The following is a 57,671-nucleotide window of genomic DNA, read 5'->3' on the forward strand; positions in this document are numbered from 1 at the left end:
GCTTGAATAACGAGCTGAGCAGCTTCGGGAATGAGCATGAAGAAGCGTGTTATTTCAGGGTGCGTAACAGTGACTGGGCCGCCTTTACGTATTTGTTTTTTAAACAAAGGAACCACAGAGCCAGAAGAGCCCAGTACATTACCAAAGCGAACCATGGTAAAGGTGATATTTTTCTCTTTATCCGCGAGAGCTTGAAGCACGAGCTCTGCGAGGCGCTTACTTGCGCCCATAATGTTCGTAGGGCGAACTGCTTTATCCGTTGAAATCAGCGTAAAGTTAGCTACCCCAGTAGCAATCGCGGCATTAGCGCAAGCGAGTGTTCCGAACACGTTATTACGAATGCCTTCGATAATATTGTCCTCTACCAATGGGACATGCTTGTATGCTGCGGCATGGTAAACGGTTTCCGTTCCATGGGCGGCCATAAGCTTTGTCATCCGGTTTTCTTTTTGAACAGAGCCCAGTGCAGCGACAAGGTTGGTCTCGAACCCATAGTTTTGTTTAAGGTTTTCCAACTCTTGATGGATGCTATACAAGTTAAATTCGTTTAACTCAAACAGCACCAAGGTCTTTGGTTTTAGCAATAGTATTTGCCGACAAAGCTCTGAACCGATTGACCCACCAGCACCTGTCACCATAACGGATTTATCAGTGATGTTTTGGCTCATCAAGTCAGTATTAGGTTCGACAGGTTCTCGCCCTAAAAGATCGCCTACCGCCAAGTCTTTGATGTCAGTGGCGAGTGCTTTTCCTGCCGCAATATCTTCAACAGACGGTACCGATTGCACCTCAATAGGCCAACTGGAAAGCATTTCAACCAAACGTAGGCGATCGCCTTTACTGATATTGTTAATCGCTAACAGTAGTTTTACTGGTTTGTAGAGAGACGTTAAACGATCAAACTCACTAGAAGGGTAGATCCTAACCCCACTCAGGATCTGTCCTGCCTTCTTAATATCATCATCTAAGAAGGCAACAGGGTGGTATTCATCTCCTTGAATCAGAGCATAAGCTAAATCTCTTCCTGTTGAACCTGCACCATAGATGAATACGTTCGGCTTTTTTCTGCGGTAATGATGGTAATAAACTGTTCGAATCAAGATGCGAGGAGCACCCAGTGAGAAGATAGCTAAACCTGCATAAATAAAGGGGACGCTTCGAGGAATGAAGCTTGAGAAAAGAAGCCACTGATTGCTAATGTTATCGCTGAAATAAACACAGCAAAAAACATATTCCCAATAGCTGGAAGCATCATGTAGCGAAGAATGGCGCGGTAAAGTCCCAACTTTATGAAACAGACAATAGTTACAATGCAGGTGATTGCGAGGCTAAGAATCTCGTGTAAACCAAAAGGAAAAGACATGCTGTCCATCCTCAAAGCCATGGCAAAGAGGTACGAGCCGATGATGGCGAGCAAGTCATAAACAATACTAATTATGCGCTTATTTTTACGCTGAGCACCGAGCAGCAACTGGATTGGTGTAAACATTCGTGTATTTATAATTCTCTGTTTGCTTGCGGTTAGTTAGCCAAACTGCAGCAATTAATTTTCTGCAGCTATTCTAAGAGTGTTTGGTGATTGCATCCAGTTTAGAGTGTTAGAATCTTGCGGTCACGTTAAAGATAGATTGGATACCTCAGTGAAGATATTGATTACCGGCGGAAACGGCTTCGTAGGCTCGCGATTAGCATTGACCGCTCAGCATCAAGGTATGGATGTTCTCACCCAAGTGAGAAGCGGGGCAGTAAGCAACAACCAAATCGAGATAAAGGACATTAGTCCGGATACAGACTGGGGCGACTGTTTACAAGGTGTTGATGTTATTGTTCATTGTGCAGCGCGCGTACACCAAATGAACGATGACCAAGACGATGCGTTAGAAAGCTACCGTCGCGTTAATACTGAAGGAACCTTGAGATTAGCGCAACAAGCTGCAGATGTAGGCGTTAAGCGTTTTGTTTTTTTGAGTACAATAAAGGTAAATGGGGAGTTTACTGAAAAGGGAAAACCGTTCACGCCAAATGTTGTGACCGCACCTAAAGATCCCTACGGCTTGAGTAAATATGAAGCTGAGCAGCGTCTTACTTTGTTAGCGAAAGAAACCGGTCTTGAAGTGGTCATCATTCGTCCTCCTTTGGTCTATGGTGAAGGTGTGAAAGCGAACTTCCTGTCTATGATAAACATCGTAAGGAAAGGTTTGCCACTTCCTTTTGGTGCGATAAAGAATCAACGAAGTCTTGTTTATCTCGATAACCTTATCTCCTTAATATTGGCTTGCTGTAAGCACCCAAAAGCCGCGGGAAAGGTTTTTCTTGTTTCCGACAATCACGATGTCTCAACTTCTTTGCTTTTTAGACAAGTCGCAGCTAGCTTAGGGAAGCCCAACAGATTGATCCCAGTGCCGCAATGGTTGCTCGAATTAGTAGCAACGCTACTAGGGCGGCGTGATATTGCGCAGCGATTGTGCGGAAATCTCCAGGTCGATGTTTCTGATACAATACGTGCACTGGGGTGGCAGCCGCCTTATACCTTTAAACAAGGTATTGAAAATACCGTCACGGCTTATAAAGAAGCATTGTCCGAAAGCCAATAATTTAGAAGTGAGTAATTCTTAGTGATAAAGATTTTTGATTATTCTTTAGCGTTTTTAGGTCTGCTGTTTCTTTGGCCAGTGATGCTCATCGTCGTTATTCTTGGCTACTTCGATACAGGCTCGCCAATCTTCCGCCAAGAGCGCGTAGGGCGTGATCAAAAGCCTTTACGTTAATTAAGTTTCGAACAATGGCACCAGAAACGGAGTCAGTTGCAACTCATTTAGCGCAAATGACGTCGATAACCAAGCTTGGTACATTTTTAAGAAAACTAAGTTGGATGAGCTGCCGCAGCTTATCAATGTTTTAAAAGGTGAGATGAGTCTCGTAGGGCCAAGACCTTGCCTGTTTAATCAATCTGAACTTATTGAGGCTCGCAAATTGCGTGGTGTGTTTGATGTGTTACCTGGTGTGACGGGGCTAGCTCAAGTCAACGAGATTGATATGTCTACGCCAGAAAAGCTGGCGCAATGGGATGAGAAAATGATCAAAACTATGTCGCTGAAAAACTACTTCACATACATCATTCAGACTGCTGTAGGGAGCGGTTCTGGTGATCGTATAAAAAACTGACACCACTATTAGAAAAGCAAATCAGTGCGAAACATGCATTTTTTGTCAGTCTTAAACCACCGCCTATGGAGTTGGTGATCGTTTGTTCGGGGTTAAGCCCGTAAAGAACTCATGCTAGATACTACCCTTGTTTGTTACCAGCAATCGAAGGAGTAAATAGCATGAGCAGATATGACTCATCATCGCACGTTTTCTATCGGTGTCAGGAGCAGATAATCTGGGACGCCCAAGTACCGATTTAAAATCCTCAAGGGAAATGTAGTGCATGAACTGTATCGATGAATCCATGCTTTCTGCAGCATAAAGAAGTGCAGAATAGTGGAGTTGAACGTTCAGATAGACCATGTGCACTTGGTGGTGAGAACACCGCAAAGCTTGAGTGGTCCAGAGTTAGTAGGTTTCATCAAAGGCGGAACTGCGATAAAGCTGTTTGCCAAGTTTCCTTACATGAGGAAGAAAAAGTTGTGGGGAAATCACTTTTGGCAAAGAGGGTACTTTGTTGATTCGGAAGGAGCGAATGAAGCCATCATTCGTCGAAACGTAAGGCATCAAGAAAAGCAGCCAAGGAGGATGAACTACATCAGATGGAATTGAATATTCAAAGTTGAAGCAGACAGCCCCCTTTTTAGGGGGCCGTTTCAAAGCCACCTGCTTTGCAGGTGGCTTTCCATGAGTTCAGGTATTATTTAGTACCAAAGTCCTTATCTCCCTCGTCATTCACCTGAAAATTTATCTTCACAACCTTGCCTCTTTTTCATCTAAAAACCGTCATGTTCTACATTTAAGGTATGTCTCAAAGATGGGCATATCACTGTAAGGCTGATCGATTTCTTACTGGTTGCATCTAAAGGGAGCGTGGATGAAGATAGCGGTAGCTGGAACGGGCTATGTAGGGTTGTCGAACGCAATGTTGCTTGCGCAGCACAACCATGTCGTCGCCGTTGATATCGTGGAAGACAAGGTGTCGCAGCTGAATGAAGGGAAGTCACCCATATCAGATACAGAGATTGAAGCTTTTCTTTGTCGAGATGATATACGTTTTTACGCCACGTTGGATAGCCAAGAAGCTTACGCTTGGGCCGATATAGTCCTCATTGCCACGCCTACTAACTACGATCCAGAAACTAATTTCTTTGATACGTCGTCTGTTGAGTTAGTTATCGAGCAGGTAGTAAATACGAACCCTCAGGCTTTGGTCGTGATAAAGTCGACAGTACCCGTCGGGTTCACCGGAGTAATGCAAAAAAAATATGGCTCCGAAAATATCATGTTCTCTCCGGAGTTTTTGCGCGAGGGAAGGGCACTTTACGATAACCTTCATCCCGCCCGAATTATCATCGGCGCGACATCGGTAAAGGCAAAGATGTTTGCGGGTCTTTTGCTTGAAGGGGCGGTAGCAAAAGATATACCTGTGCTTTATACCCATTCAACAGAAGCAGAAGCGGTTAAGCTGTTTTCTAACACCTACCTTGCAATGCGGATTGCTTTTTTTAATGAGCTGGATTCTTATGCTGAGTCTTTGGGGTTAAGCACCAAGGAAATCATCCAAGGGGTATGCTTAGACCCGCGTATTGGCAACCACTACAACAATCCTTCGTTTGGGTATGGTGGGTATTGCTTACCGAAAGATACCAAGCAGTTACTCGCCAACTATCAGAAAGTCCCCAATAACATTATCGGGGCCATTGTCGATGCAAACCGTACACGTAAGGACTTTATTGCCAATGCTATTCTTGAAAAGAAACCTAAAGTGGTAGGCATCTATCGTCTCATCATGAAATCGGGGTCAGACAATTTCCGCGCCTCTTCTATTCTTGGTGTGATGAAAAGACTGAAAGCGACGGGCATTGAAGTTGTGGTTTATGAGCCCGTTTATAAAGACGCGACGTTGTTTAATTCGGAAGTGATGACTGACCTTTCAGCATTTAAAGAAAGGGTAGACATCATCGTTTCCAACCGTATGGATCCTTTGCTAGAAGATGTTGCCGAGCGCGTTTATACGAGAGATTTGTTTGGCATTGATTAGCCAACATATTTGAAGATACTGAAAACAAGAAACCGCCGAGTAAGGCGGTTTTTTGAAATACGGGACTAGATTACGAATGAAACTGTTCGCAAGCCAGTAGCGTGTTTTCAATCAAGGTCGCAACCGTCATTGGGCCAACGCCGCCAGGAACAGGCGTGATATGGCTGGCTTTGTTTTTCGCCACATTGTATTCGATGTCACCGACGAGCCTGCCATCTTCGAGACGGTTGATACCAACATCGATCACCACTGCGCCTTCTTTGATCCAATCACCTGGAATGAAGTTTGGTTTGCCCACAGCCACCACCAATAAGTCAGCCTGACGGACGTGAGACTCAAGGTCTTTAGTAAAACGATGACAAGTGGTTGTTGTACATCCTGATAGCAGAAGTTCCATCGTCATTGGACGGCCGACAATGTTTGATGCGCCAACCACGACTGCATGTTTTCCTCTCAGAGGAATGTTGTAACGCTCTAGCAGGGTAATGATTCCTTTTGGCGTACATGAGCGAAGTTTTGGAATGCGTTGGCAAAGACGTCCGACATTGTAAGGGTGGAAACCATCAACGTCTTTCTCAGGGTGAATGCGCTCTAACACATTGGTTGTGTCCATTTGCGCAGGTAGCGGAAGCTGAACCAAAATGCCGTCAATTTTAGCATCATTGTTTAACTCATCGATCAATGCCAGCAATTCAGTTTCGCTGGTGGTTGAAGGAAGGTCGAAAGACTTAGAAATAAAGCCAACTTCTTCACAAACCCGGCGTTTACTGCCCACATATACTTGAGATGCTGGGTCATCTCCAACTAAAACAACAGCCAGGCCAGGAGCTCTCAACCCTGCGGCTTTCCTTGCTTCAACGCGTGCTGCGACTTCCTGTCTTACGGTTTGAGAGATGATTTTTCCATCAATGTTTTGAGCGGCCATGGTTTTCCTTTGGAAATGAAAGGGATGAGGAACAGGCCATATTTTGACAAAAAAAGTGTGACATGGCTATAGCGCAAACGTTTGCCTTTGGTGTGCTCTATCTTAAATTATGCGATGTGGCGAAAAATTTTGAATGAGTGGCGGATAAAAGCGAGAACTTAAACGTCCTCGCTGTCGTCAGAATCAGATATCTACCGGCAGTGCAGCATCAACACCATTTGCACCACGAGAGCGGTTGCGCTTGGTTGAGACCAGCATGTAGAGCAGGGTTGCCGCAAAGCAAATGACCAAATAGAACATCAGGCCACCTTCAACGCTCATAGCTTCACCAGCGATCACAGGACCAATGACGGAGCCCACGCTGTAGCTCAGCAGCATCAGCTCTGCAGCTGCGACAATTTTTGACGCGCTTAGGTCACGACATGCAAGCGTGATAGCAACAGGGTAGAGCGCAAATGCTGCTGCACCCAGAATAAACAGACCCGCCATCATACCTGCTGCCACGGTCGCGATTTCATACATCGCGATAGACAACAGACCGGCCAAGCAGAAAAGTGCCATCAGCAGCGACTTCTCTACGCGAGAGTTCAACCAGCTCACCAGAGGCTGTACAGCCATACCGCCAAGGATCACGATAGCCATCAATGCACCCACTTGGTCGTGGCTGTATTTCGCTTCCAACTCCAATGGCAGCAAACCGTAAATCGCGCCAAGAATCAAACCCGATACGATACAACCAATGTAAGCAGCAGCAGGGAGGCTCTTCATTTCATTGAAATGAATGCTAGTGTGCGCCACGGCTTGTGGTTGGCCTTTACGAATGACCAGCGGTGGAAACATCGCCGCAGAGAAAAGCGCGGCAACCACCATCAATGGCATTGCACCTTCAGTACCAAACATACCGATGCCAAGCTGACCCAATGCTGAACCACCGTAGAGCGATGCCATGTAAAGGCCTAGTCGCTTTGCGCGTGCTTTTTCGGTGTCAGCCATCAACAGCCAAGATTCGATTACGACGAATACACCTGCTACTGCAACACCAGCGATAAAGCGAGCGGCTAGCCAAACTGCAGGTTCTGCAATGGTCGCCATCAAACCGACGGTGCCTACCACAGAGATAAGAAAAGCAACCAAGGCTTTACGGTGACCTGTTTTGCCTACAATGCGCGCACTGATCAGCGAACCGCCCAAAAGGCCAGCGTAGAATACGCTCGCTAACCAAGAGGCCAGATCATGCGACATGCCCCTTGCATCAAGTGCAAGTGGAATGAGGCTCATCAGGAATCCTGAGGCGACTGCAAAAAGGCTTAGGCTGATAACAGGCACAAGTGGGCTGTTGCGATCAGCCTGAATAACAGGGTTCTGTTGCAATGCTCTTCTCTTATTAGGTTGTATTTAGGATGAAAAAACCCGCACAGGAAGTGCAGGTTTTGCTACATAGAATTATGTGATCTGGTGCGATTATTCTTTCGCCAACGATAAACGTAAAGAGAGTTAAATTTATCGTCATGATGAAATTATTTAATTGAAAATCAACTGCATAACTATGTGTGTTTAGTCTGTGCAATTGATTGATTTATCGCTCTTTTTTCGCTTCTTTTCCCAGCGTTTATGCACGCCTTTTGTCAAAGATGAAAAAGTGGTTTCCACTTTATCAATACCGACCAGAACAAAAAGAACAAATCCACACAAAAGGAGAGCCTGACGACCGTAATCAAACGCGATGATCATACCCAAACCCGCCATCAACCAAACGACGGCTGCAGAGGTAACACCTTGCACTTGTCCATCACGTGCCATCATTACGCCTGCGCCCAAAAAGCCCACGCCCGTAACGATTTGGCCTAGCACACGCGCATGGTCGAGTGAGTTGTCAGAAAGAGAGGTGGCAAGGCGCATGAATACGTAGGTACCCAACACAATCAGAATGGCTGTACGAATACCAACGGGTTTGCCGCGCAGTTGACGTTCCAAACCCAAAATCCAGCCGCAGGCGGCACAGGTGAATACACCTTCCCAGCTAAACGGAGAAATATCCCAAAACTCGGCCACAGATACAGTCTCCCTCATCAGGCACGAAAAAATTGCGGTGCACTATCCTCCCCAAGCTGCGAAAGCTCAAGGGTAAAGATGATGAAATGTTTTTGTGCTTAACGGCGTGTTTGTTGATGCTCTATTGCTAGCGGAGTGAGGTGACGCGTTTCTCGTCTTAAAAAGCGCGGTACGTAGAAGGTTATAAACGGAATGCGTGTTGAATGTTTGTTTTCTAGACACTTAGCAGGCTTTTATAAGGAAAACCGTTGACGATGCTGTATTGAGCCTTATAATCCGGCCTTGCATTCTCACTGAGTGTGAATGAAGTGCGCCCTTAGCTCAGTTGGATAGAGCAACGGCCTTCTAAGCCGTGGGTCACAGGTTCGAATCCTGTAGGGCGTGCCACTTCAAACCTCCCCAGTACAATCTCCCTTTTTTATCTCTTTGAATCGACACAGCTTTTGTGGCGAGTTTTTGCGTTTCTACTATTCGCTAAAACAATTCAACGCACACGACTACCGAATTTTTGGTTCATCGCTACATTCAGTGCATTTTCTTCCTTTTTCCCCTTGAAATAGATTTTACTGCCCCAATCTCACAGAAACACGACGATGGACACGGCCCGTCTCGACTCAATAGGGCCATGCCGCTATAATGGCGCGTCTTAAAAATCACGCCTCGTGTTTTGAGGCTTATCGATGCTGGCGAAATGACGCCAAGTATCCCGATTCGCAGGCGCTATGGCGATGAATTCGTTGTAGCACGAAAGGATGCTAACGGCAGGAGCCGTGCAACATCACTCAGCAAACCTGAGTAAGTTTTGAGGTTAAATATACAATGCAAGTTACCGTTGAAACCGCAGAAGGCCTACAGCGCCACCTGACTATCACTGTTCCAGCAGCAAACATCGAAGACGCAGTTACTGCTGAACTACGCAACATTGCTAAAAATCGTCGTTTCGATGGTTTCCGTAAAGGTAAAGTGCCTTTGAAGATGGTTTCACGTATGTACGGCAAAGCAGTACGTAACGACGTGATGGGTGAAGTGATGCAGCGTCATTTCATCGAAGCGATCATCAAAGAGAAAATTAACCCAGCGGGTGCACCAACTTTCACTCCAGTTGACACTGAAGAAGGCAAAGATCTGGTATTCAAAGCTTCTTTCGAAGTTTACCCAGAAATCGCACTGAAAGATCTGGACAAAGTAGAAGTGGTTAAGCCACAAGCTGACGTTAAAGAAGAAGACGTTGCTGAAATGATCGAGACTTTGCGCAAGCAGCAGGCGACTTGGTCAGAAGTTGACGCAGCAGCTGAAGCAAGCAGCCGTGTAACAATGGACTTCACTGGTTCTATCGATGGCGAAGAATTCGAAGGCGGTAAAGCTGAAGGCTTCGCGCTGGTAATGGGCCAAGGCCGCATGATCCCAGGTTTCGAAGACGGCATCGTTGGTAAGAAAGCGGGTGAAGAGTTCTCAATCGACGTGACTTTCCCAGAAGACTACCACGCTGAGAACCTGAAAGGTAAAGCAGCGAAGTTCGACATCAAACTGAGCAAAGTTGAAGCGCAAGAACTGCCAGAACTGACTGAAGAGTTCGTTGCACGTTTCGGCGTTGAAGACGGTAGCGTTGACGGCCTGAAAGCAGAAGTTCGTAAAAACATGGAACGCGAACTGAAGCAAGCGGTTAAGAACAAGATCAAAGAGCAAGTTATCGACGGTATGGTTGAGCAAAACAACATCGACGTACCTGCAGCTCTTATCGACCAAGAAATCAACGTTCTGCGTCAGCAAGCTGTTCAACGTTTCGGTGGCCAAATGGAGAACGCTCCAGAACTGCCACGTGAACTGTTCGAAGAACAAGCACGTCGTCGCGTAGTTGTTGGTCTGCTTCTGGGCGAAGTGATCAAGTCTGAAGAACTGAAAGCTGACGAAGAGCGCGTTAAAGCTCTGATCGCAGACATGGCTTCAGCATACGAAGATCCAGCAGAAGTTGTTGCTTACTACGAGAAAGACCAGCGTCTGATGGAAAACATGCGTAACATCGCACTGGAAGAGCAAGCAATCGACGCTCTGCTAGCGAAAGCACAAGTTTCTGAAAAAGAGCAAAGCTTTAGCGAACTGATGAACCCAGTTCAAGCTTAAGTGCTAGAATTGTTGAGTGGACATTTGACTTAGAATTCACTCTTCTGATAACAATGGTCCGAATGAAGTAAATTCATCCGGGCCATTTATTTTAGGGAAATAAGACTATGAGCTTTCAAGAAAAAAACGGAATGCCTTCTATCATGGATGCGTTGGTTCCGATGGTGGTGGAACAAACCTCCCGCGGCGAACGTTCTTATGACATTTATTCCCGCTTGCTGAAAGAGCGTGTGATTTTTCTGACCGGTCAGGTAGAAGATCATATGGCGAATCTGGTTGTTGCGCAGTTGCTGTTTCTCGAATCAGAAAACCCAGACAAAGACATTTACCTTTACATCAACTCACCAGGCGGTTCTGTCACTGCAGGTATGTCCATCTACGACACTATGCAGTACATCAAACCAGATGTCAGCACTGTGTGTATGGGCCAGGCGTGTTCAATGGGCGCATTCCTTCTGGCTGGTGGTGCGAAAGGTAAACGCTTCTGTCTGCCAAACTCTCGCGTAATGATTCACCAGCCACTGGGTGGTTTCCAAGGTCAAGCGTCTGATATCCAGATCCATGCGCAGGAAATTCTGACCATCAAGCAGAAACTGAACAATCTGCTGGCAGAACACACTGGTCAGCCTCTGGAAGTGATTGAGCGTGACACCGACCGTGACAACTTCATGTCAGCAGCAGATGCCGCTGAATATGGACTGGTTGATTCGGTTTTAGCAAAGCGTGATTAATTATTAGTTCTGAGACAGTTAGCCTCAGTGAGGCTAACTGATTCGGAATTGAGTCCCTCAGCGTTCTGTAATTTCCGCTGAGATGTTATAGACTCAGATCATGGCAAACATGGGCGAAAGCCTAAAGAGGTTAGCGAATGACAGACAAGCGAAAAGACGGTGGCAGCGGCAAACTGCTGTACTGCTCTTTCTGCGGCAAAAGCCAGCATGAAGTACGCAAGTTAATTGCTGGACCTTCTGTTTATATCTGCGATGAGTGTGTTGACCTGTGTAACGACATCATTCGTGAAGAAATAAAAGAGGTCATGCCTAAGCGCGACAGCAACGAGCTTCCAACTCCTCAGGAAATTCGTGCGCACCTTGACGACTATGTTATCGGTCAGGAAAGAGCGAAAAAAGTGCTTTCCGTAGCGGTATACAACCACTACAAACGACTGAAAAATGGCGACACCAATGCAGACGGCGTAGAGCTGGGTAAAAGTAACATTTTGCTGATCGGTCCTACGGGTAGCGGTAAAACGCTGCTGGCAGAAACCTTAGCGCGTTTCCTTGATGTACCGTTCACCATGGCGGATGCAACCACGCTGACTGAAGCGGGCTATGTGGGTGAAGATGTAGAAAACATCATCCAAAAGCTGCTGCAGAAGTGTGATTATGACGTTGCCAAAGCAGAGCGCGGCATCGTATACATCGATGAAATCGATAAGATCTCTCGTAAATCCGATAACCCATCTATCACCCGTGACGTATCCGGTGAAGGTGTTCAGCAGGCACTGCTGAAACTGGTTGAAGGTACGATTGCATCTGTACCACCTCAAGGTGGTCGTAAGCACCCACAACAAGAGTTCTTGCAGGTTGATACCTCTAAGATCCTGTTCATTTGTGGTGGTGCGTTTGCAGGTCTCGACAAAGTTGTTGACCAGCGCGTAGCGAAAGGCAGCGGCATTGGTTTCGGCGCGGAAGTGCGTTCGAAAGACCAAGAAGCGACATTGAGCGATCTGTTCAGCCAAGTTGAGCCAGAAGATCTGGTGAAATACGGTCTGATCCCTGAGTTCATTGGTCGTCTGCCGGTTACCGCAATCTTGAGCGAGCTTGATGAAGAAGCGCTGGTGCAAATCCTTCGCGAGCCGAAGAACGCACTGACTAAGCAGTATGCGGCACTGTTGGAAATCGACGGTGTGGAACTTGAGTTCCGTGACGATGCATTGACTGCGATTGCGAAGAAAGCGATGGATCGTAAAACCGGTGCACGTGGCTTGCGTTCAATCGTAGAAGCGGTGCTTCTGGACACCATGTACGATCTGCCGTCAAACAAAGACGTCACCAAAGTGGTTATCGATGAATCGGTGATCAAAGGCGAATCTGACCCACTGCTGATTTACGAAGCGGCGGAAAATCAGGCAGCCGGTGCTGAGTAATACGTCTATTTGTGCGGTTATTCTGCTGCAAAATTAAACATTTGTGCCAGCAGGGTACAGAAAAAAGGGGGCTGATGCCCCCTTTTTTACTTTCTGCTACCTACGCCGTTGAATCCTGACAAACTATCCCCATATACTCTTTAATATCAAAAACGGAAGAGAGAAAAATATGAACTTGGAGCGTTCCGAGCGCATTGAAATTCCGGTCCTGCCTTTGCGTGACGTGGTCGTTTACCCTCATATGGTTATCCCGCTGTTTGTGGGAAGGGATAAGTCGATCCGTTGCCTTGAAGCAGCGATGGACAATGATAAGCAGATTCTATTGGTTGCTCAGCGTGACGCAGCGACCGACGACCCATCCATTTCTGACCTCTATGAAGTAGGTACAGTTGCGTCGATTTTGCAGTTGCTGAAACTGCCAGACGGCACCGTGAAAGTCCTTGTAGAAGGCTTACAGCGCGCAGAAATCAAAAAATTCCGCGAAGACGACTTCTTTACTGCAGACGCCGAGTATCTGGTCACCCCAGAAATGGACGAGCGTGAGCAGGAAGTGTTGGTACGCACTGCTATCAGTCAGTTCGAAGGCTTTATTAAGCTGAACAAGAAAATCCCGCCTGAGGTACTGACGTCGCTAAACGGTATCGATGAAGCCGCGCGTCTCGCGGATACCATTGCCGCGCACATGCCGCTTAAACTGCATGATAAGCAGCAGGTGCTGGAAATCATCGATATTGCAGAGCGCCTTGAGTTTCTGATGACCATGATGGAATCAGAAATCGATCTGCTGCAGGTTGAGAAGCGTATTCGCAGCCGCGTTAAAAAGCAGATGGAAAAGAGCCAGCGCGAGTACTACCTGAACGAGCAAATGAAAGCTATCCAGAAAGAACTGGGTGAGCTAGATGACGCGCCAGACGAATTCGAAAGCCTGAAGATGAAGATTGAAGAATCTAAAATGCCTCAGGAAGCGAAAGAGAAGACAGAGCAAGAGCTACAAAAGCTTAAGATGATGTCTCCAATGTCTGCGGAAGCGACAGTTGTTCGTAGCTACATCGACTGGATGGTAAGTGTGCCATGGTCGAAGCGCTCGAAAGTGAAGAAAGATCTAGCGAAAGCTGAAGAGATCTTGAATGCAGACCACTTTGGTCTGGAGCGCGTGAAAGAACGCATCCTTGAGTACTTGGCGGTACAAAACCGTATTAACAAGCTCAAAGGTCCAATTCTGTGCTTGGTCGGTCCTCCGGGCGTTGGTAAAACCTCGTTGGGTCAGTCCATTGCAAAAGCAACAGGGCGTAAATACACCCGTATGGCACTGGGCGGCGTGCGTGATGAAGCGGAAATCCGCGGTCACCGTCGTACTTACATCGGCTCTCTGCCGGGTAAGCTTATCCAGAAAATGGCCAAAGTCGGCGTGAAAAACCCACTGTTCTTGCTTGATGAGATCGACAAGATGTCTTCGGACATGCGTGGCGATCCGTCGTCAGCACTGCTTGAGGTGCTGGATCCAGAGCAAAACAATGCGTTTAACGACCACTACCTGGAAGTGGATTACGATCTGTCTGACGTGATGTTTGTGGCGACCTCGAACTCGATGAACATTCCTGGCCCGCTGTTGGACCGTATGGAAGTGATTCGTCTGTCGGGTTACACCGAAGACGAGAAGCTGAACATCGCGAAGCAGCACTTGGTTGAGAAGCAGGTTCAGCGTAATGGTCTGAAGCCTCACGAAATCACCATCGAAGATTCAGCTATCATCGGCATCATTCGCTACTACACGCGTGAAGCGGGTGTACGTGGCCTTGAGCGTGAAATTTCGAAACTGTGCCGTAAAGCAGTGAAAGAAATCCTGCTGAACAAAGAACTGAAAACCATTGTTATCAATCAGGAAAACCTGAAGAACTACTTGGGTGTTCAGCGCTTTGACTACGGCAAAGCAGACGAAAGCAACCGCATAGGTCAGGTAACGGGCCTTGCTTGGACAGAAGTGGGCGGCGATCTGCTGACCATTGAAACCGAGTCTATGCCGGGCAAAGGCAAGCTGACGCAAACCGGTTCGCTGGGCGATGTGATGCAAGAGTCTATTCAGGCTGCGATGACCGTGGTTCGTACCCGCGCTGAGAAGCTAGGTATTAACAACGACTTCTACGAGAAGCGTGATATTCACGTTCACGTACCTGAAGGTGCAACACCAAAAGATGGCCCAAGTGCGGGTATCGCAATGTGTACCGCACTGGTCTCAAGCCTGACAGGTAACCCTGTGCGTGCAGATGTCGCGATGACAGGTGAAATCACCCTGCGTGGTGAAGTGCTTCCTATCGGTGGTTTGAAAGAGAAACTACTGGCTGCTCACCGCGGTGGCATCAAGACAGTGATCATTCCAAAAGAGAATGAGCGTGATCTAGAAGAGATCCCTGACAACGTTAAGGCAGATCTCGACATCCATGCCGTGCGCTGGATTGATGAGGTGTTAACGTTAGCACTTCAGAATAATCCGCTTGGAATCGAGCTTGTAACGCCCCAAAAGAGTGACGTGCAGCAAAATTAAGCAACGTAAAGTGCTGACAGTCGGTAAAAGGCTTGTCAGCCTTTTTTTTGAGGGCTAAGTTAATGGAAACGCTGCAAGCCCTTAATTATTAACAGCTACAGCGTTTGTAGGTCTTGTTTGATAACTAAGGTGGGCTTTTGTTGTCCGCCGCCGCAAAAAATGGGATTTGTGGTTCGTTTGTAAAGGGGATAAAAAGTGAACAAGTCGCAGTTAATCGATAAAATTGCACAAAATGCTGATCTGTCTAAAGCGTCTGCTGGTCGCGCGCTGGATGCTCTGATTGAAGCAGTTTCAGACAGCCTGAAAGACGGTGACCAAGTTGCGCTGGTAGGTTTCGGTACTTTCTCTGTTCGTGAGCGTTCAGCACGTACTGGCCGTAACCCACAAACTGGCGCGGAAATCAAAATCCCAGCAGCTAAAGTCCCAGGCTTTAAAGCTGGTAAAGCTCTGAAAGACGCGGTTAACTAAATCTAACTTGCCGTTTTGCTCTTTGTCGCGAAGAGCCCGTTTTAAGGCTGTAATGTCCGCGACATAGGCGTATAATCAGGTCAAATCAGAGTGTAAAGGCGCATCTCGAGATGCGCTTTTTTAGTTTTAAGAAAACGAACGTTTGAATTAGCAGGAGAGACGGCACGTTATGATGGAGCGACTACGCGAAGGCGTTAACAGCCTCGCCGTTAAGATCATCTTAAGCCTTATTATCTTTTCTTTTGTTTTTGCAGGTGTAGGTGGCTATCTGGCCAGCGGCTCTGTAGAACCAGCAGCAAAAGTGGGTGATCAAGAAATTAGCCGCAATCAGTTTGAGCAGGCTACCAGAACGAGCGTCAACAGATGCAAGCTCAGGCAGGGGACTTCTTCTCAACACTTTTGAGCGACCCTACCTACCTGGCTCAATTCCGCCAAAATGTATTAGACCGCATGGTGAACCAAGCACTGCTTGACCAACAAGCAAGTAAGCTGGGTCTGCGTGTGAGTGATGATCAGGTTAAAAATGAAATCCGTTCAATGCCTGCATTTGCGAGCAACGGTATTTTCAACAACGACCAATACCTGGCAGCACTGCGTCGTACGGGTCTGACACCGGATCAATTCGCGGAATATGTTCGTCAAGATTTGGTTCGTGAGCAGCTGGTAAGCGCGCTGACGAACAGTGAATTTGCACTGGAAAATGAACTGCAAGCGATTTACAAGCTTGAAGGCCAAACTCGCATGGTTCGTACAGCAACCTTGCCGTTGGCAGAGTTCGCTGACAAAGCTGACATCACTGATGAGCAGAAAAAAGCGTACTACGAGCAAAATTCGTCTCAGTTTGTTCGCCCAGAGCAATTCAAGATTTCTTATGTTGAGCTGACTGGCAGCAACATTGCTGACGTTGCAGACGTGACCGAAGACGAAGCGAAAGCTTACTACGAAGCGAACAAAGCGTCTTACGGCACAGCAGAACAGCGTAAAGTTAGCCACATCATGATCCAAGGTGACGATTCAGCAGCAAAAGAGAAAGCTGAAAACGTGCTGGCTGAGTTGAATGCAGGTGCAGATTTCGCGGAATTGGCGAAAACTGAATCTGACGATACGTTCAGTGCAGAGCAGGGCGGTCAACTGGATTGGTTCGACAAAGGCGTGATGGACCCAGCGTTTGAAGATGCAGCGTTCGCACTGCAGAACAAAGGCGATGTGTCTGGCGTGGTTCAGTCTGATTTCGGCTTCCACATCATCAAGCTGGATGACGTTAAACCGTCTGACGCGAAACCATTCGCGGAAGTGAAAGACGAGATCCTAGCGAAGCTGAAACAGCAACACGCGGCCGATCAGTTCTACTCACTGTCTAACGAGCTGGCTGAGAAAGCGTTCGAAATGCCAGACAACCTTGATGAAGCAGCTGCGTCTGTGAACGGCACGGTTGAGAAAACAGACTTCGTTTCTCTGTCCGATCTGCAAGGCTCGCTGGCTAACCCAACGGTTATCCAAGCGCTGCAACAGCCAGAAGTGCTGGAAGACGGTCTGAACTCTGACATCATCGAGATTGCGCCTGAGCACGTGATGGTGGTTCGCATTGACGATTCTCGCCCAGAAATCGTTCTGCCATATGACGAAGTAGAGCCGCAGGTGACTGCAGCACTGAAACGTCAAGAAGGCGAGAAAGCAGCACAAGCACTGGCTAACTCGCTGGTGACTGAGCTGAATGCGGGCAACGATGCAGGTTTGAACGAATCAGGTTACGCATTCAGTGAAGACACAGAAATCAACCGCGCATCTCCTGAGCGTGAAGTGGTTGAGCTGGCTTACACTATGGCAACGCCGGCAGAAGGTAAGAGCGAGTACGGCTTTACCCGAGCAATGAACGGTGATGTTGTGCTGGTGGCTCTGGACAGTGTGAACGCACCAGAAGCGACTGAGATCAGCCTGGAAAGCCAACTGGCTGACCGCGTATCTCGCACGCTGGCAAACACTGATCTTGCGTCTGTGATTGAACAGCTGAAAGCTGACACTAAAGTGACGTACTCGCTGGACCAAGCTGAGCAGTAATGCCTGCTGGCTTCACAATACGCACTTAGTTGTAATTGATAAGTCACACCGACGGGGCGCATTTCGCGCCCCGTCGTTTTTTTATCCGCTGTAATGGTTTTCTTTCTCTGACTCTTTACCCTTTGTCGGCGTCGGAGCTTGCCTTCGACATCAACGTCGGATGTCTAAATCAACAAGGAAAGTAAACCATGAAATCATTTCTTTCTGCGGCACTTGTTTCTGCCGTACTCGCTTTTGCGCCACTCAGTGTTACTTCTGCCTCAGAGCATGAAGTTGCCGTTAATATCAACACAGCAGATGTTGAAGAGCTGGATAAGTATTTGGACGGAATAGGGAAGAGCAAAGCACAAGCCATTGTCGATTACCGTGCAGAGCATGGTGCGTTTGAAAGTGCGGATGCACTGACAGACGTTAAAGGCATTGGCAATGCAATTGTCGAGAAGAATAGAGACCGTATTACGCTATAACGTCTCACCCACATTCGGATGATGTGTCCGTTTGTTTTGTGTCGAGGAGTACACACTCCTCGATGCATAAAGCATCCTTGCGTGGCACTTACGGGTCAGTCAGGGCAAAAATGGACGTCTACCCTTGAGAAATAGGCGTTCGGCAACAAAATGGTAGTAGATAAATCGTTACCAGAGTGCCAAGGACGTTATGAGTAACAATACCAGCCACTTTTTCGCTTACCTCGCCAGAATGAAATTGATCTATCGTTGGCCGCTAATGCGAAATGTCTCCAATGAAAATATCTCCGAACACAGCCTTCAGGTAGCGTTTGTCGCCCACGCGCTAGCCCTGATAGAAAACAAGAAGTTCGGCGGGGACTATTCGCCAGAACGCGTTGCCTTGCTTGCCATGTTCCACGATTGCAGTGAAGTCCTTACAGGGGATTTGCCGACCCCGATTAAATACTTCAACCCAGCTATTGCTGACGAATACAAAAAGATTGAACAGATTGCTGAAGACAAGCTGGTGGCAATGTTGCCAGAAGAATTCAGAGAGGATTATCGCCCCTTGATTGATAGTGATGTTATCGATGCTGGCGATTACAAGCTGGTGAAACAAGCTGATGCCATCTGTGCCTACCTTAAATGCTTGGAGGAGCTGTCAGCAGGTAATCACGAGTTCCAGCAAGCCAAGCGTCGATTGGAAAAAACCATGGAAGAGCGCGGCAGTGACGCGACAGACTATTTTATGAAAACCTTCGCGCCAAGCTTTGAGCTTTCTTTGGATGAAATCAGTGATGAGTGATTTTTCGCTAAACCAGGCCTGGGAAGCGCGTCTTGCTGAAGAGCACAAGCAGCGCAGAAATGACAAACGCTCAGTGTTTCAACGCGATCGTGCACGTATTCTTCACTCCGCCGCATTTCGTCGCCTTCAAGCCAAGACCCAAGTCTGGGGCGCAGAACACAGCGAATTTTATCGCACCCGTTTGACGCACTCGCTCGAAGTGTCTCAAATCGGTACTGGCATTTTGGCGCAACTCAAAGAGAAACAACCCGAGTTTCGTCCTTTGTTGCCTTCGACCAGCTTAATGGAAAGCCTCTGCCTCGCGCACGACATTGGTCATCCGCCTTATGGTCACGGTGGTGAAATCGCCCTGAATTATATGATGCGAAACGACGGTGGCTTTGAAGGCAATGCCCAGACATTTCGCATCGTGACCTTACTAGAGCCTTATACCCAATTTGACGGGATGAATCTTGCGCGTCGCACCTTGCTCGGGCTGTTGAAATACCCAGCCATGATGCTGATACGCAAAAATTTATACCAAGTGACGATGTCAGCGATTTCCGCCACTTAAAAGCGTCGGAGTGGCACCCTGCTAAGGGGATTTACGACGATGACAAACCGCGCTTTGATTGGGTAAAAGGTGCCTTATCAGAAAGCGACGCTGCGCTTTACTCATCCTTGAAAATCAACACGTCAGATCACCAGCACGGTAAGACAGGTTTTAAATCCTTGGATTGCTCCATCATGGAGTTAGCGGATGATATCGCTTACGGTGTGCATGATTTGGAAGATGCAATTGTGATGGGCATAGTGTATCGCGAGCAATGGCAAGAGGCGGTAGCGAGCCAAATCGCTGAATGCGGCGATCCTTGGCTTGAAGCAAACATTGGTAATCTGAGTGACAAGATGTTTGGTCCACACTACGAGCGTAAAGATGCGATAGGTGCGCTGGTCAATACCTTGCTGACAGCAATTCAAATTGAGCCGTCAGTTCAAGATGGCGTTAACCGCTTTGATGATCCACTTCTGCAGTGGAACGCAACCTTGTCTGACACCATGCATCATGTGCTGGGGATCTTAAAGCGATTCGTTAGCGAATATGTGGTGCAAAAGCCGGAGTTGCAGGTGATTGAGTACAAAGGCCAACAGCTTGTGATGGAACTCTTTGACGCGTTCGATGCTGATCCAAAAAGACTGCTGCCAGTCGCAACGCGAGAGCTGTGGCAAAAAGACATTGATGAAGGGAAAAGTGGTCGCCGCGTGATTGCAGATTATATCTCTGCGATGACGGACGGTTACGCGCAGCGTCTTCATGCCACCATGTTTACGGGCACCAGCCAAGGGCCATGGTACCCGATCCGCTAAGTAGCTTTAGTCTGCTTTGCCGTAATGCCGCTCGAACACACCGGGCGGCATTTGTTTTATCTGGAATTCAATCATGCCGTTAAAGGCATCGATAAGCGGTTGGTACTTATCTTCGTTACCAGACAGTGCTGAGAGTGCGTGAAAACCGGCTTCAACTGTCGAAAGGCCACCCTCTTTTGGGGATTTACGAATGCGGTAATTTCCCATGGCACCTTCATCCAGCATAACGCAAGGCAGTGCCTGCAAGTTGCTCGATAGCTGATACATCTTGAACGCTTTGCGCCACGTGCCATCTAACAAAATAATGCCACGCGCTTTTTTCGCTGGGGATGACCATGAACTGATTGGCGTTGCAGTGTCAGCCGGATACAGCAGCGCAAAGTCTACATCACCATTATTGAGCAGAGCATTGAGCGAGTCATTGTCCGTAAAGTCTTCACCAACAATCAAGGTGCAATGCGGCAGCGAGAGCGACAAAATGCGCGCGGTGCCAATGGGTTGATTCACTTCAGAAGGATGTTGAAGAACCACGACCGGGATATCGCTGTCTATCTGTGTGATGAGGCTGCAAATACAGGCTTTCTTGGCTTTCCCGCATTGTTCGCAATATCGGCTGGCTTTCTTATTCATTCCCACGGTACGCTATAACTAAATGAAAATACGACGTTTGGAGACGCACTTGTCGGCTATTCGTATTCTCTTACTGATTGTCATTATTACCCTGATCGCGCAAATTCCAGCGGTTCAACAGATTTTGGTCTGGGAACGCGCTGATATCTTAGCGGGGCAGTGGTGGCGAATCGTAACAGGAAACTTAACGCACACCAATCTTGCACATGTTGCGATGAACTTATCCGCGCTGGCGGTACTGACGTATCTTCATCGTCAATATTATCAAATGCGCTCAATGGTGATCATGGTATGGAGCATGATGCTGGTGATTGGGCTGGTCATGTTCTTTGCTCCATTTGATTGGTATGCGGGACTCTCTGGTGTGTTGCACGGCTTGTTTGTTTGGGGTGTGGTGCGAGATATCCAGAACAAAGTGCCACTTGGTTGGCCTTTGCTGATTGGCGCCTTTGCGAAGATGAGTTACGAGGCTTACAGCGGCGGGGATGCGTTAACGGCGCAGATTATCGACGCGGGTGTGGCGTATCAAGCGCACTGGGCTGGCGCGATTGTGGGTTTGCTGTTTGCGCTCCTTTGGAAACCGACACGCGCGCCAGAGACGCAGAAATAAAAAAAGCTTGGCTGAGCCAAGCTTTTCTTTTATCGCGAGAGTGTAATTACTGACGGTAGGTTGTCAGGAAGCGCTCAAAGCGGCCAATCGCGGTTTCCAGATCGTCTACACGCGGCAGTGTTACGATGCGGAAGTGGTCAGGTTTGTGCCAGTTAAAGCCCGTACCATGAACCATCAAGACTTTTTCTTGTAGCAGGAAGTCCAGCATCATCTTTTCATCGTCATGAATGCTGTATTTCTTGGTATCAATTTTCGGGAACAGGTAAAGCGCACCTTTTGGCTTCACACAGCTCACACCCGGAATTTGATTCAGCAGTTCCCATGCTTTATCGCGTTGCTCTAGCAGGCGACCACCTGGCAGGATTAACTCGTTAATGCTCTGGTAACCGCCCAGTGCCGTTTGGATGGCGTGCTGCATAGGTACGTTTGCACACAAGCGCATCGACGCGAGCATTTCCAAACCAGCGATGTAGCCTTTTGCGATTTGCTTCGGACCAGACAGGATCATCCAACCTGAGCGGAAACCACATACACGGTAAGATTTAGACAGACCACTGAAGGTTACACAGAAGACATCCGGTGCCAGCGGTGCAATAGAGTGGTGTTGTGCACCGTCGTACAGAATTTTGTCGTAGATTTCGTCCGCGAAAATGATCAGGTTGTGCTGACGCGCAATCTCTACGATCTCCAGCAGGAAGTCACGGCTGTAAACCGCACCTGTTGGGTTGTTCGGGTTGATCAGAACAATACCTTTGGTCTTTGGCGTGATCTTCGCTTTGATGTCGTTCAGATCTGGGTACCAGTCAGACTCTTCGTCACACATGTAGTGAACCGGGTTACCGCCAGACAAAGACACAGCTGCCGTCCAAAGTGGGTAGTCTGGAGAAGGAACCAGTAGCTCGTCACCGCTGTTTAGCAGTGCCTGCATCGACATCACGATCAGCTCAGAAACGCCGTTACCTAGGTATACGTTTTCAACGTCCAGATCCAGCATGCCGCGCTTTTGGTAATGCTGCACAACGGCTTTACGTGCAGAGTAAATACCTTTTGAGTCGCAGTAACCTTGAGAAGTTGGCAGATTGCGGATCACATCTACCAGAATCTCATCTGGTGCATCGAAGCCGAATGGGGCTGGGTTGCCGATGTTCAGTTTTAGAATTTTGTGGCCTTCTTCTTCAAGGCGCTTTGCTTGCTTCATCACCGGACCACGAATGTCATAACAGACGTTATCCAGCTTTGTCGACATCCCGATTTCTTGCATCATGATTCCCGAACTTGAAATTTTCTTATTTGCAGTAAATTACACTAACGAATAGGCATTTATAAGTATCTAATAGTAAATAAAAGCCAAAAAGCAGAAAGTTAGTGATTTAATCCTGTTTAAGCCGAATATTATGCTAGAACATTCGATTTTCATCAGAATCAATAAGGTTGTAGAATGCCTTTCCAACAGGAAATATTATCGAGTTTGTCGCGAATTAATGTCTGTTGATGCAAATTTCATCAAATTGAATGCATTTTGCTCGCTTTCGTCAGTCATTACTCACCGCGTTTAACTTCAGTTGCTGTCGCAGGGCTTCGCGAAGCAGGCATATCTCCAAGGAGTCGGAAGTTTTGCTAACTGGTTGTTAGTTTTAAGCGAGGTTATTTTGACCGATTTAAGCCAAGCGATAGCCCGGCTCATTGAGACCCTATCAACGGCGACTCCAATCAAAAAGCGACTGTCTTTACCTTTTACTTGGCCTTCGGATCTCGATCCTATTGCTTGGTTGGACGCCCAACCAATCTTTCCCAAGTTTTACTGGCAAACCCGCGACGGTGATGAAGAAGTCATCGCACTGGGACAAGTCAAAACGTTCGCAGACCCATGCTCAGCCGAGAAATATCTCGCGTCTGACCAGCGCGTTTGGGGTGGACGTTCGTTTGACGGCAGAACTGAGCGAAACCAACGTTGCCTTCAGTCTTTTTTCTTCCTCCCATGCATTGAGCTATCGAGACGAGGGGAAGACTGGACGGTTGCCATTAACCTCAATGAAGAGCCGTTAAAAGCCCAAGCTGCACTGTCAAAGGTGACGCACAAGCCTCGCACGCTTTCCTGCCCTGAGTGCAACATTCTCGCTTCCGAACATTCCCCTGAATTTCCTGAATGGTCAACCATGATTGACCATGCGCTGACCACGATTGAAGCGACAGACCTTCAAAAGGTCGTTCTGGCACGAAAAACGTCCCTGACGTTAGACCGTCCTTTGTCTGCGGCGCAATTGATGAAAGCTAGCCGCGACCAGAATGTCTCAAACTTCCATTTCCTACTCGCCTTGGATGAGAAGCATTGTTTTGTTGGGTCAACACCAGAACGTTTGTTTGAACGCCAGGGCCAGCAAATGAAGACCGAAGCTTTGGCAGGCACCATTGGACGTGGCAACAACGCAGCACACGATGATGAATTGGCACAGTGGCTGCTAAACGATCAGAAAAACGTGTATGAAAATCGTTTGGTGGTGGATGACATTTCTGCGCGCTTGGCGACGTGCACGCAATCGCTTGATATCGAACAAACGCCGCATTTGGTGAGATTGCGTAAAGTGCAGCACCTCAAGCGTGATATCGCCGGCGAGCTAAAGGATGGCGTCCCAAGCTCTACCTTGTTGGAGATGCTGCAACCAACGGCCGCAATTGCAGGGCTTCCGCGTCAGCAAGCGGTTGATTTTATAGTTGAAAACGAACCGTTCGCGCGTGGTTGGTACAGTGGCTCTGTGGGCTATTTAAGTGCGGAACAAAGTGAATTCTGTGTGGCAATACGCAGTGCGCTGGTGATGGATGATGTGCTGCATCTCTTTGCTGGCGCGGGCATTGTACCGGGCTCTCAGCCTGCTTGTGAGTGGAAAGAACTCGATCGTAAAGTATCGACACTGATGAGCCTATTAAAACCCGTCCCAGAGAAGACGGCGGAGAAAAAAGCAGGATGAAACAATCCACGTTGAATCGCGTTTGGGCACGTCTGACGCTGACAAGCCTTTATCGCTCAGGCGTTCGTCATATCTGTATCGCGCCGGGCTCTCGTTCGACGCCACTGACGCTTGAAGCAGAAGCCTTGAGTCAGCTACACGCAGATGTCACGCTTCATACCCATTTTGATGAGCGCGGTTTAGGATTTCTGGCACTTGGTTTAGCAAAAGCCAGTGACCAAGCGGTTGCTGTGATTGTGACGTCAGGAACCGCGGTGGCAAATTTGTTGCCCGCGGTGGCTGAAAGTGGACTTACCCGCGAAAAAATGGTGCTGCTGACCGCAGACCGTCCACCGGAGCTGATTCAAAACGGCGCAAACCAAGCGATTCAACAGCACAATATCTTTGGTGAACATGTTTCTACTGCGTTGCATCTGCCTTCACCAACAGAAACCATCTCTCCGGCTTGGCTACTAAGTGCCATTGATGAAAAACGTCATCAGCAAGAACAAAGCGGAGGCAGTTTGCATATCAACTGCCCATTCCCAGAGCCGCTCTATGGTGAGGTGGAAAACGCGGAGCATTACCTGACACCAGTCGCTGATTGGTTGCAAAGTGATATTCGCTATCTGTCTTTCTCTCAAGCATCACCTAACGTAGATGTGGCCCTTTCTTCATGGTCTTCCCTTCAGCATCAAAAAGGTGTGCTTGTTGTCGGTCGTGTAGACAGAGAAACACGTCATGCCGTTGGGTTGCTGGCGGAAACGCTGGGCTGGCCATTACTGTGTGACCCTCAAGCAGGGAAAGGCTCTGATTACGCAGGGTTTGATGTGTGGCTTCAAAACCCGGCGTGTGCCGAGGTACTCAAGCAGGCTGACGTCATGGTGCAGTTTGGTGCACGTTTGGTGTCAAAACGCCTAGGTCAATTTATTGAGCGTTTCACGGACACCTATTGGCTGGTGGATTCTCACCCAGGGCGGTTAGACCCAAGTCATCGACAGTCGCTGCGTATCGTTGCAAATGGCGCAGAGATAGCGAATGCGCTGGTGGCGCAAACAACGATGTCAGAAAGTGCAGAGTGGGCGAGTGCATTGGCAGTCGCAAGCCGAAACTACCTTTCGATCATTCAACAGCAATGCCGTGCACCAGCAAACTTGACCGAAAAGACACTAGCAACAGACTTTGCGCAGTGGCTACATTCAGACACCGATCTTTTCATCGGCAACAGCATGGCTATTCGACTTCTCGATATGTGCTGCTCACTGCCAGATGTGCCCGTGTTTGCTAATCGTGGCGCATCAGGTATTGATGGCCTTATTGCTACCGCGAGTGGCGTGCAGCGTGCGAGACAGCGCGCGATGGTCTGCCTGATGGGCGACACGTCTGCGCTTTATGATTTAAACAGCCTTGCTTTGCTGGCGCGCCGTCAGCTTCCGCTGGTGCTTATCATCATTAATAACGACGGTGGCGGTATCTTCGACATGCTGCCGGTGCCGGATGCCAACAAAGAAAACTACTATCGCATGCCTCACGGTTTCTCTTTCGAACATGCAGCAAGCATGTTTGAGCTTGAATACAAGGCTCCGACAAGTCTTCTTGACGCGAGAAATGCGTGTTTAGCGGCGCAAGAGACTCAGGGGACAACGCTGATTGAAATCACTGTGCCTGCTGGTGAATGCGGACAAGATTTGAAATCGCTGTTTGAAGACATCAAGCATGCCAGCTTGTTCTAGTGTGCTTGCGTCCACCCATTACAAACACACCAACGTTGGTGCGCCAACCTTGGTGTTTTTGCATGGGTTGTTAGGTTCGCAGAAAGACTGGTTGCCCGTTGTCGAGGCATTGGCTGCGGATTACTCGTGCCTCACCATTGATCTCCCGGGTCACGGCGACAGTGCGAGTATCGAAGGCGCGGATTTTGATACCACCGCGAAGTGGGTGCTGCGTGCGATTGAGCGAGAAATCGCGGGAGAAATTTGGCTGGTGGGCTACAGCCTTGGCGCGCGTATTGCCATGTATACCACCGCATTTCACCACGCTTTGTTGCCAAATGCGCCTTTTTTAATCAAGGCGTTAGTGGTCGAAAGCGGACACACCGGGTTAGCTGAGACTGAGCGTGAACCGCGCTGGCAAAACGACGAGACGTGGGCATTGCGCTTTGAGCAAGAGCCCATGAGTGATGTGCTTCAACTTTGGTATGAACAAGCGGTATTTTCCTCACTAAATCATGAGCAAAAACAAAGTTTGGTCTCTATTCGTGGTGATAACCTCGGAATAAAAGTAGCCAGCATGCTGCGTGCTACATCGTTATCCAAGCAGCCGTTGTTGAGTGAACCGCTCCGTGAAAGCGGGATTCCTGTCCACTTTGTTTGTGGTAAGGACGACACCAAATTTTCGACATTGGCGATGCGTTCGGGATTTGATTATCAGATTGTCCCAAACGCCGGACACAATATTCATGCTGAACAGCCCAAGCTGTTTAGCCAGTTGGTCAAACAACTGATCGAAGCAATTTAACTGACGAATTAATGGAAACACTATGGCTAGAACAACTGGTTTAACCGAACAAGAGCTCTATGCACCTGTAGAGTGGAACGATTGCTCAAGCGGTTACGAAGATATTCTGTACCAAAAGTCTGCTGATGGCATCGCGCGTATCACGATCAACCGTCCAGAAGTACGTAATGCGTTCCGTCCTCAAACCGTGAAAGAGATGATCAATGCATTGGCTGACGCGCGTTACGACGAAAGCGTAGGTGTGATTGTTCTGACTGGTCAGGGTGAGCACGCGTTCTGTTCTGGCGGTGACCAGAGATCCGTGGCGATTATGGCGGCTACCGTGATGACGAAGGCACGCATCACCTGAACGTGTTGGACTTCCAACGTCAAATCCGTACGTGTCCAAAGCCAGTGATCGCATCGGTAGCGGGTTACGCCGTCGGTGGTGGTCACGTTCTTCACATGATGTGTGACCTGACTATCGCAGCAGACAATGCGCAGTTCGGTCAAACTGGCCCGAAAGTGGGCTCGTTCGACGGTGGCTGGGGCGCATCTTACATGGCACGTATCGTCGGTCAGAAGAAAGCGCGTGAAATTTGGTTCCTGTGCCGTTTCTATGACGCAAAAGAAGCGTTGGACATGGGTCTTGTGAACCATGTTGTGCCTTACGCTGAGCTTGAGCGTGAAACCGTTCGCTGGTGTCGTGAAGTGCTGCAACATAGCCCAATGGCACTGCGCTGTCTGAAAGCGGCTCTGAATGCTGACTGTGATGGTCAAGCGGGTCTGCAAGAGCTGGCGGGTAACGCGACCATGCTGTTCTACATGACAGAAGAAGGTCAGGAAGGCCGTAACGCGTTCAACGAGCGTCGCCGCCCAGACTTCAACAAATTCCCTCGTAACCCTTAAAGACGCCAGATATGAAACAGGCCGTTTTATATCGCTATTGTTTGCCAATGGACAGTGGTGTGATTTTGCGTCACACCCGTCTGGTAAACCGAGATGGATTTATCGTTGAGTTGCGAGACGGTGACAAATTAGGCCGTGGTGAAATTGCGCCACTGCCTGAATTTAGCCAAGAGAATGCGGGGCAGGCAGGTCTTCAAGCGCAAGAGGTTCTGAAGTGCTGGTTAAACGGTGACGAGGTTGACCTTGATGCGCTGTACCCATCTGTTGCATTTGGTTTCTCTATGGCTCTTGCTGAGTTGCAGGGCAGTGTGCCACGTGAAGGTAACTATCAGGCCGCGCCGCTTTGCAATGGCGATCCTGACGACTTGGTGCAAAAGCTTGCAGATATGCCGGGTCAGAAAGTCGCGAAAATCAAAGTGGGCATGTATGAAGCTATCCGAGATGGCATGGTGGTCAACATGTTCCTTGAAGTCATTCCTGACTTGATGCTGCGACTGGATGCGAACCGTCAGTGGACGCCGGCGAAAGCCGCGCAGTTTGCGAACTATGTTCACCCAGCGTATCGCGACCGCATTGCGTTCTTGGAAGAGCCCTGTCAGACACCGCAAGACAGTCTGGCGTTTACTAAAGAAACCGGCATTGCATTGGCATGGGATGAAACCGTGCGCGACCAAGGTTTTGAGCTTTTGGAACATGATGGGCTTAAAGCGATTGTCATCAAGCCAACGCTGGTGGGTTCGCTACCAAAAGTGAAAGCACTCACGGAACAAGCACACAAGATGGGCTTGGACGTGGTGATCAGCTCTAGCCTCGAATCAAGCTTTGGCCTTGTTCAACTGGCGCGGATTGCAAATTGGCTGACGCCAGACGCCATTCCTGGCTTGGACACGGTTGACATGTTCAGCGTGCAACTTGAGTCGGTATGGCCGGGCTGTGAGTTGCCTGTCATGTCACTTGAGCAATGCGATAAGTTCTGGGAAGCTGCGTGCTAAATCCTTCAAGACCAAGCACTTTCAAAGAGTGGCCGTGGCGGCATTGGCAGCACCTTATGCCTTCGCAGACGGCCATCTTTCTCGATAATACCTCGAAGACATGGACTGAGCTTTGTAATGACATTGCCTATGTCCGTGCTTCGCTGCCTTCACCTGTTCCTCGCTATCTCGCCATTGAAAGCAAGAATACGTACCAAACGCTGATCACTATGTTGGCAGCATGGGAGGTTGGTGCACAAACCTTGATGCTGAACCCTGCTTTTCGTAAAGAGGATCAGTGCGCATTGCTTGAGAATATTGGTATCTCAGAGCTTCTGGTGCCTGATGCTTTGCCTGCGCCGAGTAAACAAGTGCCTTCGGCTGGCGTGGCATTTGATTCAAACCGCGTTGTTTCCCTGACATTGACCTCTGGCTCGACAGGTTTACCTAAAGCCGTTGCTCACACTGCGAGGAACCATTTGGCGAGCGCAGAAGGGCTATTTGGCCTAATGCCTTTTGAGCAAACGCATTGCTGGCTTCTTTCTCTGCCGATGTTTCATGTCTCTGGCCTTGCGATTGTTTGGCGTTGGCTTCTCAAAGGGGCTGTGCTGAAAGTGGCAAATACGCAGGGCGATGCGTTAAAAACAGCGTTGGAAGGCGCAACCCATGCTTCACTTGTTCCTACTCAGTTACAACGCTTGTTGGATAATGAACTGCCGCAATCCCTGCATTCTGTGTTGCTTGGCGGGGCGGTTATACCTCAAGAACTGGTCGACAGGGCAGAGCAAGCAGGCATCCAATGCTGGTGTGGTTATGGGATGACGGAAATGGCGTCTACCATCACCGCGAAGCGAGCCAACGGCGAATTCTCCGTGGGGAAACCCATGCAGTATCGCGAACTGATGCTGTCTGACAATGACGAAGTGTTGGTGCGTGGCGAAACGCTTTCGCCAGGTTACGTGCAAAAAGGCCAATTGGCACCGTTAACAGAAGACTGGTTTGCTACGAAAGACAAAGGTGAGTGGGAAAACGGTGAGCTCAAAATCCTTGGCCGATTAGACAATATGTTTATCTCGGGCGGTGAGAATGTTCAACCGGAAAGCGTTGAACGTGCTTTAGATGGCTACGCGGGAGTTCGTCAGCTTTTCATCTTGCCAATGATTGATGCTACCTGGGGGCAAGTGCCTGTCGCCATTATTGATGGTGACATTGAGCCCGAAGCCTTTCTTACTTGGGCAAAAGCAAGCGTACCCGCTTACCAATGCCCGAAACGCGTATATTCTTTTCCTCGTTCTCTGCTCAACGGCGGCATCAAAGTGTCTCGCCGAGCTTTGATGCAATGGCTTGAGCGCCAACAGTAAATCCGTTAACACACCTCACCGCGAAGCTGTTTTACTTCATTAAATAAACGCTCAGATGTCGCTTCTCCTGGCGGGATCTGAGTGCCCGCAGACACAACAATTTTCGACCAAAATCGACGTGGTAGCTTGAGCAGAGCACGTCCACCTTCGCGGCTAAAGTAGCTGCCCCACAAGCCTTGAAGTGCCATTGGTACAACAGGCACGGGCGTTTGGCGAATGATCAAATCGATCCCGCGCTTAAAAGGCGCCATCTCGCCGTCATAAGTTAGCTGTCCTTCAGGGAAAATACAGACCACTTCTCCTGCTTCAAGCTGCGCTTTCACGCTTGTCAGCGCATGCCGAATGGAGCCGCTGGTTAGTTTGATTGGGATAGCACGACTGGCGCGGAAAAAATAATTCAGCAGCGGTAGATTGAAGTAATCCTCGTCCATAACGAAACGGATTGGGCGAGGACACGCGCCAGCCAGCAATAGCGCATCCACATAGCTGACATGGTTGCAAACAATCAATGCGCCACCCTTCTCAGGGATATTGTGCAGGTTCTTGTGCTGGACGCGATAAAAGGTGTGGCTCAGCATCCAAATCATAAAGCGTATAGCGAACACAGGAACTTGCTTGCCTACATACAGTGCGACCACCAAATTGACCATGGCAAGAACGAAGAAGAACATGGGAATGCTCATCTCCAATACACCCAGCAATACGATGGCAAGCACTGCGCTGACCACCATAAACAAAGCGTTATAAATGTTGTTAGCTGCAATCACTTGTGAGCGTTCACCATCCTCAGATCGGGCTTGCATGAGCGCATAAAGCGGCACGATAAAGATACCGCCGAACACGCCGATGAAGAACAAATCTGCAAATACCCACCAAAGTGCAGGATTACTTAAAAACGCGATAAAGGTCGATGAGGTTGGTGCAATTTCGGGCGTTGAGAACAGCAGGCGTGCGCCAAAAATGGTCAACCCCAACGCGCCAATAGGCACGATGCCGGGTTCAATTCGATGACCCGAGAGCTTGTCACAAAGCAATGAACCCGTTGCAATCCCGATGGAAAACAGGGTCAGCAAAAATGACACTGAGGCTTCGTTGCCACCAAGATAGATTTTTGCGTAATTCGGAAACTGGGTGAGATAGCTTGCGCCTAGAAACCAAAACCAACTGATCCCCATGATAGCTTGCAGTACGACCTTGTCTTTGTGGGCGATCCCAAGCGTGGTTTTCATCTGTCTAACGGGCGCAAAGCAGATCTTGAGGCTCGGGTTGCCCGCATCTGCCACTGGTATTTGTCTTGCGCTCAAATAGCCCAGTACGGCGAACAGCACCACGGCAACGGCGGCCAATTCTTTCGCATCAGCTTGGTTTGCGATGACGCCTGCGACCATGGTACCGATGAGAATCGCAAGAAAGGTTCCCGTTTCTACCAAGGCATTACCGGTACCAGCTCTTTTGGGGTCAGTATCTGTGGCAATAGGGCGTACTTTACCGGGCCAAAAAAGGCCGATTGTGTGCCCATGAGAAAAAGCAAGAAAAGCAAAACCATGTAGCTTTCATAAATAAACGCGATAGCGGCTAAGCACATGATGCCAATTTCGACGAGTTTTACGGCACGGATAAATTGCGACTTTTCGAACTTATCGGCGAGTTCACCGGCAAACGCAGAGAACAGAAAGAAGGGAAGAATAAATAGGCCAGCAGCGAGATTAATGAATAAGTTAGTGCTTACTCCAATTGCTCCCGGCGCAGCAAAAGCAACAAGGATAAGCAGCACGTTTTTATAGACGTTGTCATTGAATGCGCCCAGAGCCTGAGTGATGAAGTAAGGCAAAAATCGCTTTTGCTTCAAAAGGCCTGATTGAGTCGCCATGGTGTCTTCCTGTAAATGCGCATCTTTCCTTGAACATGAAGGCGATGATATGAAAAGAAAATGACGACCGCATTGCTGCAGATCGCCATTTTGAACGGATTATGCTTGGACCCAGCCTGAAAGATAGCCAGCTAGAAGATTATCGATAAGTTCACCGCCATTGACTGGTACATCGGTAAACAGTTTGTCGTCGACACTAAGAAGGGTAATCCCATGCACACCCGCCCAAAGTACGCGGCTTGCTTGAACGACTTCTTCATCAGATTTATTTGGCGACAACTTTCTCAACAAGGCTTCCAAAAGGCCAGTCATGCTCTGAATGCGATCATTTTGCCAATCAGGCAGCTTGTCGCCTTGCATGCTGTGTTCAAAGATAAGTTGCCAGCGGTAGCGGTTTTCCGCGGCGAAATCTAAATAAAGGTGGGCGAGGGCAGAAAGTGAAGCTTTGGGATCAGTCGTTGATGACAGTTTGCGCTCTGCTTGGCTGCGCAGTTCATCTAGGGCTCGAGCAACAATGTGCAAAAGCAAGATGTTGTAGCTGCCGAAAACATTGACCAAGGTGCTGGGGACATAACCTATCATCGAGGCGATTTTTCGGAGGCTGAGAGAATGATAGGGTTGAGTCTTGAGGTAGTCTTCAACGCAAGTCAGCGTCAATTCAACCAATTCTTCGCGACTATGGTCGTTCCTGCGGGCCATTAAAAAGTGCAACCTAGAATAGTGAACATTGTTCGATATTCTAGAAGTGGGTACTTAAAAGGGCAAGCCATGCGCCTCTCATAACCAGAAATACGGGTGTAAAGAGGCGCGAAAACACCGAAGTGTTAGGAGAAACGCTGTGCGTTTTTGATTGAGACTTGTTCGTTCAGCGTCCAGAAATCGTAAATCACGCCGATAAAGAAAAAGCCGAAGGTGAACAGGTAGACAATGCCTGACAGCCACTTACCCATGTACATTCTGTGTACACCGAAAACACCTAAGAAGGTGAGCAGGATCCATGCTACTGAATAGTCATACTGGCCGCTGTGGAAGCGAAGATCTGCTTCTCGGTCCATTGATGGGATAAGAAACAGGTCGATAAGCCAACCAATCCCCAAAAGTCCAAACGTGAAAAGCCAAATGGTGCCGGTAACTGGCTTACCGTAGTAGAAGCGGTGGGCACCAAGAAAGCCGAAAATCCAAAGGATGTAGCCGATTACTTTACTATGTGTATCATTCATGCGTTGACCCTAAAACAGATGAAACAGCTAGAGTGTAAAGCAAATCGTGGACAGAATTCGCCCCTAGGGGAAGAATTCCTTACGTTTTTTACCGAAATGTCGCTAAAAAAAGAAATGGCAGAGCCAAGGAACAAAATGATTCGTAACATTTTCTGTTCAAACATGGTTTGACTTTCAAACGTGTCAGACTAGCATGATACTACCTTGTACTCTGTGTCCATATCGGGCTAGAGTGCAGTAATGGAATGACTTTAAAAAGGTTCTGAATGAAACGCTTTTTCTCTGTATTTGCGCTGATGTTTGTGATGGTGCTGTCGGCTCCACACGCTGAAGCGAAAAGGTTTGGCGGCGGTAAGTCTTTTGGTAAGAGCTTTAAGACCGCACCTGCGCCGAAATCTCAACCTACTAACACTAATTCTATTAACAAACAAAACGATCCTTCGTCTGCTGCTAAATCATCGTCTAAGAAAGGCTTGATGGGCGGTCTGCTGGGTGGCTTGCTGGCGGGTGGCTTGATTGCTGCGATGTTCGGCGGTGCTTTTGACGGCGTTCAGATGATGGACTTCCTGATCATTGCGGTGATCGCGTTCGTTCTGTTTAAGATTTTCAAAGGCCTCATGGCATCGAAAAACGGTGCGATCAGCCAGCATAACAAGCAAGCTTATGCAGGCGGTCAACAGCAGCCGCAGCAAGAGCAAAAAGGTTACTACCACGAGCAGCCACAGTTCCGTGAATCAGCGACTGCGTCGTCATCAACAGGTGGTTTTGGTGCCGTTAACAATGACGTACCGTTTAACTTCCCGCCTAACTTTGACATGTCAGCGTTTGTAAACGGTGCACGTGAGCACTACCGCATCCTACAAGGTGCGTGGAACCACAACCAACTTGAGACGATTCAAGAGTACGTGACGCCAGAGCTTTATAACGATCTGGCAGAAGAACGTCGTAAGTTGGACGGTGAGCAACACACCGAAGTGATGTATGTCGATGCTGAAATCGTTCGTGCTGATTACGATGGCAAGCGTGCACAACTAAGCCTGCAATTCAGCGGCCGTTACTGTGACCGTCAAGAAGGCGTTGAAGAAGACATCACGGATATCTGGCACCTGGAGCGCGATATGACGCAACCAAACGCGCCATGGTTGATTGTAGGTATCCAAGCGTAATCGAAAGATTTCCCCCTAATGCGAAAGCGGCTGATTATCAGCCGCTTTTTTTTGCTTCAAGGTTTCTGAACGAAGCGTTCTATTCTCTTGATTAGTCTCGTACCTCATTTACGGGTAAAGTAGAGTCGAGTCGTTTTGAATGGAGATCTTTTGTGTCGACACTTCGCAGCCCCACCACGTTTTTAATCGCACTGGCCTTTATCATGGCGATGACATTTTCTGTCTGGAATGTGCTGCTGAACAATTTTGTGGTCGAACGTGCAGGGTTCACCGGGCGTGAGATTGGCATCCTTCAAAGCCTTCGGGAAATACCGGGTTTTCTCGCTTTCACTGCTATCTATTTGCTGCTGTTTATCAAAGAGCAGCGCTTTGCCATCCTATCTTTGCTCATCATGTGCCTTGGCGTCGCGATTACCGGATGGTTTCCGACGGAATACGGACTGTATCTCACCACCATCCTAATGTCGGTGGGGTTTCATTACTTCGAAACCGTCAATCAGTCGTTGACCTTACAGTGGATTGATAAAGATAAGAGTGCCCATTTCATGGGACGTGTGCTGGCGTGGAAAGGGGCGGCAAGCCTTGTTGCTTATGGCACGGTATGGGTAATGATGGAGCTCAGTGACGCAAGCTATAACACGGTCTATATGCTGTTTGGCTTTGTTGGTCTGATTGCCGTTATCGTCTTGTGGGCAAGCTTTCCAACGTTTACCTCTCCTCACACGCAAGCCAAAACACTGATTTTGCGTAAACGCTATTGGTTGTATTACGGGTTAACGTTTTTGAGTGGGGCAAGACGCCAAATATTCATCGTGTTTGCTGGCTTCATGATGGTGGAAAAATTTGGCTATTCCGTGGGCGAGGTTAGCCTGCTTTTCATCATTAACTACGTATTCAACATGCTGTTTGCGGCGCGAATTGGCGCATGGATTGGCAAAGTCGGAGAAAGACGGGCGTTAACGGTTGAGTACGTTGGGTTGGCGGCGGTCTTCACGGGCTATGCCTTTGTAGACAATGCAATCATGGCGGGCGTGCTGTATGTTGTCGACCATCTTTTCTTTGCGATGGCGATTGCCATCAAAACCTACTTCCAGAAAATTGCTGACCCTGAAGATATTGCTTCGACTGCTGGTGTGAGTTTTACCATCAATCATATCGCTGCCGTTGTTATCCCGGCTGTTATGGGGTTGGTGTGGTTGCACTCTCCTGCCGCTGTCTTTTTGTTCGGGACGGGATTGGCTTTGTGTTCGCTAACGCTTTCTCGCATGGTGCCTTTGGTACCAGAGTCGGGCAACGAGGTATCGTTCTGGCGATCCAAACCCACCGAGGATGTGGGCTAAATCAAACTTCTTATCATCACTTGGTTTTTTCTAGCACGCATTAACCTGTTCTTGATCTCGGCACAGTTTACCGTATGCATGAAGGGCTATATTCATATCAAACAGAAAGAAACAGCGGAGGCGATATGCCATTTACTTCTGACTTGATTGATGAAATGAACGTGTTGGTAAAGTTTTCTTTGTCATCGGAATTGACGGGCATTAAGGTCCACAGTGACGCAGACCCATTGCTTGTTGCAGCGACCGAGCGTTTGTATGACAAAAAGCTGGTGACAGCGAAAGATGGCGGCTACTTGACCTCGATTGGTCGTGATGCCGTAGAACATGCCAAGGAAGCCTTGCGGATTCTCAAATCCAATCATTAATTGGCAACGTTCTGATGAAGAACATCTAGATAAAGAAAAGGGAGCCTGAGGCTCCCTTTTTTGATGTTGTGTTTTATTAGTTTGTTTTACCAAACATCTTTGTCGATGTCTTTGTCCAGCTTAGGGAACTTCTTACGATCAAAGGTTGGGTTTTTGCCTGCTTTCACTTGCGCTTCATAGTCTTTCAGCAGGGCGATTACAATGCCTGACAGAGCCAGAACCGCCACAAGGTTGATGATCGCCATCATACCCATCGACAGGTCAGCAAACGCCCATACGGTAGGCAGGTCAACGACCGCACCAACAACAACCATTGCTAGAACTGCGATACGGTAGATGTTGATTGCCACTTTGCTCTTGAAGATGTATTCGATGTTCGATTCGCCGTACGAGTAGTTTGCGATCAACGAAGTGAATGCGAACAGCAAGATTGCGATTGCGATAAAGCCAGCACCCCAAGGGCCCACTTCCTGAACCAGAGCGGCCTGAGTCAGCGCGATACCCGTCAGTTCACTGTTTGGATCCAGCATACCTGACAGCAGGATAATCGCCGCTGTTGCGGTACAGATTACGATGGTATCGATGAAAACACCCAGCATCTGAACATAACCTTGCGCTGCAGGGTGGTTAGGACGTGTGGTTGCTGTCGCCGCGGCGTTAGGTGCAGAACCCATACCGGCTTCGTTCGAGAACAGACCACGTTTGATGCCTTGCATCATTGCTGCGCCCAATGCACCACCTGCTGCTTGTTCAAAGCCCAGCGCGCTGCCAATGATCGTCGCGAAAACGTCCGGCAGAAGCGTGATGTTGATTGCGATAACGTAAAGAGCAACAACCAAGTAACCAATCGCCATGAAAGGTACAATCAGCTCTGCAACGCGTGCTACTGAGCGCATGCCACCGAAGATGATTGGCGCAGTTGCCAACGCAAGGATAATACCTACCCAAGTGTTGTCAGTGCCAAACGCGGTGTTCATAGCTGCTGCGATTGAGTTTGACTGAACGCCGTTAAACGCCAAGCCAAATGCGATGATCAGACAGATTGCAAACGCAATACCCATCCAACGTTGACCCAGACCTTTTTCAATGTAGTAAGCTGGACCACCACGGAAGGTGTTGTCTTTGTGATTGATTTTATAAGCCTGAGCCAGTGTTGACTCGGCAAAGCTGGTAGACATACCGACCAGAGCTGTTACCCACATCCAGAAAACCGCACCAGGGCCACCCAGATAAATTGCAACCGCTACACCCGCCATGTTACCTGTACCTACGCGCGCTGCGAGACTGGTACTGAATGCTTGGAAAGAGGAGATACCACCATCGGCACCTTCACGGCTGCCTTTGATCAGTTCAAACATGTGCCCAAAAGAGCGGAATTGCAGGAAACCGGTACGAAAAGTGAAATACAGACCCGCGCCGATCAAAAGATAAACAAGTACGCTTCCCCACAATAAGCCATTCCCGGCATCGACAAAGGAAACAAATAGTTCTTTTAGTTCCGTCATAACAAACTCTACTGTCGTCAAAATAAAAATGGCAGTCGAGCGAACTAAGGAGGAGACAAAATACTCTGAAACTTCCTTATTCAGCTCTTTGCCCCGGGTGAAATCACCCTGGCGACGCTTCCGTGCAGAGATCTATGGCCTGTATGCGTGCAAGGTTTCAACCTTGCGTACTCCAATTCCGTTTGAGTTTTCTCCTACGGCCAGTTTCTCTATGGGCGAAGAGCCACGCGAAGAAAAACGGCAGGATAATACTTCAAATTTGTGGAATGGGCATCTTAAAATTTGTTTGATTGGTTAATATTTAGACGAATGGAATATAAAATACATGCTGCCGCAACATGAAATTCTAGTCAAATTAACATGATAGATACGAATTTAATGGGGAAAACGATTGCGGCGCGTTTTTGTTAACGAGCGGATGCGAAGGTGCTGTCGCTTACGACTCTTGGGCGAGTTTTCGCTCTAGATCCTTCTTCACCATCTCTAATGCGCGTAATGCTGTTTGGGGAGCTATCTCGTTGCTTTCTAGCAAATAAATCAAATCAACGGCCAGTTTGACATCTTCTGGTGCGTTTTCGAGTCCGTGGTTACTCATTGGTTTCATTCCAAGTTGTGGGGTAGTAAGTGTTGATTGCTGCTCGAACCAGTTCGGCATGAAGCGGCACTAATTGAGCGTGGTCGGTGCGATAGCCGCCGCCTATCACCGCGGCAACTGGAATTTGATGGTCAGCGCAAGCATCAAAGACGGCAGCATCGCGTTTGGCGATGCCTTCGTGACAGACGGAGAGATAGCCAAGCTCATCATCTATGTGTATATCAACGCCCGCATCGTAAATCACCATATCTGGTTGATGTTGAGCTAATGCCAGCTTCAGACATGGCAGAAAGGCATGCAAGTAGCTTTCGGAATCGGTACCGATTGGCAAAGGTAAATCGATGGTTGAATCGGGTTTGCGAGAGGGGAAGTTCTTCTCGCAATGCACTGACAGGGTGATGATATCGTCTCGCTCGGCAGTCAGGCTTGCTGTGCCATCACCGTGGTGAACGTCACAATCCACAATCAGCACTTTGTCGATGTGTGGATATGCAAGCGCATGTTGTGCGGCTAACACTAAGTCATTAAACAGGCAAAAACCGCCGCCAAAATCATAATGGGAGTGATGGTAGCCTCCCGTAAGATGAATCGCCACGCCATGCGCTAGGGCCAAATCCACGGTGAGTGTTGTGCCACCCAAAGAGGTGAGGCTCCGCTGCAGTAATGCGTCGCTCCAGGGGAAACCGATACGTCGCATCTTAACCAGTGGAATCGTGCCACTGAGCAGGGCATCGACGTACTCAGGGTCATGAATGGCTTTAAGCTGCGCCGATTCAAGACGCTCTGGCCTGTGTTCAACAACAGGCCAGTTGTTATCAATCAGATGTTCTTTTAACAGACGGTACTTAGACAGGGGGTAGCGATGTCCATCCGGAATGGGGAAGTCGGAGTATATCGGGTGATAAACAACGGGTAACATCAGCCTTTCTTTTCTCTAAATGCAATGCGGGATTCGATTTTCTGTTTTGCATCACGACAGCGAGCGAGACGCTTTTCCGTGGTCAGAAGGTGCTTTTGCGCGGCTTGTTGCTCCGCAAAGGTATCACAACGTCCTAGCTTTGATTCTGCATCACGTACCATGTCTGACAAACGTCGCTCCCAATCTTGGTGTTGAGCCAGGTCTTGGTACAACTGGCTGATGGACGCGCGGGTTTTCGGCACGAAGGTTTTTTCCTTCGCGCGAATAGAAACTGTCGCAACCTCACGTTGAAGTGCACTCAGTTGGTTAACCAGCTTTTCGCAAAGGTGTGCTGCTCGCAAACTGGAGAGCTTGCCGCTCTCCTTTTCACGCTCAAGCGTATCGACAACGCTTTTGGCTTCAGCCACACATGGACTTAACAAGCGAGATAAACAGGTAAACAAACGCTCGTCAAACAGGGGCTTTGCGCCTTCTCCGCGTCGTCTGTCTATTTCTGCTGCTTTGGTTGCCAGTGACTGCAACTCTGCTTTTAATTGCGTTAAATCCATGAGGTCTCTAAAACAGGGTTAAAACCACGCACTATAAGCCAGTTTCACCGCCAGTACGACAACCACGGTAACAAAGACGGGGCGAATAAACTTCGCGCCGAATTTAATGGCGGAGTTTGCGCCTAAGTAAGCTCCGAACATTAAGCATACACCCATGGTCAAACCGATTGCCCAATTCACGTGGCCTAGGACGATAAAGGTCACGAGCGAGGTGATGTTGCTGGTGAAATTCATCGCTTTGGCGAGTCCCGAAGAAAGCAGGATGTTCATCTTGTAGAGCGACATGGAGGACACGGTCCAAAATGCACCTGTTCCTGGTCCAACAACACCATCATAAAAACCTAGCGTAAGACCTTGTCCCCACTGCTTCTTGTTTAGGTTCACGTCGTCTTTTGGTAGGAAGTGGTTATCCGCTTTCGGTTGTGGATGCCAAATGGTGTAAACCGCTGTCGCGAGTATCACTAAAGGCAAGGCTTTTTCCAGCCAGTCTGTGCTGATGTAGTCGACCAACAAAGTGCCCAACACCGCACCGATAAAGGTGGCGATAAACGCGTGTTTCCAAAACTCAGGTGAAAATAGCTTCTTTCGATAGTAGGTTACTGCTGCGGTAGAGGAGGCAAAGGTCGCGGAAAGTTTGTTCGTACCCAGAGCAACGTGAGGAGGCAGGCCGATTGAAAGCAAAGCAGGGACAGTGAGCATGCCACCGCCACCTGCTACGGCATCGATAAAACCAGCAGAGAATGCCACCAAAGCTAAAATCGCGATAGCGGTAGGGTCCATAAATTCAAGCATTATTTTATAGTCTTATGTGTATTCGATAATACGTTGAAACGGAGGTAAGGAATCCAGCAGAGCTTTTCCATAGCGTCGGCTTATGATGCGCCGGTCAAGCAGCACGACTCTTCCCGAATCATGTTCTTTTCGTAGTAATCTACCCGCTGATTGTACAAGTTTTTTGCTGGCTTCAGGTACTGCAATTTGTAGAAATGGATTGCCTCCCTTACTTTCAATGTACTCTGCGTGTGCTTCCTCGACAGGGGAGGTTGGAACGGCAAACGGGATCTTCGTAATGATCAGATTGGTGAGCTGATCGCCCGGTAGATCAAGGCCTTCAGAAAAGCTGCCGGTACCAAACAACACGCTCACTTTGCCACTTTCACAGCATTTTCTGTGTGCGTCCAAGATCATCGAACGGGAAGACTCCCCTTGCACATGCAGTTCCCAGCCATTCTTTTCGATTTGCGCACGCATCTTGTCCGCGACTTGGTTCATCTGCCAATAGGAAGAAAAAAGCACAAGACTAGAGGTTTGCCCTTCGAGGTACTCAAAAAGCACATCGGGAAGGATATCTGTGAATTTCTCATCTTGAGGTTCACAAGGCATTGCAGGCACAACAAGCCGCGCGTTCTCTTGGTAATTGAACGGTGAAGGCAGCGCAAGAAAGCGCGTGCCGTCATTTTCATCCAAACCAACCTGACGACAAAAATAGGTAAAGCTGTTTAGCGCGCGCAGTGTTGCAGAAAGCAACCCCACTCCCGCTGCTTTTGACCAGAGCAGTTGGTCGAGTCGCCAGCCAATCTCCAGTGGCGAGACATGCACGATCAGATCGCTCTCTCGTTCAGGGCATTGTTCTACCCAACGGGCGAGTGGGGCACCTTTGTCAGAATTAGGTTGAGCCATCAAGGTCCATACCTTTTCTAAGTTCTCCAAGCGTTGGAGGAAAAAGGCCGATTCCGCCATCACCGGATCAGCAATGCTGCTACGGATTTCGCCGTCTTTTAAACGTTCCGCGACAAGGTCGTGTAATTTGCCCAGAGATTGATTGGCTTTCTTTGCGGCTTTTTGCAGATCTTTGGCTTCTGCCACCACCGCTTCTGGCAGTTCACCATTTTCAAAGCGATAAACGCCATCTTTACTCAGTGGCAATTGGCGAAGCATATCTCTGACTGAACGTAGCGAAGGGATAAGTTCTTGAATGCCAGATTGAAGGCTATCTAAAAATCGGCCGCTTCTTTTTATGTCGCCCGCGTTCGCGATTTTAGAGGCGGATTGATTTAGCTTTTCTAACCAAGCCGATGCGCCGAGCAAACTCGCAGCGGCGGATGAAAAATCACGCGCGACGATGGGAAGGTGATGAGCCTCGTCAATCATATACAGTGATTGTTCCGGTTCGGGGAGAATTACACCGCCACCAAGCTCGAGGTCGGCCATCAGTAAACTGTGGTTGGCAACGATGACATCGGCCTTGTCGAGGTGCTCGCGAGCCTTAGCAAACGGGCATTGTCGATGCGCACTTAAACCAGAGTGGCAAGTGTGTTTGTCTGACACTATCGATTGCCAGATATGATCCGGGATTGTTTTTGGCCATGCGTCTCTGTCGCCATCCCATTTTCCGCGAGACAGCGCACTGTGCATGGTATTGATAAGGTCAATGTCAGACCTTTTAGGTTTTTGTTCAAAAAGTGTCTGCTGGCCAGCCCCCTCGGCACCTGCCGCAGATGCTAATTTCTCCGCACAACAATAGCGCTGGCGTCCTTTGGCCAACACAAAGCTGAACTCTCGAGGTATAACTCGTCGAAACAGAGGCAGATCTTTTTCTACTAACTGCTCTTGTAGCGCAACAGTGGCGGTAGAGACCACCACTTTCTTATTGTTATTAAGCGCAAATGGAATTGCTCCCATAAGGTAAGCCATTGACTTACCAATACCTGTGCCTGCTTCAGCTACGATTATCCGGCGCTTTGGGTTGTATTCGCCTGCCAGCGTTTTGGCTATTTCAGCCACCAAATAGTTCTGTGCCTTCCTTGGTATAAAATTCTGCAATTGCGCTTTCAAATTCTCGTAGCTGCAACGAATGTCTTTCTTTACTGATGGACTAAGCATGTTTGGCACAAAGTATGAGTGAGAGCCGCAGTATATCACGGTTGCAGAATGTGAAAGAGTTCAAGTATTCGCGCATTTATTTTATTTTTTGAGAGTGAGATCACGATTACTAATTGAACTAATATTAGCTATCACTATGAAATCCAAGGGGAATGCCATCCACTATTTAATCTGGGTATTTGTAGTGAATTATGCTGATATTGTGGTTTATTTTGATGTGTGAAAGTTAAATATTCTGGTCGAAATTTGCGTGTAACTTTACAGAAATTTGACAATGGGATTTAAGAATCGTGACCTAACTCGAGTGTATTGCGCTATGTTGCTGTCTAGTAACGCATTTTTGTTTTTTTGATGTTGTTTTTTGTTGATTTGACAGATTTTAGATTTCTCTGCACTCTAAGTTTCGAAGTTAAAGCGTACTTGTTGTGAGGTCGTTGAGGCTTTGTAACGGGTGCAACTATAAAAGGGATCCTGGAACAGGAATTCCAATCTAATAAAGAAAAGGCAGTGGATTAACATGAAAAAGACAGTTCTAGCTATGGCAGTTCCAGCTCTGCTGGCTGCTGGTGCAGCACAAGCAAGCGTTAACCTGTATGACGCAGACGGCGTAGTAGTGGACATCAGCGGTGCTGCTGAAATTCAATACTACAAAGACTACAGCGAAGACGAAGATGCGTTTCTGCGAATCGATGACGCTGACCTAATTCTATCTACAGCTATTGAGGTGACTGATAGCTTGGACGCAGTCGCTGGTATGGGCTTCAAATATGAAGACCAATTCACTGGCAACGTAACAACTACTAATGACAACGGTACAGTTCGAAACGACGAACTATGGGTTGGTTTTGCAAGCGACAGTTTCGGTACTATCACTTTTGGTCGCCAACTTCTGATCTCAGATGATGCCGGCAACCAAAAAGATTACGAACTGGGTTTGGAGCAAATCAACTTTGTCAAAACCGAAGGCGGTCAGGTAATTAAGTGGGTATACGACAACGGTACGTTTTATGCTGGTGCCAACGTAGATCTGGATCAAGACAAAGCTGACACTACTGATGGTCGTCAAATCACTGGTGGTCGAATTGGTGCTCGTTTTGAAGGGTTGGATGCACGTGTTTATCTATACGATGCTGAAAACATTTCAGGTGAAGATGTAAGTGGTTTCAACTTTGAAGTTGATTACGCAATCGCTGCTTTTGATGTGGCTCTGAGCTATGGTCAAGTTGAGTACTCACAGCACGCGAATACTTCTGATAAAACAGACGCAGATGTTTTTGGTATTTCTGGTGGTTACCAGCTAGATGAAAAAACCTATTTGGCTGTAGGTTACGACATTTTTGACACTGACCCAACAGCTGGTTCTTCTACTTACAACAAGATCGAGTCTAACAGCTTGTATGCAAACATCACTTACAAGCTGCACAGCAATGCAAAAGTGTATGCGGAAGTGGGTGTTGCTGACAAAGAAGAAAACGGCGTTGACCAACCACAAGACACTGGCTATGTACTGGGTATGGAAGTTAAATTCTAAGCAATCGCTTATTTAACTTTGCAAAGCCGCCTTTGTTGGGCGGCTTTTTGTTTCGGGGAGTAAACGATAGATGAGAATACTGACTCTTGTTGGACTGTTAAGTATGTCTAGCGTGACTATGTCAGCGGAGTTATCAGCTGAGAATGGTTTAGAGTTTTTAGTTGTTAACGGAGACAATGTTAAAAAAATAAGTAGCGAGGGTGATAGGAAGCTAGAACTGAAACCTGGAAGTTATCAGGTTGTCGCCCGCTTTGATGATGAGGTTAAAAGAGGTTCTAAGAACCGCATTTTCACCTCTAAACCTTATGTTTTTGATATAGAGGTCGAAGATGACGATCTTGCATTGACGGTTCCTGATTTCAGATTTGAAAGCCAGGCTGATGCGTTCTTTAGAGATCCTGAATGGAAAGTTGAAAACCTGAGTTCTGGCAAAGTTTACACTGTTGAAGGCGAGAAGCTCAGTGGGAGTGGCTTTGGCTCCTACAGCAATATTGAAGAAGCTGTTGCGAAATATAACCAAGAAAACGGGATTGTCTTTGAAGGTGGTTCACCTCAAGATTTAGAAGAGCTAGTGGTAGCCATTGATGACAAAGGTAATGTCGATATCAAAGGCGACACAATGACACAACTCAAACTGTGGTATACCAAAGCAACGACTGAAGAGAAGAAGGCGTTTAAACGTGGATGATCGATCAGGATTTTTAAAAGGAATTACCACCTCGGAGGGCGTGTATGCGTGGTGTCGTTGCTGTGTTGTTGTGTTTGGGTATTGTCGGGTGTCAAAGTTCATTGGCAGATAAGTTACCTGCATCTGATTATCAAGGACACGTCCCCGATGAATTGAATAAAGATCTACTGACTTTCAATGATGCGCCCGTTCAATCACTTCGTGGTGAGACTATTCATTATGTCTATGAGGAAGACAAAGCTCTACTGACGATAGTACGCAAGTTGCGCAGTACTAGATGGAACTGGGACATGAACAAATCTGATATCTCGGATGATGTGCGTGTATTTACCTGCGAGCAGCTAGGCCCTGCGATAGATCTTGGACTAGGGGTTCGAACTTGGTATGCGGGTAGCGGTGGTTTTGTTACGGATGTTGTGCAAGCAGGGGATTGTGATGGCCTCTATTGAGGCCTATCGTGAACATAAAGGCTATGTTCTCTGCAGCTTGAACAGCGTGGCTCAGCGGCATCTTTTTCTAAATCATGTGCGTCAATTTCTTCTTCGCAGTCTGCACAGAGGCCGAAAAGTCCTGTGTGGATTGCACAAATTGCAGCATCAATTTTTTCCAGACGAAGTCCATCTTCATGGAGCTTTTCACTTTCATGGCGGCAAAGCTTAATCAAATGCGCAGTCGGAACGTGTGACGTCTCCAACCCCGTTAAACGTATGAGCGCATCTTCAAGCCTGCTGCGAACCTCTTCTTTCTCACTTTCAAGGTTTTGCTGTAGCTGTGCTACCTTTTTTATATCGAGCATGATGAATGCCTTTGTGCGCTATCAAGTCGGACAGTGTAGTGTTTCTGGCTTGTTGCACACTGATATATATCAAGACAAAGGGGATAAACCCTGAGTTTTGTCCGTATTTAGGCTCGAGTGAAACAGGTATAGTGGCTCGCTTAATCGCCAACGTAGGATAAGGAAGTTAACGATGGACACTAACTACAAAGACCCATTCAACGCAGTCTACTTCATTGGTATGGTTGCGGTATTATTGATACCAACATTGCCTGCTACTCTCACGTGGATTGGCATGTTGAGCCGCTAATGGTTAATAGGGAGGGAGAGTGACGCTTTCACTAAAAAGAATCATGCTATTGAGTGTCGGCTGGATATGCGTCGCGCTCGGTGTCATCGGCATCTTTCTCCCGCTGTTACCAACAACGCCTTTTATGCTGTTAGCAAGTGCTTGCTTCATGCGTGGCTCTCCTCGCATTGCTAAATGGCTACATGACCACCCTAAATTCGGCCCCGCCCTCAATAACTGGCATCAACATCGCGCGATCGACAAGAAAATCAAACGTAGAGCGAACATCTGTATCGTTGCGAGTTTTTGCCTCTCTATCGCTATCGTCCCAGAAATTTGGCAGAAAGTGATGCTGTTGACGATGGCAACGGTACTTTTAATCTGGTTTAACCGTTTGCGTGAAATAGAACCAGTTGCCCACACCCCAGAAAATACATAACATGTGCTCTTTGGAGCTTAGGCGGTCCCTTGCTGAGGCTCCATATTCATTCCTGTAGTTTCATTGGAAGCCACATTGGTGGTGAGACATTATGAGCCAAGACAAAATCGCATTTATCAAAGACAACATTAAGACCGTTCCTGATTATCCAAAACCAGGCATTATGTTCCGTGATATCACGAGCCTGATGGAGAACCCAGCAGCGTACAAAGCAACCATCGACCTGCTGGTGGAAAAATACAGCGGTCAGGGCTTTACTAAGGTTGTTGGCACTGAATCTCGTGGCTTCCTGTTTGGTGCGCCGTTGGCACTGGAACTGGGTGTAGGTTTCGTTCCTGTTCGCAAGCCTGGCAAACTGCCACGTGAAGTGATCAGCGAAAGCTATGCATTGGAGTACGGCGAAGACACGCTGGAAATCCACACTGACGCCATTGTTGAAGGCGACAAAGTACTGGTTGTTGACGACCTGCTCGCAACGGGCGGTACGATTGAAGCAACCACCAAACTGATCCGTCGTCTGGGCGGTGAAGTTGAGCATGCTGCTTTCATCATCAACCTGCCAGAAATTGGCGGTGAAGCGCGCCTGACTGCGCAAGGCATAAATGTTTACTGCCTGTGCGAGTTCGACGGACACTAATTGTTCGTTTAACCCAGAATCTACGAAAGAGCGTGATCGTCAAGATCGCGCTCTTTTTGTCTGTGTGCTAGGATGGCGGCAATAGACAAATAGATTTTATAACGCATGAGTTATCAGGTATTAGCCAGAAAATGGCGCCCTCACCAGTTCCGTGATGTAGTTGGCCAATCACATGTGCTGACTGCACTGGCCAATGCACTGGATCACAACAGACTTCATCATGCTTACTTGTTCAGTGGTACGCGTGGCGTGGGTAAAACCACCATCGCCCGTATCTTTGCGAAAGGCCTGAACTGTGAGCAAGGCATTACTTCAACACCTTGTGGTGTTTGTGCCACCTGCCAAGAAATTGATCAGGGCGTTTTGTTGATCTGTTAGAGATCGATGCGGCGTCTCGCACCAAGGTAGAAGATACCCGAGACTTGCTGGATAACGTTCAGTACAAGCCCGCTCGCGGCCGTTTTAAAGTCTACCTCATTGACGAAGTCCACATGCTGTCGCGCCATAGCTTCAATGCGTTGCTAAAAACGCTTGAGGAGCCGCCTGAGTATGTGAAGTTTTTACTTGCTACCACGGATCCGCAAAAGCTGCCGGTGACGATTCTGTCCCGTTGTCTTCAGTTCCATCTGAAACACCTTGATGCCACTCAAATCAAAGATCAGCTGCACCATGTTCTTGAACAAGAGCAGGTATCTGCAGAGCCGCGTGCATTGTCACTCATTGCGCGTGCGGCAGAAGGCAGTATGCGAGATGCGCTGTCTTTGACTGACCAAGCGATTGCTTTAGGTAATGGTGCGGTGGTTGAACAACAAGTCACTGAAATGCTTGGCACCTTGAGCACTGATCAAGCGTTGCTTCTTCTTGAAGCACTGTCAGAAGGTCAAGCCGACTTAGTGATGCAGGTCCTTACTCAACTTGCTGAAGTGGGTGTTGAGTGGGATGGACTGTTAAAAGAGATTGCTTCTCAGCTGCACCGCGTTGCGATGGCACAGGCGTTGCCTGAATCTGTCGATATGGCACAGCCGGATGCTGAGCGTATTGTGCACCTTAGCCAGGTTCTTTCACCTCAAGATGTTCAGCTGTATTACCAAATTGCACTTCAAGGCCGTCAGGATTTGCCGTATGCGCCTGATGGACGTGCAGGTTTGGAAATGGTGTTGTTGCGTATTCTGGCATTCAAACCGGTCACCTCTGCGCATTACGAGCCATCGGCAGTGAATGTGCCTGCATCAGAACCGCAAGCCGCGCAGCCGTCTCAGCATTCGCAAGACAAACTGGCATCGCTCAAAGCGCAAGTCGCCTCAGTGCGTTCGGGTCATAGCACTCCGGCTGCTGGGCAGCAGAATCAACAACAATCGCAACAGCCACAATCGACACAGCAAGCTGCCCCTGTGGTACAGCAACAAGCGGTGCCGCAGCAGTCATATACGCCACAGCCTCAAGCAACCGAGCAAAGACAAGCTGTTTCGCCTTCTCAGCCAGCGTACGAAGATCCTCAAATGTCTTCGCATATGGCAGCGATGGAGCAGGATGCGATGCGCGAATATAATAGCGCGCCGATGGATGAGCAGCAGTATCAGCCCGCTCCTGCGCAGCAAGCGTCAGTGGCTTCTCAGGCCGCTCAGCCTCAGCAAGGCTCTCCTTCGCAAGGTACGGCATCGGGTAGCATTCTCGCAGCACGTAACATGTTGAGAAGTCGCGTTAAGCCAGAGGCCAACCGCCAAAAAAGGGTAGTCCGGTATCGGCTGGCAGCAGTCCGCTGTCTGTCATCGATCGTATTGCGGCAAAACATAAGCCTGCTGATCCGGCCACGTTCCAGACCCTGCCTGAGCAAAATGCAGCAGTCAAAGATGACGCGTATCGTTGGACGCCATCGCAACAAGCTATCGATGTGAAACCGGTAACGGTGACACCAGAGAAAATTAAAAAGGCGTTAGAGCACGAGCGCACGCCAGAAATGCGTGAAAAGCTGGAACGTGAATCAATCGAGCAAGACGAGTGGTGCCGCATTGCGAATGCACTTGATGCGCCGCGTCTGGTTAAACAGATGGCACTGAATGCATCGATGGAAAGCGAAGGTGATAGCATCAGCTTGACACTTCGAGACGCACAAAAACACCTAAATACAGAGCAAGCGCAAGGCAAGCTGCGTGATGCGCTTAGTCATCAACTGGGACGTCCAGTCACGCTGTCTATTGTGCTTGGTGATACAGGGATAACGCCACTAGAATGGCGAGATAAGCTGTACACAGAAAAACTGACTCAGGCCAGCCAGAGCCTGAATGAAGATCCTCATGTTCTGTTCATCCGTCAGCGTTTTGCTGCCGAAATTGATGAAGAGAGCATTCGACCGATTTAAACCACGTGATGCTGCTTACACGTAAACGTAAGCAGTTCCAGACAATAAAAGAGAGATTGATATGTTTGGTAAAGGCGGAATGGGTAACCTGATGAAGCAGGCGCAGCAAATGCAAGAGCGCATGCAGAAAATGCAGGAAGAGATCGCGAACATGGAAGTAACCGGTGAATCGGGTGCTGGCCTTGTAAAAGTCACCCTGACTGGTAGCCACAGTGTTCGTCGCGTTGAAATCGACGAAAGCCTGATGGAAGACGAAAAAGACATGCTGGAAGATCTGATTGCAGCAGCCTTCAACGACGCAGCTCGTCGCATTGAAGAAGCGCAAAAAGAGAAAATGGCCTCTGTTACTGGCGGTATGCAACTACCGCCAGGCATGAAAATGCCATTCTAAGAATGCGTACCAGTCAACTGCTTGAACAATTGATGGAAGCGTTGCGTTGCTTGCCGGGCGTTGGCCCAAAGAGTGCGCAGCGTATGGCTTTTCACCTGCTGCAACGTAATCGCCAAGGCGGTGTGAAGCTTTCTGAGTCATTGCTTGCTGCAATGACAGACATTGGTCATTGCGAGAAATGTCGAACCTTCACTGAAGAAGAGGTCTGTGCGATTTGTGCCAACCCTCGTCGTCAGGAAAACGGTCAAATCTGTGTTGTTGAAAGCCCTGCGGATATCGCTGCGATTGAAGCTACAGGCCAATACTCGGGCCGTTACTTTGTATTGATGGGTCACCTGTCTCCATTGGATGGCATCGGTCCGTCAGACATTGGGTTAGACGTTTTGGAAAAACGTTTGGCGTCAGAATCGATTGCCGAGCTTATCCTCGCAACAAACCCAACGGTTGAAGGTGAGGCCACAGCGCATTACATCAGTGAGTTGTGCGCTGAGCATGAAGTTGTTGCCAGCCGAATTGCTCACGGTGTACCGATGGGCGGAGAGCTGGAATTGGTGGATGGCACAACCTTGTCGCACTCCATCATAGGACGACACCGTCTCAGATGAAAAAAGGCCGCTCTGCGGCCTTTTTTATTGGTGCACCCAGATCTTAGTGGCGAGGGATCAGTGCGCGCGCAGATGCGGCTTCACCGTCTGGCGTGACAGCAATAAACTCGATGCTTTTTGCTGGTTCACTGTCTACGTAGACAAACACTCGGCCGTTATCACCCGTCATGAAGTGATCGTTGATGCTAGCACCCGATACTGGTTGGCCGTTTTGTGTCAGCTTAACCCATGCGCCGCCGTTTGCTGGGGTAACATCAAGGTCAAGGTTGTGCGAAGGCATCGCTACTGCAGCAGATGCACCAAAAACCATAGCTAGAGCGATAATTGTCGTTTTCATAATCGTATCTCCTTTTTGGTGTGCTTCTTGAGCAACAGTTAAACAATAGGAGGGGAAGGGAAGGATGACAACAGAGTTATTCGCTCAAAACGTTCTAATATTTGGTGCAAGATTTTGTAAATTATCCGGTCAAACCCGGTAAGAAACTAAAAATTTCTATAAATCGAAATTGATTCAAGCTTAGACGAATTTGCGATTTGAGATCAGCAAGATATCAAATGCATTGGGTTGAATAGCCAAAAAACAAAAAGCCGACACATGGCCGGCTTTTAGAAGACAAGGTTGTTTTTAGTATTTGCTGTACAGCACCATAGAGCCGTGATTCAAGCTGGTCAGCAGCAGAGAGCCATCACCAAGCACATCAATACGACGCACTTTTTCCGCACCCATTCGGTAGATAGAGCGCACAAAGGTCAAGTCTTCTTCAGAAAACTCTGTCGTGTCACCTGTGGTGACGTCTTTGAGTTCAACCAGATTCAGCTTTAGATAACCGCCGCTCACTTCCCACTCGCCGGACTCAGACACAGACATCAACACTTTGATGTTCTCATCTTGGTTTTTCAAAATGATCTGCGTATCGCGTGAATAGGTGTTATCAGGCAAGAAGACCATGTTGCTCTGCTGCTCTGACATGGTGAGCCCGCTAGCGTCACGATAAGCCGACTCTTGGAAGTAGTTATAGGTTTTCGATTTCCACACTCGAGACTTCAATAAGCTTGACGTACGTACGTCCTCACCGAGGAAAACCCAGCAACTGCCAAGTAATGACAACAATAGCAATGCAAAAGGAGCATAACGCTTAAATTGGTCGCGTCGGCGTTTCTCTTGAGTTAGCGACATAATGAGTGGCTCCCCTCGGCACTGGTCAAGACAACATATGTCACGTTGTCGTCGGCATCAGCGGCACTGTGAATGTAATTCAGCGAAATTTGGTTGTCTTGGCCACCCGTTACAATGACTTCTTCCAATTCCACACCTTCGCTGTAATGACTGATGTATCGGTCAACGCAACGTTCAACCATAGGTTCCATTGTTCAATTCGCGCGTTAGTCACGGGAATATAAACAGGCACATCTTTAACCTTCAAAATTTCACGGAATGCTTCAGATTTCGGCGTTGAAGCAACAAAAAAGGCGATAGGAAGAAGAAGTGCTAACAGGAAAGCGACCCAAGAGCTCAGCGGTGTTTTAGGATATGTTGGTGAAGCAGGAGTGGTAACCGGGATCGGCTCAGACAAGATGTCTTCAGTTTGGGCAGGTTTCGATGGAATGATCTCTTCAACAACAGGATCAGGCGTATCAACGATATCTTCAGATACGTCCTCAACAGGTTCTGGTAATGCCTCTTCCTGAATCTCGATTCTCGGCTTGGGTATGTCAACCGGCTGGTCATTGTAGACTTCTACCGAGCAGATAACCTGATATCCACGCTTAGGCACCGTCTTGACGAACATAGGGTTTTTGGTCGATTCCTTGAGTGCTTTTCTCAGGGTAGAAATCGACTGCGTTAAACTGGAATCGTCTACTTCAAAGCCTTGCTTGCGCCAAACAAAGTCGTGGATTCGGTTCCGCGTAACAATCGCATGTGGCTCTTCAATAAGAACCATCAGAACACGGCATTCATTGCTCCCGAGTCGGACCAAATCGTCATTTTCATGAAGATCGACCAGAGAACTGTCACTGGGGGAAAAAACAAAACGCTCTCCCAGTAGGTATCGGTTCGATTTATTTAACATTCGTAATTCTAACCTGCACGAATTTTGGGCAATTTTAGAGAAAAAGGCCGATTTATAGGCGTAATTGAAGAGGATTATACTCGAAGTGCGAAAAAGACCTCAACAAATGAAAAAATCCCTAAAGAGCCTTGAAAAGCAATCTTGCGACCCTATCTACAAAGAGACAGTAACTAAAATCACATTTGTTTGGGGTTAAAATGAGCGATCAAGCGACTCTGCAAAGTAAGGAAACGCGTGGTTTCCAATCTGAAGTGAAGCAACTACTTCATTTGATGATCCATTCTCTTTATTCGAACAAAGAGATTTTTCTTCGTGAATTAATTTCCAATGCATCAGACGCGGCAGACAAACTGCGCTTCAAAGCACTGTCTGATGCGGGTTTGTATGAAAACGACGGTGATCTTCGCGTTCGCCTGAGTGTTAATAAAGAAGCGGGCACACTGACCATTGAAGACAATGGTATTGGTATGAGCCGAGACGAGGTGATTGATAACCTCGGTACCATCGCAAAATCTGGCACCGCCGATTTCTTCAAACAGCTTTCTGATGACCAAACCAAAGATAGCCAATTGATTGGCCAGTTCGGTGTAGGTTTCTACTCGGCATTTATCGTTGCAGACAAGGTCTCTGTAGAGACACGCGCGGCAGGCATTGATGCGTCAGAAGCGGTGCGCTGGGAATCGACGGGCGAAGGCGAGTACACCATCGAAAGCATCGACAAAGCCTCGCGTGGTACTTCCATTACCTTGCACCTTCGTGACGAAGACAAAGAGTTTTTAGATGACTGGCGTCTTCGCGAAGTCATTGGCAAATATTCTGACCACATTGGCATTCCTGTTGAGATGTGGGCCAAAGAGCGTGATGAAGAAGGCAATGAAACCGAGCAAGGCAAGTGGGAAAAGATAAACAAAGCCCAAGCACTGTGGACACGCTCAAAATCAGACATCTCTGATGACGAATACAAAGAATTCTACAAGCACCTCTCCCACGACTTTGCGGACCCACTTCAGTGGAGCCACAACCGCGTGGAAGGCAAGAACGACTACACCAGCTTGCTTTATATCCCTTCTAAAGCACCGTGGGATATGTTCAATCGCGAACACAAGCATGGTCTGAAGCTATACGTACAGCGTGTATTCATCATGGATGACGCTGCGCAATTCATGCCAAGCTACTTGCGATTTGTGCGTGGTCTAATCGATTCAAACGATTTGCCGCTGAACGTGTCGCGTGAAATTCTGCAAGACAACAAAGTTACGCAAGCACTTCGCAATGCCTGTACTAAGCGTGTGCTAACCATGCTTGAGCGCATGTCGAACAATGATGCAGACAAGTACCTGAGCTTCTGGAAAGAGTTTGGCTTAGTGCTAAAAGAAGGCCCAGCGGAAGATTTCTCGAACCGTGAGAAAATTGCCGGTCTGCTACGTTTTGCATCAACAAACACGGACAGCAGTGAACAAACTGTGTCGCTCACTGGCTACGTGTCGCGCATGAAAGACGAGCAGGATAAGATTTATTACCTGACGGCGGACAGCTATCAAGCGGCGAAAAATAGCCCGCACCTTGAGCAATTTAAAGCGAAAGGCATCGAAGTCATTCTGATGTATGACCGTATCGATGAGTGGCTGATGAGTTACCTGCCAGAGTTTGATGGCAAGCAATTCCAAGCAATCACCAAAGCGGATCTTGATCTGAGTAAGTTTGAAGACGACGCAGAGAAAGAGAAGCGCGAAGAAACCGAAAAAGCATTCGGCTCTGTGGTTGAGCGCACCAAAGCCTATTTGGGCGACCGCGTCAAAGATGTGCGTCCTACTTTCAAGCTTTCTGGTACGCCAGCGGTGGTAGTGACCGATCAGTTTGAAATGGGTACGCAGATGGCAAAATTGCTGGAAGCGGCAGGGCAGCAGGCACCGGAAGTAAAATATATTTTCGAGCTTAACCCTGAGCATGCCTTGGTGAAACAAATGGCTGATGAAGCTGATGAGGTTGTTTTCGGACGTTGGGTTGAAATGTTGTTGGGGCAAGCAATGCTGGCTGAACGTGGCGCAATGGACGATCCGTCTCAATTCCTGACAGCCGTGAATCAACTTCTGACTAAAGGCTAATTGCGTCACAGCTTTGAATAGATAACCATAGACTATCAAGCCCAGCAGGACCGCTGGGCTTGATAGCGTTTACATAACCGTGTATTTTGCATTTTTTTGCGAACACTCCAAAGTAAAGAAAGGGGATAACTATGCGCATCATTCTTCTGGGCGCTCCAGGTGCAGGTAAAGGAACTCAAGCGCAGTTCATCATGGACAAATACGGGATTCCACAAATCTCGACTGGTGACATGCTGCGTGCGGCAATCAAAGCTGGCACCGAAATGGGCAAACAGGCGAAAGCAGTTATCGACGCGGGCCAATTGGTGTCTGACGATATCATTCTGGGTCTGGTTAAAGAGCGCATTGCACAAGAAGACTGTGCGAAGGGCTTCCTGTTGGACGGCTTCCCTCGCACTATCCCTCAAGCGGATGGCCTGAAAGAAATCGGCGTAGACGTTGATTACGTTCTGGAATTCGATGTGGCTGACAGTGTCATCGTTGAGCGCATGGCTGGCCGTCGTGCTCACATCGCATCTGGTCGTACTTACCACGTGGTTTACAACCCGCCTAAAGTTGAAGGCAAAGATGACGTAACGGGTGAAGATCTGGTTGTTCGTGATGACGACAAAGAAGAGACCGTACGTGCACGTCTGGGTGTATACCACGAGCAAACTGCGCCACTGATCGCTTACTACTCAAAAGAAGCGGAAGCAGGCAACACTAAGTACCTGAAATTCGACGGTACTAAGCTTGTTGACGAAGTGAGCGCAGAAATCGAAAAAGCACTGTCGTAAGACACGCAAGTCGATTTGATAAAAAGGGCAATCGAAAGGTTGCCCTTTTTTGATCTTATCAATCATCAGGTGAGTATTGGTCTAGCCTGATATGGTATTCTTTTTGGCGTAACTAACTGTTGAAGCAGGTTGAAATGGAAAATAATCAAAACAAAGTAGGGGTGTTGCTGGCCAACTTAGGAACGCCAGAAGCACCGACCGCTAAAGCAGTGAAAGCCTTTCTTGGCGAATTTCTTCACGACAAACGTGTTGTAGACATGACGCGTTGGCTCTGGTGTCCTTTGCTGCATGGCATCATCCTGCCTGTGCGCTCCCCAAAAGTGGCAAAACTTTATGAGAGTGTGTGGATGGAGGAAGGGTCACCGTTAATGGTGTACTCCAAACGCCAGCAAGCTGCTCTAGAAGCAAAGCTAAACATGCCTGTAGAGCTTGGCATGACCTATGGCTCGCCGAGCCTGAAGTCGGGTGTTGAAGCTCTGACAGCGCGAGGCTGTGAGAAAATCTTGGTATTCCCGCTTTACCCGCAGTACTCAAGAACAACCACAGCAGCGATTTTCGACAAACTGGCGAAATCCCTCAAGCAACAACCGGCATTGCCAGAGTTTCGTTTTATCAATCACTACTACAGTGAAGAGGATTACATCGAAGCCCTAGCGCAATCGGTGGAGGCGCACTGGGAGCAAAACGGTAAGCCAGACATGTTGGTGTGTTCATACCACGGCATTCCAAAGCGTTATGCAGATAACGGCGACCCATACGCATCTCATTGCGAAGGAACCACAAGCAAACTTGCAGCGCGTTTGAATACGGATGTACCAGTGAAGATGACGTTCCAATCTCGCTTTGGCCGTGAAGAATGGCTGCAGCCTTACACAGACAAAACCCTTGAGGTACTGCCATCAGAAGGTATTGAGCGATTGGATATCATCACACCTGCGTTTTCTGTGGATTGCCTTGAGACGTTGGAAGAGATTGCAGAGCAAAATCGCGACGCTTTCATGGAAGCCGGCGGCAAAGAATACAACTACATCCCTTGCTTGAACGATGCCCCTGCCCACATTGAGATGATGTGTCATCTTGTAGAAAGACATACCAAAGGCTGGTAGTTGTCACAGCGTTAGTGTGGTGATTCTCTATACTAAACAAACCCGAGTGGAGAAGATTTCACTCGGGTAAATTTGCAACGTATATATTTATCTTGCAATTGTGTGTGATAGAATTCGCATTTTTCGCCACTACTACGACGCATCGAATCATGAAATTCCCAGGCCAACGCAAGTCTAAGCACTATTTCCCTGTGCACGCGCGCGATCCATTGCTGCTTGTTCAGGCAAGCGAACAACGTAAGCTTAAAAGCCCTTGTGTTATCGGTATTGACCAGACACTGGTAGATATCGAAGCGAAAGTGAGCGACGACTTCGTGAAGAAGTACGAGCTCAGTAAAGGCCACTCTTTGGTGATTGACGACAAGCGTGCAGAAGCGCTTTACCAAGAGCTGAAAGAGAACAACATGATCAGCCACGAATTTGCTGGTGGCACGATTGGCAACACCCTTCACAACTACTCAACACTGGCGGATGACAAATCTATCCTGCTGGGCGTAATGAGCCGCGACATCACTATTGGTAGTTACGCTTACCGTTATCTGTGTAACACCTCTAGCCGTATGGATCTGAACTACCTGCAGGCAGTACAAGGCCCAATTGGTCGTTGCTACGCGTTGATCAGTGAAGATGGCGAGCGTACCTTTGCAATCAGCGAAGGTCTGATGAACCAACTCCAACCAGAATCGATTCCAGAGCACGTGTTCAAGAACGCGTCTGCATTGGTTCTGACAGCGTACCTTGTTCGTTGTAAAGAAGGCGATCCAATGCCAGAAGCAACCATGAAAGCCATCGAGTACGCGAAAAAGTATGACGTTCCTGTCGTGATGACCCTGGGCACGAAATACGTGATTCAGCAAAACCCACAATGGTGGCGTGACTTCTTGTCTGAGCACGTTACTGTTGTTGCGATGAACGAAGAAGAAGGCGAAGCACTGACTGGCGAAGCGGATCCACTGTTGGCAGCTGACAAAGCACTGGATTGGGTAGACATGGTTCTGTGTACCGCAGGTCCTGTAGGTCTGTACATGGCCGGCTACACAGAGAACGATGCGAAGCGCGAAACCTCGCTGCCATTGCTACCAGGCACAGTTGCAGAATTTAACCAATACGAATTCAGCCGCCCAATGGTGAAAAAGCACTGTGAAAACCCAATCAAGGTTTACTCGCACATTGCACCATACATGGGTGGCCCAGAGCGCATCAAGAACACCAACGGTGCCGGTGATGGCGCGTTGTCAGCCGTACTTCACGACATGTCAGCAAACCGCTACCACCGTGAAAACGTGCCGAACTCAAGCAAGCACAACTACCCGTTCTTGACTTACAGTTCTTTCTCCCAAGTTTGTAAGTACGCAAACCGCGTAAGTTACGAAGTACTGGCGCAGCACTCACCACGCTTGTCGCGTGCGCTGCCAGAGAAGGAAGATTCGCTGGAAGAGGCTTACTGGGAACGCTAAT

General features: G+C 48.2%; 48 protein-coding genes, 1 tRNA gene and 7 pseudogenes (1 of these 56 only partly in view). 36 read left to right on the plus strand and 20 right to left on the minus strand.

Annotation, left to right across the window (positions count from 1 at the left end; genetic code table 11):
• Nucleotides 1-1,489 (minus strand): annotated as a pseudogene (locus ATN88_RS12370) (polysaccharide biosynthesis protein) (it extends 388 nt beyond the left edge of the window).
• Nucleotides 1,490-1,640: 151 nt separating this feature from the next.
• Here ATN88_RS12370 and ATN88_RS12375 point away from each other — a divergent pair.
• The 4 genes and pseudogenes from ATN88_RS12375 to ATN88_RS12390 all read left to right on the plus strand — a co-directional run bounded on the left by ATN88_RS12375 (nt 1,641) and on the right by ATN88_RS12390 (nt 5,191).
• A complete protein-coding gene (locus tag ATN88_RS12375) occupies nt 1,641-2,594 on the plus strand; it encodes a UDP-glucose 4-epimerase family protein (RefSeq protein ID WP_067416189.1) in 954 nt (317 codons plus the stop codon).
• 81 nt (nt 2,595-2,675) lie between these two features.
• Nucleotides 2,676-3,165, plus strand: a pseudogene (locus ATN88_RS12380) (sugar transferase).
• Nucleotides 3,166-3,326: 161 nt separating this feature from the next.
• A pseudogene (gene tnpA / locus ATN88_RS12385) lies at nt 3,327-3,759 on the plus strand (IS200/IS605 family transposase).
• A 265-nt stretch (nt 3,760-4,024) separates the two neighbouring features.
• The gene (locus tag ATN88_RS12390) at nt 4,025-5,191 is read left to right on the plus strand and encodes a nucleotide sugar dehydrogenase (RefSeq protein WP_067416192.1); all 1,167 of its coding nucleotides are present in this window, start codon (nt 4,025-4,027) and stop codon (nt 5,189-5,191) included.
• Nucleotides 5,192-5,261: 70 nt separating this feature from the next.
• Here ATN88_RS12390 and folD read toward each other — a convergent pair whose 3' ends face one another.
• The 3 genes from folD to ATN88_RS12405 form a co-directional block, all read right to left on the minus strand.
• Nucleotides 5,262-6,116, minus strand: coding sequence for a bifunctional methylenetetrahydrofolate dehydrogenase/methenyltetrahydrofolate cyclohydrolase FolD (gene folD, locus ATN88_RS12395; RefSeq protein WP_067416196.1), 855 nt, complete (start codon nt 6,114-6,116; stop codon nt 5,262-5,264).
• 183 nt (nt 6,117-6,299) lie between these two features.
• A complete protein-coding gene (locus ATN88_RS12400; protein WP_067416199.1) occupies nt 6,300-7,487 on the minus strand; it encodes an MFS transporter in 1,188 nt (395 codons plus the stop codon).
• 183 nt (nt 7,488-7,670) lie between these two features.
• Complete coding sequence (locus ATN88_RS12405) at nt 7,671-8,186, minus strand: MgtC/SapB family protein (protein ID WP_067416202.1); 516 nt, start codon at nt 8,184-8,186, stop codon at nt 7,671-7,673.
• Nucleotides 8,187-8,478: 292 nt separating this feature from the next.
• Between ATN88_RS12405 and ATN88_RS12410 the strand changes: the two genes are divergently transcribed.
• The 10 genes and pseudogenes from ATN88_RS12410 to ATN88_RS12455 all read left to right on the plus strand — a co-directional run bounded on the left by ATN88_RS12410 (nt 8,479) and on the right by ATN88_RS12455 (nt 20,107).
• A tRNA-Arg gene (locus ATN88_RS12410) sits at nt 8,479-8,555 on the plus strand.
• Between the two features lie 432 nt (nt 8,556-8,987).
• Nucleotides 8,988-10,289, plus strand: a complete 1,302-nt coding sequence (tig, locus tag ATN88_RS12415) for a trigger factor (protein ID WP_067416206.1) — start codon at nt 8,988-8,990, stop codon at nt 10,287-10,289.
• Nucleotides 10,290-10,396: 107 nt separating this feature from the next.
• Nucleotides 10,397-11,020, plus strand: a complete 624-nt coding sequence (gene clpP, locus ATN88_RS12420; RefSeq protein ID WP_067416209.1) for an ATP-dependent Clp endopeptidase proteolytic subunit ClpP — start codon at nt 10,397-10,399, stop codon at nt 11,018-11,020.
• A 137-nt stretch (nt 11,021-11,157) separates the two neighbouring features.
• Nucleotides 11,158-12,438 carry an ATP-dependent protease ATP-binding subunit ClpX gene (clpX, locus tag ATN88_RS12425; protein WP_067416212.1) on the plus strand — a complete coding sequence of 427 codons (1,281 nt, stop codon included), beginning with the start codon at nt 11,158-11,160 and terminating at the stop codon, nt 12,436-12,438.
• 169 nt (nt 12,439-12,607) lie between these two features.
• Complete coding sequence (gene lon, locus ATN88_RS12430) at nt 12,608-14,980, plus strand: endopeptidase La (RefSeq protein WP_067416215.1); 2,373 nt, start codon at nt 12,608-12,610, stop codon at nt 14,978-14,980.
• A gap of 195 nt (nt 14,981-15,175) precedes the next feature.
• The gene (gene hupB / locus ATN88_RS12435; RefSeq protein WP_067416220.1) at nt 15,176-15,448 is read left to right on the plus strand and encodes a nucleoid-associated protein HU-beta; all 273 of its coding nucleotides are present in this window, start codon (nt 15,176-15,178) and stop codon (nt 15,446-15,448) included.
• 169 nt (nt 15,449-15,617) lie between these two features.
• Nucleotides 15,618-17,506: pseudogene (gene ppiD / locus ATN88_RS12440) on the plus strand (peptidylprolyl isomerase).
• A gap of 188 nt (nt 17,507-17,694) precedes the next feature.
• Nucleotides 17,695-17,973 carry a ComEA family DNA-binding protein gene (locus ATN88_RS12445; RefSeq protein ID WP_067416225.1) on the plus strand — a complete coding sequence of 93 codons (279 nt, stop codon included), beginning with the start codon at nt 17,695-17,697 and terminating at the stop codon, nt 17,971-17,973.
• 190 nt (nt 17,974-18,163) lie between these two features.
• Nucleotides 18,164-18,760, plus strand: a complete 597-nt coding sequence (yfbR, locus tag ATN88_RS12450; protein ID WP_067416228.1) for a 5'-deoxynucleotidase — start codon at nt 18,164-18,166, stop codon at nt 18,758-18,760.
• Nucleotides 18,753-20,107, plus strand: a pseudogene (locus tag ATN88_RS12455) (anti-phage deoxyguanosine triphosphatase). The gene yfbR and the pseudogene ATN88_RS12455 overlap by 8 nt, the downstream one beginning before the upstream one ends.
• A gap of 6 nt (nt 20,108-20,113) precedes the next feature.
• On the opposite strand, the gene ATN88_RS12460 reads toward ATN88_RS12455, so the two are convergent.
• Entirely contained in the window at nt 20,114-20,737 is a 624-nt protein-coding gene (locus ATN88_RS12460; protein WP_067416231.1) for a tRNA-uridine aminocarboxypropyltransferase, read from the minus strand.
• Between the two features lie 49 nt (nt 20,738-20,786).
• Here ATN88_RS12460 and rrtA point away from each other — a divergent pair, with 49 nt between their 5' ends.
• On the plus strand, nt 20,787-21,347 hold the full coding sequence (gene rrtA / locus ATN88_RS12465; protein ID WP_157490720.1) for a rhombosortase: 561 nt from the start codon (nt 20,787-20,789) through the stop codon (nt 21,345-21,347).
• 46 nt (nt 21,348-21,393) lie between these two features.
• On the opposite strand, the gene ATN88_RS12470 is transcribed toward rrtA, so the two are convergent.
• Nucleotides 21,394-22,608, minus strand: a complete 1,215-nt coding sequence (locus tag ATN88_RS12470) for a pyridoxal phosphate-dependent aminotransferase (protein WP_067416238.1) — start codon at nt 22,606-22,608, stop codon at nt 21,394-21,396.
• Nucleotides 22,609-22,996: 388 nt separating this feature from the next.
• Between ATN88_RS12470 and ATN88_RS12475 the strand changes: the two genes are divergently transcribed.
• The 6 genes and pseudogenes from ATN88_RS12475 (at nt 22,997) to menE (ending at nt 30,029) form a co-directional block, all read left to right on the plus strand.
• The gene (locus ATN88_RS12475) at nt 22,997-24,313 is read left to right on the plus strand and encodes an isochorismate synthase (protein ID WP_067417516.1); all 1,317 of its coding nucleotides are present in this window, start codon (nt 22,997-22,999) and stop codon (nt 24,311-24,313) included.
• The gene (menD, locus tag ATN88_RS12480; protein WP_067416243.1) at nt 24,310-26,025 is read left to right on the plus strand and encodes a 2-succinyl-5-enolpyruvyl-6-hydroxy-3-cyclohexene-1-carboxylic-acid synthase; all 1,716 of its coding nucleotides are present in this window, start codon (nt 24,310-24,312) and stop codon (nt 26,023-26,025) included. The genes ATN88_RS12475 and menD overlap by 4 nt, the downstream gene beginning before the upstream one ends.
• Nucleotides 26,009-26,809 (plus strand): 2-succinyl-6-hydroxy-2,4-cyclohexadiene-1-carboxylate synthase, encoded by an 801-nt coding sequence (gene menH / locus ATN88_RS12485; protein WP_067416245.1) that lies wholly within the window; start codon nt 26,009-26,011, stop codon nt 26,807-26,809. Before menD ends, menH begins: the two co-directional genes overlap by 17 nt.
• Before the next feature lie 22 nt (nt 26,810-26,831).
• Nucleotides 26,832-27,697, plus strand: a pseudogene (gene menB / locus ATN88_RS12490) (1,4-dihydroxy-2-naphthoyl-CoA synthase).
• 11 nt (nt 27,698-27,708) lie between these two features.
• Nucleotides 27,709-28,689, plus strand: a complete 981-nt coding sequence (gene menC, locus ATN88_RS12495; RefSeq protein WP_067416248.1) for an o-succinylbenzoate synthase — start codon at nt 27,709-27,711, stop codon at nt 28,687-28,689.
• A 56-nt stretch (nt 28,690-28,745) separates the two neighbouring features.
• A complete protein-coding gene (gene menE, locus ATN88_RS12500) occupies nt 28,746-30,029 on the plus strand; it encodes an o-succinylbenzoate--CoA ligase (protein ID WP_067416252.1) in 1,284 nt (427 codons plus the stop codon).
• 5 nt (nt 30,030-30,034) lie between these two features.
• Here the strand turns inward: menE and ATN88_RS12505 are convergent, their stop codons facing one another.
• The 4 genes from ATN88_RS12505 to ATN88_RS12515 all read right to left on the minus strand — a co-directional run bounded on the left by ATN88_RS12505 (nt 30,035) and on the right by ATN88_RS12515 (nt 33,119).
• On the minus strand, nt 30,035-31,537 hold the full coding sequence (locus ATN88_RS12505) for an MFS transporter (protein WP_232313252.1): 1,503 nt from the start codon (nt 31,535-31,537) through the stop codon (nt 30,035-30,037).
• Nucleotides 31,453-31,899 (minus strand): MFS transporter, encoded by a 447-nt coding sequence (locus ATN88_RS27305; RefSeq protein ID WP_232313156.1) that lies wholly within the window; start codon nt 31,897-31,899, stop codon nt 31,453-31,455. The genes ATN88_RS12505 and ATN88_RS27305 overlap by 85 nt, the downstream gene beginning before the upstream one ends.
• A 99-nt stretch (nt 31,900-31,998) precedes the next feature.
• A complete protein-coding gene (locus ATN88_RS12510) occupies nt 31,999-32,598 on the minus strand; it encodes a TetR/AcrR family transcriptional regulator (protein WP_067416255.1) in 600 nt (199 codons plus the stop codon).
• A 125-nt stretch (nt 32,599-32,723) separates the two neighbouring features.
• Nucleotides 32,724-33,119 carry an NINE protein gene (locus ATN88_RS12515; RefSeq protein WP_067416259.1) on the minus strand — a complete coding sequence of 132 codons (396 nt, stop codon included), beginning with the start codon at nt 33,117-33,119 and terminating at the stop codon, nt 32,724-32,726.
• Between the two features lie 266 nt (nt 33,120-33,385).
• Between ATN88_RS12515 and ATN88_RS12525 the strand changes: the two genes are divergently transcribed.
• The 3 genes from ATN88_RS12525 (at nt 33,386) to ATN88_RS12535 (ending at nt 35,990) form a co-directional block, all read left to right on the plus strand.
• Entirely contained in the window at nt 33,386-34,285 is a 900-nt protein-coding gene (locus tag ATN88_RS12525) for a Tim44 domain-containing protein (protein WP_067416264.1), read from the plus strand.
• Between the two features lie 152 nt (nt 34,286-34,437).
• Nucleotides 34,438-35,625 carry an MFS transporter gene (locus ATN88_RS12530; protein ID WP_083539481.1) on the plus strand — a complete coding sequence of 396 codons (1,188 nt, stop codon included), beginning with the start codon at nt 34,438-34,440 and terminating at the stop codon, nt 35,623-35,625.
• 125 nt (nt 35,626-35,750) lie between these two features.
• Nucleotides 35,751-35,990, plus strand: a complete 240-nt coding sequence (locus tag ATN88_RS12535; protein ID WP_067416267.1) for a TIGR02647 family protein — start codon at nt 35,751-35,753, stop codon at nt 35,988-35,990.
• An 86-nt stretch (nt 35,991-36,076) separates the two neighbouring features.
• Here ATN88_RS12535 and ATN88_RS12540 read toward each other — a convergent pair whose 3' ends face one another.
• The 6 genes from ATN88_RS12540 to dinG all read right to left on the minus strand — a co-directional run bounded on the left by ATN88_RS12540 (nt 36,077) and on the right by dinG (nt 42,440).
• The gene (locus ATN88_RS12540) at nt 36,077-37,495 is read right to left on the minus strand and encodes an alanine/glycine:cation symporter family protein (RefSeq protein WP_067416271.1); all 1,419 of its coding nucleotides are present in this window, start codon (nt 37,493-37,495) and stop codon (nt 36,077-36,079) included.
• Between the two features lie 436 nt (nt 37,496-37,931).
• Complete coding sequence (rsmS, locus tag ATN88_RS12545) at nt 37,932-38,090, minus strand: pleiotropic regulatory protein RsmS (protein WP_083539482.1); 159 nt, start codon at nt 38,088-38,090, stop codon at nt 37,932-37,934.
• Nucleotides 38,083-39,009, minus strand: a complete 927-nt coding sequence (locus ATN88_RS12550; RefSeq protein ID WP_067416277.1) for a histone deacetylase family protein — start codon at nt 39,007-39,009, stop codon at nt 38,083-38,085. Before ATN88_RS12550 ends, rsmS begins: the two co-directional genes overlap by 8 nt.
• On the minus strand, nt 39,009-39,557 hold the full coding sequence (priC, locus tag ATN88_RS12555) for a primosomal replication protein PriC (protein ID WP_067416280.1): 549 nt from the start codon (nt 39,555-39,557) through the stop codon (nt 39,009-39,011). The genes ATN88_RS12550 and priC overlap by 1 nt, the downstream gene beginning before the upstream one ends.
• Before the next feature lie 18 nt (nt 39,558-39,575).
• Entirely contained in the window at nt 39,576-40,349 is a 774-nt protein-coding gene (locus tag ATN88_RS12560; protein WP_067416285.1) for a TSUP family transporter, read from the minus strand.
• A gap of 12 nt (nt 40,350-40,361) precedes the next feature.
• Entirely contained in the window at nt 40,362-42,440 is a 2,079-nt protein-coding gene (dinG, locus tag ATN88_RS12565) for an ATP-dependent DNA helicase DinG (protein ID WP_067416288.1), read from the minus strand.
• Nucleotides 42,441-42,957: 517 nt separating this feature from the next.
• On the opposite strand from dinG, the gene ATN88_RS12570 reads away from it, so the two are divergent.
• The 3 genes from ATN88_RS12570 to ATN88_RS12580 all read left to right on the plus strand — a co-directional run bounded on the left by ATN88_RS12570 (nt 42,958) and on the right by ATN88_RS12580 (nt 45,108).
• Nucleotides 42,958-43,971: a porin gene (locus ATN88_RS12570; RefSeq protein WP_067416293.1), complete on the plus strand. Its 1,014-nt coding sequence runs from the start codon at nt 42,958-42,960 to the stop codon at nt 43,969-43,971.
• A 103-nt stretch (nt 43,972-44,074) separates the two neighbouring features.
• Complete coding sequence (locus tag ATN88_RS12575) at nt 44,075-44,659, plus strand: YccT family protein (protein WP_232313158.1); 585 nt, start codon at nt 44,075-44,077, stop codon at nt 44,657-44,659.
• Nucleotides 44,660-44,703: 44 nt separating this feature from the next.
• On the plus strand, nt 44,704-45,108 hold the full coding sequence (locus ATN88_RS12580) for a hypothetical protein (RefSeq protein ID WP_067416296.1): 405 nt from the start codon (nt 44,704-44,706) through the stop codon (nt 45,106-45,108).
• Here the strand turns inward: ATN88_RS12580 and ATN88_RS12585 are convergent.
• A complete protein-coding gene (locus tag ATN88_RS12585; RefSeq protein WP_067416299.1) occupies nt 45,102-45,455 on the minus strand; it encodes a TraR/DksA C4-type zinc finger protein in 354 nt (117 codons plus the stop codon). The two genes, ATN88_RS12580 and ATN88_RS12585, sit on opposite strands and share 7 nt — an antisense overlap.
• Before the next feature lie 332 nt (nt 45,456-45,787).
• On the opposite strand from ATN88_RS12585, the gene ATN88_RS12590 reads away from it, so the two are divergent.
• From ATN88_RS12590 to recR, 5 genes and pseudogenes are all read left to right on the plus strand, one after another.
• Nucleotides 45,788-46,162: a YbaN family protein gene (locus ATN88_RS12590; protein WP_067417522.1), complete on the plus strand. Its 375-nt coding sequence runs from the start codon at nt 45,788-45,790 to the stop codon at nt 46,160-46,162.
• 91 nt (nt 46,163-46,253) lie between these two features.
• On the plus strand, nt 46,254-46,799 hold the full coding sequence (gene apt, locus ATN88_RS12595; RefSeq protein WP_067416303.1) for an adenine phosphoribosyltransferase: 546 nt from the start codon (nt 46,254-46,256) through the stop codon (nt 46,797-46,799).
• A gap of 105 nt (nt 46,800-46,904) precedes the next feature.
• Nucleotides 46,905-49,158: pseudogene (dnaX, locus tag ATN88_RS28290) on the plus strand (DNA polymerase III subunit gamma/tau).
• A gap of 61 nt (nt 49,159-49,219) precedes the next feature.
• Entirely contained in the window at nt 49,220-49,549 is a 330-nt protein-coding gene (locus ATN88_RS12605; RefSeq protein WP_067416306.1) for a YbaB/EbfC family nucleoid-associated protein, read from the plus strand.
• A 2-nt stretch (nt 49,550-49,551) separates the two neighbouring features.
• Entirely contained in the window at nt 49,552-50,154 is a 603-nt protein-coding gene (gene recR, locus ATN88_RS12610; RefSeq protein WP_067416309.1) for a recombination mediator RecR, read from the plus strand.
• A gap of 43 nt (nt 50,155-50,197) precedes the next feature.
• Here the strand turns inward: recR and ATN88_RS12615 are convergent, their stop codons facing one another.
• The 3 genes from ATN88_RS12615 to ATN88_RS12625 all read right to left on the minus strand — a co-directional run bounded on the left by ATN88_RS12615 (nt 50,198) and on the right by ATN88_RS12625 (nt 52,226).
• The gene (locus ATN88_RS12615; protein WP_067416311.1) at nt 50,198-50,491 is read right to left on the minus strand and encodes a hypothetical protein; all 294 of its coding nucleotides are present in this window, start codon (nt 50,489-50,491) and stop codon (nt 50,198-50,200) included.
• A 288-nt stretch (nt 50,492-50,779) separates the two neighbouring features.
• Nucleotides 50,780-51,331 carry a regulatory protein ToxS gene (locus tag ATN88_RS12620; protein ID WP_067416314.1) on the minus strand — a complete coding sequence of 184 codons (552 nt, stop codon included), beginning with the start codon at nt 51,329-51,331 and terminating at the stop codon, nt 50,780-50,782.
• 109 nt (nt 51,332-51,440) lie between these two features.
• Nucleotides 51,441-52,226: a transcriptional regulator gene (locus ATN88_RS12625; RefSeq protein WP_232313164.1), complete on the minus strand. Its 786-nt coding sequence runs from the start codon at nt 52,224-52,226 to the stop codon at nt 51,441-51,443.
• A 197-nt stretch (nt 52,227-52,423) separates the two neighbouring features.
• Between ATN88_RS12625 and htpG the strand changes: the two genes are divergently transcribed.
• The 4 genes from htpG (at nt 52,424) to ATN88_RS12645 (ending at nt 57,670) form a co-directional block, all read left to right on the plus strand.
• A complete protein-coding gene (htpG, locus tag ATN88_RS12630; RefSeq protein WP_067416317.1) occupies nt 52,424-54,331 on the plus strand; it encodes a molecular chaperone HtpG in 1,908 nt (635 codons plus the stop codon).
• Nucleotides 54,332-54,462: 131 nt separating this feature from the next.
• Nucleotides 54,463-55,107: an adenylate kinase gene (gene adk, locus ATN88_RS12635; protein ID WP_067416321.1), complete on the plus strand. Its 645-nt coding sequence runs from the start codon at nt 54,463-54,465 to the stop codon at nt 55,105-55,107.
• Nucleotides 55,108-55,241: 134 nt separating this feature from the next.
• Complete coding sequence (gene hemH, locus ATN88_RS12640) at nt 55,242-56,213, plus strand: ferrochelatase (RefSeq protein ID WP_067416324.1); 972 nt, start codon at nt 55,242-55,244, stop codon at nt 56,211-56,213.
• Nucleotides 56,214-56,362: 149 nt separating this feature from the next.
• Entirely contained in the window at nt 56,363-57,670 is a 1,308-nt protein-coding gene (locus ATN88_RS12645) for an inosine/guanosine kinase (protein WP_067416326.1), read from the plus strand.
• Nucleotide 57,671 lies beyond the last annotated feature (1 nt).

Origin of the sequence: Enterovibrio coralii (assembly GCF_001559595.1) — a bacterium.
Lineage (GTDB): Bacteria > Pseudomonadota > Gammaproteobacteria > Enterobacterales > Vibrionaceae > Enterovibrio > Enterovibrio coralii.

Excerpts from the sequence above, each read along its gene's own strand:
- lon (WP_067416215.1), top strand. The coding sequence starts at position 12,608 with ATGAACTTGGAGCGTTCCGAGCGCATTGAAATTCCGGTCCTGCCTTTG.
- menD (WP_067416243.1), top strand. The coding sequence starts at position 24,310 with ATGAAACAATCCACGTTGAATCGCGTTTGGGCACGTCTGACGCTGACA.
- ATN88_RS12470 (WP_067416238.1), bottom strand. The coding sequence starts at position 22,608 with ATGCAAGAAATCGGGATGTCGACAAAGCTGGATAACGTCTGTTATGAC.
- ATN88_RS12645 (WP_067416326.1), top strand. The coding sequence starts at position 56,363 with ATGAAATTCCCAGGCCAACGCAAGTCTAAGCACTATTTCCCTGTGCAC.
- ATN88_RS12585 (WP_067416299.1), bottom strand. The coding sequence starts at position 45,455 with ATGCTCGATATAAAAAAGGTAGCACAGCTACAGCAAAACCTTGAAAGT.
- ATN88_RS12550 (WP_067416277.1), bottom strand. The coding sequence starts at position 39,009 with ATGTTACCCGTTGTTTATCACCCGATATACTCCGACTTCCCCATTCCG.
- ATN88_RS12575 (WP_232313158.1), top strand. The coding sequence starts at position 44,075 with ATGTCTAGCGTGACTATGTCAGCGGAGTTATCAGCTGAGAATGGTTTA.
- ATN88_RS12615 (WP_067416311.1), bottom strand. The coding sequence starts at position 50,491 with ATGAAAACGACAATTATCGCTCTAGCTATGGTTTTTGGTGCATCTGCT.
- priC (WP_067416280.1), bottom strand. The coding sequence starts at position 39,557 with ATGGATTTAACGCAATTAAAAGCAGAGTTGCAGTCACTGGCAACCAAA.
- tig (WP_067416206.1), top strand. The coding sequence starts at position 8,988 with ATGCAAGTTACCGTTGAAACCGCAGAAGGCCTACAGCGCCACCTGACT.
- ATN88_RS12445 (WP_067416225.1), top strand. The coding sequence starts at position 17,695 with ATGAAATCATTTCTTTCTGCGGCACTTGTTTCTGCCGTACTCGCTTTT.
- yfbR (WP_067416228.1), top strand. The coding sequence starts at position 18,164 with ATGAGTAACAATACCAGCCACTTTTTCGCTTACCTCGCCAGAATGAAA.
- adk (WP_067416321.1), top strand. The coding sequence starts at position 54,463 with ATGCGCATCATTCTTCTGGGCGCTCCAGGTGCAGGTAAAGGAACTCAA.
- ATN88_RS12515 (WP_067416259.1), bottom strand. The coding sequence starts at position 33,119 with ATGAATGATACACATAGTAAAGTAATCGGCTACATCCTTTGGATTTTC.
- dinG (WP_067416288.1), bottom strand. The coding sequence starts at position 42,440 with ATGCTTAGTCCATCAGTAAAGAAAGACATTCGTTGCAGCTACGAGAAT.
- rsmS (WP_083539482.1), bottom strand. The coding sequence starts at position 38,090 with ATGAGTAACCACGGACTCGAAAACGCACCAGAAGATGTCAAACTGGCC.
- ATN88_RS12605 (WP_067416306.1), top strand. The coding sequence starts at position 49,220 with ATGTTTGGTAAAGGCGGAATGGGTAACCTGATGAAGCAGGCGCAGCAA.
- ATN88_RS12525 (WP_067416264.1), top strand. The coding sequence starts at position 33,386 with ATGAAACGCTTTTTCTCTGTATTTGCGCTGATGTTTGTGATGGTGCTG.
- ATN88_RS12570 (WP_067416293.1), top strand. The coding sequence starts at position 42,958 with ATGAAAAAGACAGTTCTAGCTATGGCAGTTCCAGCTCTGCTGGCTGCT.
- folD (WP_067416196.1), bottom strand. The coding sequence starts at position 6,116 with ATGGCCGCTCAAAACATTGATGGAAAAATCATCTCTCAAACCGTAAGA.
- menE (WP_067416252.1), top strand. The coding sequence starts at position 28,746 with ATGCCTTCGCAGACGGCCATCTTTCTCGATAATACCTCGAAGACATGG.
- ATN88_RS12560 (WP_067416285.1), bottom strand. The coding sequence starts at position 40,349 with ATGCTTGAATTTATGGACCCTACCGCTATCGCGATTTTAGCTTTGGTG.
- ATN88_RS12510 (WP_067416255.1), bottom strand. The coding sequence starts at position 32,598 with ATGGCCCGCAGGAACGACCATAGTCGCGAAGAATTGGTTGAATTGACG.
- ATN88_RS12535 (WP_067416267.1), top strand. The coding sequence starts at position 35,751 with ATGCCATTTACTTCTGACTTGATTGATGAAATGAACGTGTTGGTAAAG.
- clpP (WP_067416209.1), top strand. The coding sequence starts at position 10,397 with ATGAGCTTTCAAGAAAAAAACGGAATGCCTTCTATCATGGATGCGTTG.
- ATN88_RS12540 (WP_067416271.1), bottom strand. The coding sequence starts at position 37,495 with ATGACGGAACTAAAAGAACTATTTGTTTCCTTTGTCGATGCCGGGAAT.
- hemH (WP_067416324.1), top strand. The coding sequence starts at position 55,242 with ATGGAAAATAATCAAAACAAAGTAGGGGTGTTGCTGGCCAACTTAGGA.
- ATN88_RS12625 (WP_232313164.1), bottom strand. The coding sequence starts at position 52,226 with ATGTTAAATAAATCGAACCGATACCTACTGGGAGAGCGTTTTGTTTTT.
- menC (WP_067416248.1), top strand. The coding sequence starts at position 27,709 with ATGAAACAGGCCGTTTTATATCGCTATTGTTTGCCAATGGACAGTGGT.
- ATN88_RS12460 (WP_067416231.1), bottom strand. The coding sequence starts at position 20,737 with ATGAATAAGAAAGCCAGCCGATATTGCGAACAATGCGGGAAAGCCAAG.
- ATN88_RS27305 (WP_232313156.1), bottom strand. The coding sequence starts at position 31,899 with ATGGCGACTCAATCAGGCCTTTTGAAGCAAAAGCGATTTTTGCCTTAC.
- htpG (WP_067416317.1), top strand. The coding sequence starts at position 52,424 with ATGAGCGATCAAGCGACTCTGCAAAGTAAGGAAACGCGTGGTTTCCAA.
- apt (WP_067416303.1), top strand. The coding sequence starts at position 46,254 with ATGAGCCAAGACAAAATCGCATTTATCAAAGACAACATTAAGACCGTT.
- ATN88_RS12405 (WP_067416202.1), bottom strand. The coding sequence starts at position 8,186 with ATGAGGGAGACTGTATCTGTGGCCGAGTTTTGGGATATTTCTCCGTTT.
- ATN88_RS12580 (WP_067416296.1), top strand. The coding sequence starts at position 44,704 with ATGCGTGGTGTCGTTGCTGTGTTGTTGTGTTTGGGTATTGTCGGGTGT.
- ATN88_RS12620 (WP_067416314.1), bottom strand. The coding sequence starts at position 51,331 with ATGTCGCTAACTCAAGAGAAACGCCGACGCGACCAATTTAAGCGTTAT.
- ATN88_RS12390 (WP_067416192.1), top strand. The coding sequence starts at position 4,025 with ATGAAGATAGCGGTAGCTGGAACGGGCTATGTAGGGTTGTCGAACGCA.
- ATN88_RS12590 (WP_067417522.1), top strand. The coding sequence starts at position 45,788 with ATGCTATTGAGTGTCGGCTGGATATGCGTCGCGCTCGGTGTCATCGGC.
- menH (WP_067416245.1), top strand. The coding sequence starts at position 26,009 with ATGCCAGCTTGTTCTAGTGTGCTTGCGTCCACCCATTACAAACACACC.
- clpX (WP_067416212.1), top strand. The coding sequence starts at position 11,158 with ATGACAGACAAGCGAAAAGACGGTGGCAGCGGCAAACTGCTGTACTGC.
- recR (WP_067416309.1), top strand. The coding sequence starts at position 49,552 with ATGCGTACCAGTCAACTGCTTGAACAATTGATGGAAGCGTTGCGTTGC.